48 protein-coding genes and 5 pseudogenes (2 of these 53 running past the window's edge) are annotated in these 57,671 nt (G+C 45.6%); 9 read left to right on the top strand and 44 right to left on the bottom strand.

Annotated features, from left to right (window positions below; genetic code table 11):
- The 3 genes in view from galU to L0M13_RS13730 are tightly spaced (at most 17 nt apart) and all read right to left on the bottom strand, a layout consistent with a single transcriptional unit that may run on beyond the window.
- A protein-coding gene (galU, locus tag L0M13_RS13720; RefSeq protein WP_235197038.1) for a UTP--glucose-1-phosphate uridylyltransferase GalU crosses the window boundary here: on the bottom strand, positions 1-864 show its 5' portion. It extends 6 nt beyond the left edge of the window; 864 of the gene's 870 nt are visible here — the first part of the coding sequence; it begins with the start codon at positions 862-864; its stop codon lies beyond the left edge, outside the window.
- 14 nt (positions 865-878) lie between these two features.
- Positions 879-2,150, bottom strand: coding sequence for a nucleotide sugar dehydrogenase (locus L0M13_RS13725; protein ID WP_235197039.1), 1,272 nt, complete (start codon positions 2,148-2,150; stop codon positions 879-881).
- A 17-nt stretch (positions 2,151-2,167) separates the two neighbouring features.
- Positions 2,168-2,881: a WecB/TagA/CpsF family glycosyltransferase gene (locus L0M13_RS13730; protein WP_235197040.1), complete on the bottom strand. Its 714-nt coding sequence runs from the start codon at positions 2,879-2,881 to the stop codon at positions 2,168-2,170.
- 136 nt (positions 2,882-3,017) lie between these two features.
- Between L0M13_RS13730 and csaB the strand changes: the two genes are divergently transcribed.
- From csaB to murJ, 4 genes are all read left to right on the top strand, one after another.
- Entirely contained in the window at positions 3,018-4,259 is a 1,242-nt protein-coding gene (csaB, locus tag L0M13_RS13735; RefSeq protein ID WP_311195572.1) for a polysaccharide pyruvyl transferase CsaB, read from the top strand.
- Positions 4,260-4,286: 27 nt separating this feature from the next.
- Positions 4,287-4,490, top strand: a complete 204-nt coding sequence (locus L0M13_RS18610) for a hypothetical protein (RefSeq protein ID WP_311195573.1) — start codon at positions 4,287-4,289, stop codon at positions 4,488-4,490.
- Between the two features lie 17 nt (positions 4,491-4,507).
- Positions 4,508-5,323 (top strand): glycosyltransferase family 4 protein, encoded by an 816-nt coding sequence (locus L0M13_RS13740; RefSeq protein ID WP_311195574.1) that lies wholly within the window; start codon positions 4,508-4,510, stop codon positions 5,321-5,323.
- Positions 5,324-5,429: 106 nt separating this feature from the next.
- Complete coding sequence (gene murJ / locus L0M13_RS13745) at positions 5,430-6,950, top strand: murein biosynthesis integral membrane protein MurJ (protein WP_235197041.1); 1,521 nt, start codon at positions 5,430-5,432, stop codon at positions 6,948-6,950.
- Between the two features lie 207 nt (positions 6,951-7,157).
- Here the strand turns inward: murJ and L0M13_RS13750 are convergent, their stop codons facing one another.
- From L0M13_RS13750 to L0M13_RS13835, 18 genes and pseudogenes are all read right to left on the bottom strand, one after another.
- The gene (locus L0M13_RS13750; RefSeq protein ID WP_235197042.1) at positions 7,158-9,188 is read right to left on the bottom strand and encodes an S-layer homology domain-containing protein; all 2,031 of its coding nucleotides are present in this window, start codon (positions 9,186-9,188) and stop codon (positions 7,158-7,160) included.
- A 317-nt stretch (positions 9,189-9,505) separates the two neighbouring features.
- Positions 9,506-11,464: an S-layer homology domain-containing protein gene (locus L0M13_RS13755; protein WP_235197043.1), complete on the bottom strand. Its 1,959-nt coding sequence runs from the start codon at positions 11,462-11,464 to the stop codon at positions 9,506-9,508.
- Positions 11,465-11,675: 211 nt separating this feature from the next.
- A complete protein-coding gene (locus L0M13_RS13760) occupies positions 11,676-12,731 on the bottom strand; it encodes a C40 family peptidase (RefSeq protein WP_235197044.1) in 1,056 nt (351 codons plus the stop codon).
- Positions 12,732-13,050: 319 nt separating this feature from the next.
- Entirely contained in the window at positions 13,051-13,272 is a 222-nt protein-coding gene (locus L0M13_RS13765; protein ID WP_235197045.1) for an S-layer homology domain-containing protein, read from the bottom strand.
- Positions 13,273-13,282: 10 nt separating this feature from the next.
- A complete protein-coding gene (locus tag L0M13_RS13770; protein ID WP_235197046.1) occupies positions 13,283-14,947 on the bottom strand; it encodes a S8 family peptidase in 1,665 nt (554 codons plus the stop codon).
- Positions 14,948-15,217: 270 nt separating this feature from the next.
- Entirely contained in the window at positions 15,218-16,684 is a 1,467-nt protein-coding gene (locus L0M13_RS13775; protein WP_235197047.1) for an N-acetylmuramoyl-L-alanine amidase, read from the bottom strand.
- A gap of 222 nt (positions 16,685-16,906) precedes the next feature.
- Positions 16,907-19,090, bottom strand: a complete 2,184-nt coding sequence (locus tag L0M13_RS13780) for a 5'-nucleotidase C-terminal domain-containing protein (protein WP_235197048.1) — start codon at positions 19,088-19,090, stop codon at positions 16,907-16,909.
- 98 nt (positions 19,091-19,188) lie between these two features.
- Positions 19,189-19,665 (bottom strand): VanZ family protein, encoded by a 477-nt coding sequence (locus L0M13_RS13785; RefSeq protein ID WP_235197049.1) that lies wholly within the window; start codon positions 19,663-19,665, stop codon positions 19,189-19,191.
- Positions 19,666-19,761: 96 nt separating this feature from the next.
- A pseudogene (locus tag L0M13_RS13790) lies at positions 19,762-21,173 on the bottom strand (alanine/glycine:cation symporter family protein).
- Between the two features lie 122 nt (positions 21,174-21,295).
- Complete coding sequence (locus L0M13_RS13795) at positions 21,296-22,330, bottom strand: CAP and S-layer homology domain-containing protein (protein WP_235197050.1); 1,035 nt, start codon at positions 22,328-22,330, stop codon at positions 21,296-21,298.
- Between the two features lie 133 nt (positions 22,331-22,463).
- Positions 22,464-23,558 (bottom strand): amidohydrolase, encoded by a 1,095-nt coding sequence (locus L0M13_RS13800; RefSeq protein WP_235197051.1) that lies wholly within the window; start codon positions 23,556-23,558, stop codon positions 22,464-22,466.
- A pseudogene (locus L0M13_RS13805) lies at positions 23,559-24,681 on the bottom strand (mandelate racemase/muconate lactonizing enzyme family protein). It lies immediately after the preceding gene.
- A gap of 342 nt (positions 24,682-25,023) precedes the next feature.
- Positions 25,024-25,980: a nuclease-related domain-containing protein gene (locus L0M13_RS13810; protein WP_235197052.1), complete on the bottom strand. Its 957-nt coding sequence runs from the start codon at positions 25,978-25,980 to the stop codon at positions 25,024-25,026.
- Positions 25,981-26,469: 489 nt separating this feature from the next.
- Complete coding sequence (locus L0M13_RS13815) at positions 26,470-28,083, bottom strand: M20/M25/M40 family metallo-hydrolase (RefSeq protein ID WP_235197053.1); 1,614 nt, start codon at positions 28,081-28,083, stop codon at positions 26,470-26,472.
- 15 nt (positions 28,084-28,098) lie between these two features.
- Positions 28,099-29,259: an aminotransferase class I/II-fold pyridoxal phosphate-dependent enzyme gene (locus tag L0M13_RS13820; protein ID WP_235197054.1), complete on the bottom strand. Its 1,161-nt coding sequence runs from the start codon at positions 29,257-29,259 to the stop codon at positions 28,099-28,101.
- Positions 29,260-29,458: 199 nt separating this feature from the next.
- Complete coding sequence (locus tag L0M13_RS13825; RefSeq protein WP_235197055.1) at positions 29,459-30,370, bottom strand: DMT family transporter; 912 nt, start codon at positions 30,368-30,370, stop codon at positions 29,459-29,461.
- A 28-nt stretch (positions 30,371-30,398) separates the two neighbouring features.
- On the bottom strand, positions 30,399-31,859 hold the full coding sequence (gene panF, locus L0M13_RS13830; RefSeq protein ID WP_235197056.1) for a sodium/pantothenate symporter: 1,461 nt from the start codon (positions 31,857-31,859) through the stop codon (positions 30,399-30,401).
- On the bottom strand, positions 31,856-32,125 hold the full coding sequence (locus tag L0M13_RS13835; protein WP_235197057.1) for a YhdT family protein: 270 nt from the start codon (positions 32,123-32,125) through the stop codon (positions 31,856-31,858). The genes panF and L0M13_RS13835 overlap by 4 nt, the downstream gene beginning before the upstream one ends.
- Positions 32,126-32,471: 346 nt before the next feature.
- Between L0M13_RS13835 and L0M13_RS13840 the strand changes: the two genes are divergently transcribed.
- Positions 32,472-33,383 (top strand): C40 family peptidase, encoded by a 912-nt coding sequence (locus L0M13_RS13840; RefSeq protein ID WP_235197058.1) that lies wholly within the window; start codon positions 32,472-32,474, stop codon positions 33,381-33,383.
- A 119-nt stretch (positions 33,384-33,502) separates the two neighbouring features.
- On the opposite strand, the gene L0M13_RS13845 is transcribed toward L0M13_RS13840, so the two are convergent.
- The 7 genes from L0M13_RS13845 to L0M13_RS13875 all read right to left on the bottom strand — a co-directional run bounded on the left by L0M13_RS13845 (position 33,503) and on the right by L0M13_RS13875 (position 39,549).
- The gene (locus L0M13_RS13845; protein WP_235197059.1) at positions 33,503-34,810 is read right to left on the bottom strand and encodes an efflux RND transporter periplasmic adaptor subunit; all 1,308 of its coding nucleotides are present in this window, start codon (positions 34,808-34,810) and stop codon (positions 33,503-33,505) included.
- The gene (locus tag L0M13_RS13850; protein ID WP_235197060.1) at positions 34,803-35,420 is read right to left on the bottom strand and encodes a hypothetical protein; all 618 of its coding nucleotides are present in this window, start codon (positions 35,418-35,420) and stop codon (positions 34,803-34,805) included. The genes L0M13_RS13845 and L0M13_RS13850 overlap by 8 nt, the downstream gene beginning before the upstream one ends.
- A gap of 318 nt (positions 35,421-35,738) precedes the next feature.
- Entirely contained in the window at positions 35,739-35,960 is a 222-nt protein-coding gene (locus L0M13_RS13855; RefSeq protein ID WP_052650706.1) for a DUF2187 family protein, read from the bottom strand.
- Positions 35,961-36,315: 355 nt separating this feature from the next.
- Positions 36,316-37,239 carry a S66 peptidase family protein gene (locus L0M13_RS13860; RefSeq protein ID WP_235197061.1) on the bottom strand — a complete coding sequence of 308 codons (924 nt, stop codon included), beginning with the start codon at positions 37,237-37,239 and terminating at the stop codon, positions 36,316-36,318.
- Between the two features lie 41 nt (positions 37,240-37,280).
- On the bottom strand, positions 37,281-38,105 hold the full coding sequence (locus L0M13_RS13865; RefSeq protein WP_235197062.1) for a M55 family metallopeptidase: 825 nt from the start codon (positions 38,103-38,105) through the stop codon (positions 37,281-37,283).
- A 526-nt stretch (positions 38,106-38,631) separates the two neighbouring features.
- The gene (locus tag L0M13_RS13870) at positions 38,632-39,087 is read right to left on the bottom strand and encodes a hypothetical protein (protein ID WP_052650704.1); all 456 of its coding nucleotides are present in this window, start codon (positions 39,085-39,087) and stop codon (positions 38,632-38,634) included.
- A 105-nt stretch (positions 39,088-39,192) separates the two neighbouring features.
- Positions 39,193-39,549, bottom strand: a complete 357-nt coding sequence (locus L0M13_RS13875) for a hypothetical protein (protein WP_235197063.1) — start codon at positions 39,547-39,549, stop codon at positions 39,193-39,195.
- A gap of 339 nt (positions 39,550-39,888) precedes the next feature.
- Between L0M13_RS13875 and L0M13_RS13880 the strand changes: the two genes are divergently transcribed.
- The 3 genes and pseudogenes from L0M13_RS13880 to L0M13_RS13890 all read left to right on the top strand — a co-directional run bounded on the left by L0M13_RS13880 (position 39,889) and on the right by L0M13_RS13890 (position 44,141).
- Positions 39,889-40,992: a hypothetical protein gene (locus tag L0M13_RS13880; RefSeq protein WP_235197064.1), complete on the top strand. Its 1,104-nt coding sequence runs from the start codon at positions 39,889-39,891 to the stop codon at positions 40,990-40,992.
- Between the two features lie 14 nt (positions 40,993-41,006).
- A complete protein-coding gene (locus L0M13_RS13885; protein WP_235197065.1) occupies positions 41,007-41,420 on the top strand; it encodes a hypothetical protein in 414 nt (137 codons plus the stop codon).
- Positions 41,417-44,141, top strand: a pseudogene (locus tag L0M13_RS13890) (DEAD/DEAH box helicase). Before L0M13_RS13885 ends, L0M13_RS13890 begins: the two are co-directional and overlap by 4 nt.
- 52 nt (positions 44,142-44,193) lie before the next feature.
- Here the strand turns inward: L0M13_RS13890 and L0M13_RS13900 are convergent.
- Complete coding sequence (locus L0M13_RS13900) at positions 44,194-44,337, bottom strand: hypothetical protein (protein WP_235197068.1); 144 nt, start codon at positions 44,335-44,337, stop codon at positions 44,194-44,196.
- A gap of 23 nt (positions 44,338-44,360) precedes the next feature.
- The gene (locus L0M13_RS13905) at positions 44,361-44,774 is read right to left on the bottom strand and encodes a single-stranded DNA-binding protein (protein WP_110925567.1); all 414 of its coding nucleotides are present in this window, start codon (positions 44,772-44,774) and stop codon (positions 44,361-44,363) included.
- A gap of 292 nt (positions 44,775-45,066) precedes the next feature.
- Here L0M13_RS13905 and L0M13_RS13910 point away from each other — a divergent pair, with 292 nt between their 5' ends.
- On the top strand, positions 45,067-45,504 hold the full coding sequence (locus tag L0M13_RS13910; protein WP_235197069.1) for a YwpF-like family protein: 438 nt from the start codon (positions 45,067-45,069) through the stop codon (positions 45,502-45,504).
- Between the two features lie 478 nt (positions 45,505-45,982).
- Here L0M13_RS13910 and L0M13_RS13915 read toward each other — a convergent pair whose 3' ends face one another.
- From L0M13_RS13915 to atpB, 14 genes and pseudogenes are all read right to left on the bottom strand, one after another.
- Positions 45,983-46,366 (bottom strand): hypothetical protein, encoded by a 384-nt coding sequence (locus L0M13_RS13915; RefSeq protein WP_235197070.1) that lies wholly within the window; start codon positions 46,364-46,366, stop codon positions 45,983-45,985.
- Positions 46,367-46,479: 113 nt separating this feature from the next.
- On the bottom strand, positions 46,480-46,917 hold the full coding sequence (gene fabZ / locus L0M13_RS13920; protein ID WP_052650698.1) for a 3-hydroxyacyl-ACP dehydratase FabZ: 438 nt from the start codon (positions 46,915-46,917) through the stop codon (positions 46,480-46,482).
- 60 nt (positions 46,918-46,977) lie between these two features.
- Positions 46,978-47,244 carry a DNA-directed RNA polymerase subunit beta gene (locus L0M13_RS13925; RefSeq protein WP_235197071.1) on the bottom strand — a complete coding sequence of 89 codons (267 nt, stop codon included), beginning with the start codon at positions 47,242-47,244 and terminating at the stop codon, positions 46,978-46,980.
- A 345-nt stretch (positions 47,245-47,589) separates the two neighbouring features.
- On the bottom strand, positions 47,590-48,582 hold the full coding sequence (locus tag L0M13_RS13930) for a rod shape-determining protein (protein WP_235197072.1): 993 nt from the start codon (positions 48,580-48,582) through the stop codon (positions 47,590-47,592).
- Positions 48,583-48,845: 263 nt separating this feature from the next.
- Positions 48,846-50,144 (bottom strand): UDP-N-acetylglucosamine 1-carboxyvinyltransferase, encoded by a 1,299-nt coding sequence (murA, locus tag L0M13_RS13935; protein ID WP_235197073.1) that lies wholly within the window; start codon positions 50,142-50,144, stop codon positions 48,846-48,848.
- Positions 50,145-50,487: 343 nt separating this feature from the next.
- Complete coding sequence (locus L0M13_RS13940) at positions 50,488-50,721, bottom strand: DUF1146 family protein (RefSeq protein ID WP_235197074.1); 234 nt, start codon at positions 50,719-50,721, stop codon at positions 50,488-50,490.
- Between the two features lie 207 nt (positions 50,722-50,928).
- Positions 50,929-51,333 carry a F0F1 ATP synthase subunit epsilon gene (locus L0M13_RS13945; protein ID WP_235197075.1) on the bottom strand — a complete coding sequence of 135 codons (405 nt, stop codon included), beginning with the start codon at positions 51,331-51,333 and terminating at the stop codon, positions 50,929-50,931.
- Positions 51,334-51,357: 24 nt separating this feature from the next.
- Positions 51,358-52,772, bottom strand: a pseudogene (gene atpD / locus L0M13_RS13950) (F0F1 ATP synthase subunit beta).
- 225 nt (positions 52,773-52,997) lie between these two features.
- A complete protein-coding gene (gene atpG, locus L0M13_RS13955) occupies positions 52,998-53,855 on the bottom strand; it encodes an ATP synthase F1 subunit gamma (RefSeq protein WP_235197076.1) in 858 nt (285 codons plus the stop codon).
- 106 nt (positions 53,856-53,961) lie between these two features.
- A pseudogene (gene atpA / locus L0M13_RS13960) lies at positions 53,962-55,469 on the bottom strand (F0F1 ATP synthase subunit alpha).
- Between the two features lie 28 nt (positions 55,470-55,497).
- Positions 55,498-56,028: a F0F1 ATP synthase subunit delta gene (locus L0M13_RS13965; protein WP_235197077.1), complete on the bottom strand. Its 531-nt coding sequence runs from the start codon at positions 56,026-56,028 to the stop codon at positions 55,498-55,500.
- Complete coding sequence (gene atpF / locus L0M13_RS13970) at positions 56,025-56,546, bottom strand: F0F1 ATP synthase subunit B (protein ID WP_235197078.1); 522 nt, start codon at positions 56,544-56,546, stop codon at positions 56,025-56,027. The genes L0M13_RS13965 and atpF overlap by 4 nt, the downstream gene beginning before the upstream one ends.
- Positions 56,547-56,833: 287 nt before the next feature.
- Positions 56,834-57,058, bottom strand: coding sequence for a F0F1 ATP synthase subunit C (atpE, locus tag L0M13_RS13975; RefSeq protein WP_006829234.1), 225 nt, complete (start codon positions 57,056-57,058; stop codon positions 56,834-56,836).
- A 58-nt stretch (positions 57,059-57,116) separates the two neighbouring features.
- Positions 57,117-57,671: the 3' portion of a F0F1 ATP synthase subunit A gene (gene atpB, locus L0M13_RS13980; protein WP_235197079.1), read on the bottom strand. The gene runs 156 nt beyond the window's last position; the window shows 555 of its 711 coding nt (coding positions 157-711); its start codon lies beyond the right edge, outside the window; it ends in the stop codon at positions 57,117-57,119.

Consider the following 57,671-nt stretch of genomic DNA (forward strand, 5'->3'; position numbering starts at 1 on the left):
TCCCTCAAGCTTCGTTTTCATGAACTTGATCAAGTCTTCGCGCAGGTCTGGACGCTGCAAGGCGAATTCGATGGTGGTTTCGACAAAGCCGAGTTTTTCTCCGACGTCGTAGCGCTTGCCTTCGAAAGCGTAGCCGTAGACATTTTGGATTGTGTTCAGCTGTTCGATGGCGTCGGTCAATTGGATTTCTCCGCCTGCGCCGACTTTCATCTGGTCGAGGTACTTGAAGATTTCCGGCGTGAAGACGTAGCGTCCGATGATCGCCATATTTGACGGAGCTGTTCCGGCTCTCGGTTTTTCAACAAAACCTTTCGCGCGGTAAAGCTTGCCCATCTGTTCGGCTGGGTTGATGATGCCGTAGCGGTAAGTTTCGTTCTCCGGCACTTCCATCATGCCGATGACGGATGATTGCTGTTCGTCGAACTGGGTGATCAATTGCTTTAATCCTGGCGTTTCCGCTTGGATGATGTCATCGCCGAGAAGAACCGCAAACGGTTCGTCGCCGATGAATTTGCGTGCCGTCCATACGGCGTGGCCAAGGCCAAGCGGTGATTTCTGGCGGATGTAATGAATGTCCACTTTGCTGGAAAGCTGGACTGCGTTCAGTAGTTCGAATTTCTCCGATTCCGCTAGACGCGTTTCAAGCAAGTGTGCAGAATCGAAATGGTCTTCGATGGCACGCTTGTCTTTTCCGGTCACGATGATAATGTCTTCGATTCCGGATTCAATTGCTTCTTCTACGATATACTGGATCGTCGGTTTGTCGACGATCGGCAGCATCTCTTTTGGCATGGCTTTCGTGGCAGGAAGGAAACGCGTACCAAGTCCTGCAGCGGGGATAATCGCTTTTCTGACTTTCTTCATTCGGTTTCCTCCTCTTAGTTTTTCGAATCGCCTAGCAAATAGACGTCAAATCCTGCGTTCTCCCATTTTTCACGGTTGATGCAGTTTTTCGTGTCGATGATGATTTTATTCGCTACATTTGTCAAAGTTGTCGGATCGATGTCTCGGAACGCTTGGTGATCCGTCAAAACGACCAGCGCAGATGCGTCTTGGATCGCTTCATCGAAGCTTTGTGTCTGTTCCGGCAAGTTGTTGACTTTGATATGCGGATCGTGGGCAGTCAGGTTCATGCCGCGTTCGCGGAATTGCGATACGACTTCAACAGACGGACTTTCGCGCATGTCGTCGATATTGCCTTTGAATGCCAGGCCAAGAACCGCGATTTTCGGATCTTTGATGCCTTTGGCTTTTAGGATATCCGCTGTCAGCTGCGCTGTGTAAGACGGCATGCCGTCGTTCGTTTTGCGCGCCAAGTGGATGATTTTCGATTTTTCCGGATCCAATTCCACAAGGAACCATGGATCAACGGCGATGCAATGTCCGCCGACGCCAGGTCCAGGCGTATGGATGTTCACGCGTGGGTGGTAGTTGGCAAGCTTGATTGCTTCCCAAATATTGACATTAATACCTTGAGCGATCATAGCGAGTTCGTTGGCGAATGCGATGTTGACGTCACGGTATGTATTTTCCATTACTTTAACCAATTCCGCTGTTGTTGCATCTGTTTCGTGCATAGTCCCTTCAACAAACGATGCATACAATTCAGAAGTCAGGCGTGCTGATTCTTCGTTGATGCCGCCGATAATGCGGTCATTTGTGACAAGTTCCTGGAACACACGGCCTGGGATGACGCGTTCTGGCGAGTGGGAAACGAAAAGTTCCGTTCCGATTTCGAGTCCGGATTGGACAAGTTCCGGCATCATGACATCTTCAACTGTTCTTGGCGGCACAGTCGATTCCAAAATGACCAAATCGCCTTTTTTCAAGAAAGGGACAACCGAAGCTGTGGCTTTGCGAACGTACTCGAGTTCAGCCGTTTTATCCGCTTTGATCGGTGACGGAACGGCAATGATGAAGACGTCTGCTTCTACCGGCTTCATCGAAGCGGTCAGCATGCCTCCGTCGATTGCCGTATCAAGGCGTTCCTGCAATCCGTTTTCTTCTATATGAAGCTCTTTATTTTGAATCATTGTTACCGCTTTTTCATTGACGTCTACGCCATGGACTTTGTGTCCGTGGTTCGCAAACATAACGGCTGTCGGCAAGCCGATATAGCCAAGTCCGACAACACAGATGGATTTCTTCATTTTGACATTATCTCCTTTTATCGTGATCGCAATACTTTAAATAAGAAAACAGGCAAGTTGAGCTGGCGTTTGAAACGGGAAGGGCTGGCCAGTAGCCTGTAGAGCCATTCGATTCCGAGTTTTCGGAACGGTGCCGGTGCGCGTTTGACAGTCCCTGAGAACACATCAAAACTGCCGCCAACCCCCTGGAATACTTGGACGTTTGGCAAGCTCTTCAAGTTTCTTCTGATCCAAAGCTCTTGTTTCGGGCTGCCAAGCGCAACGAAAAGGATTTTCGCTCCGCTTTGGTGGATGCGTGAAACAAGTGCTCCTTCGTCTTTTTCATAGCCGTTCGTGTAGCCGGCGACGCGGATGTTCGGGTGCTGCGCTTGGATGTTCGCAATCGCTTTCGTCACCACTTCTTCCTTCGCGCCGTAAAAATACACAGAATGGCCATCACTTTCCGCAAACTTCAAAAGACGTGCCATCATATCGACGCCAGTGACGCGCGACGTGATGCCGCCGCCTTTGATTTTTGCTGCCAGCAAGATGCCGACGCCGTCCGCAATTTGGTAAGTGGAAGCATTGATCAGTTCTTTCACTTTCGGATCACGCTGGGCGCTCATTACTTTTTCCGGGTTCACCGCAATGATGGTCGACTGTTTGCCGCCATTTATGCGCACCCTCAAATCATTTATTATACCTTCATATGACAGAGGCGAAACGTCTACCCCTAAATATTTTTCCTTCATTAGTCAAACCCTCGATTCAGTCGCTTTCAATTTTATTAGTATAGCAGATTTTTAGAGGAGTTGCACAGGCTGTTTGACAAGTGGTAGAATTTAGCGAGGACAAGGCTTGCGAGCTTTAGTTTGAGGAGGAAAATATGTGAAAATTGTACTATCTGGCTTCTATGGATTAGGCAATACGGGTGACGAAGCCATCCTGAAAGCGATTATTGATAATTTGCGTGCGGAGTTGAATAACCCGGACATCACCGTCTTTTCATTGTCACCGGAAAAAACGGCTAAAGAATACAATGTGAAATCAGTTTACCGCGCATGGCGCCGTGAAAATAAAGAAAAAGTCAAAGCGCTGCGGAGCGCCGACCTGCTGATTTCCGGCGGCGGTGGTTTGCTGCAGGATACATACCCGACGAAATTCCTGTTCGGTCCCCTTCCGTATTATTTGCTGATCGTGATGCTGGCAAAACTTTGCGGAACGAAAGTGATGTTCTTTTCTCAAGGGATCGGTCCGGTCACTTCGACTTGGGGTAAGATTTTGATGAAAGTCTTCGCGAACCGCGCCGATTTTATCACCGTTCGCGATCAGTATTCGAAGGACTATTTGAAGAAGCTCGGCGTAACACGTCCGGAAACGGTTGTGACGGCGGATATCGTGTTCGCGTTCAAAGCGGACGAAGAAGACCGTGCGTATAACTCACTGCCTTTGACGGGCACTGAAAAAATTGTCGCTGTGACGGTGCGCCCTTGGTTCGACAATCCCGATTACATCGAAAAAACGGCTCGCCTGCTTGACCAGTTGATCGAGCTTCGCGGCGTAACGCCGGTATTCGTTCCAATGGAAGGAAAATACGACGTCCCCGCTTCAAACGATGTGCTATCGAAAATGAAGCATGCTGATAAAGCGATGCTGCTCGGTTCTGACTTTACGCCGAATGAGTTCTTGAATTTCATTCGCCATGCGGAACTGACGGTTGGCCTTCGCCTCCATGCATTGATTTTCTCAGCACTTTCAAATGTGCCGCATCTCGGCTTCAGCTACGACAAAAAAGTGGAAAGTTTCTTGAAGCGTTCGGGCATGTGGGACTATTCGTTCCGCCTCGGCGAAATCGATGAAACTAAACTGCTCGAGAATGCGTTATATCTATTGGACAACAAAAGAAGCTGCGCAAGCGATCATCAAACCGAATGTCGCAACACTTCATGCAGAAGCGATGCGCAATGTGGAATTATTGGAAGAGAACTTTGTGAAATAAAGGATTTATGGAAGGGACAGAATCATGAAAATTTTACTCGCAACATCTTACGATTACCCTCACCTCGGCGGTTTGTCGACGCATATGACGACGCTGAAAACTGGGCTGGAGAACTTAGGGCATACGGTTGAGACGTTATCGTTCTCAGACGTCGCCAAATGGCGCCGCGATTTGATTGCCCGCGGCCTTCGTTCGTCTTGAACAAAATGTCTTTAGGTGCTGGATATGTCTGGACATTAAACCGCCGCCAAGGTTTCTTGGAAGCGATGCTGAAACAGGAGAAATACAAATCCTTCGACATCGTCAACGGCCAGGACGTTTTCGCGACGCGCGCGTCGTTGAATGCGGGCTCCCGACTGTAACGACAGCCCACGGCTATTTGACGTATGAAGGGATTTCTAAAGGTTCGGTTGCTGAAGACAGCAAACACAAACAGACTTTGCTTGATGTCGAATTCAGCATGTACAAGAAAACGCGTGCCGTCATTACGGTGGATACGCGCATTAAAGAATACATCAAGCGCGAATCCGGCGTGGATGCGACGATGATCAAAAACTTCATTGATGTGGAAGACTTTAAACCGGAAGTCGAACGCCGCGCTGAATTCCGCACGAAATACAATTTGCCGCAGGATGATTTGATTTTCTTCATCCCGCGCCGATTGACGAAGAAAAACGGCGTCATCTACCCGATTCTTTCGTTCCCTCCTGTACTGGAGAAATACCCGAATGCTCGTTTGGTATTTGCCGGAACGGGTGAAATGATGGACGACATGAAAGCGAAAGCGCGCGAACTCGGCATCGAAGAACGCGTGACGATGCTTGGCGCTGTCGACCATAAAGACATGATCCAATATTATGCTTTGAGCGATATCGCCCTAGTGCCGTCGATTTATTCGGCCGGCGTTGAAGAAGCGACTTCGATTTCCGCTTTGGAAGCGATGGGTTCAGGCATTCCGTTGATCGCTTGTGCTGTCGGTGGTTTGAAAGAAATCGTCGACCACGAGAAAGACGGCTTGCTCGTTGAAGAACGCAATGTGGAAGACCTGTCGAATGCCATGATCCGCTTATTGGATGAGCCTGCGTATGGACAGGAGCTTGCGAAAGCAGCCCGCGAGAAGATCATCGCGGAGTACTCGCATTTCGCGGCGGCTGAGAAATACGAAGCCATCTATAAAAAAGCGCTCAAGAAATGATGCGTTGGGCATAACTCTAAACGGCGGCTGACTCGAGGCTTTAAGGGTCAGCCGCTTTGCTTGTCTGTGCCAAGTGCGCACATACTTTCAGAAAGAAGGGAAATTGATGTCCAGTCTTAAAAAAGCGGCCATATGGACAACCGGTCTTGCACTCCTATTAAAATTATCCGGCTTCCTGCGCGAATCGATCGTCGCCAAGGAATTCGGGGCTTCCGATGCAACAGATGCTTACTTCCTGGCCTTTTCATTCATCACGCTCGTCGTGGCGATGATCGCCACCGGCTTTAACAACGTCTTTTTGCCGATGTACATCAAGCGCCGAAAATCGGGTGAAGATAAAGACGACACGAACGCGAACGCCTTATTGAACTGGACGATGATTCTGTTCGCCGGCATTTCAGTGGCTGGTTGGTTCTCTGCCCAGTGGCTCGTGCCGCTCATCTATCCGAAAATGTCGGAAGGCGCTGAGCCGATTGCCGTTGAAATGACCGAAGTGTTCTTCATCTTCATGGTCTTTATCGCACTTGCCGGCTTATTGGAATCCTATCTGCAATCGCGCCGCATCTTCGTGCCGACTTTGATGTCGAAATTGCTGGCGACCTTGATGTCTGCTGTTTTCGCTTTATTATTCTCGGATATTTGGGGAATTTATTCGCTGGCGTACGGTTTTGTCTTCGGTACGATCGTGGGTGCGCTGATCCAAATCTATTATTTGATCCGCTCCGATTATTCCTGGAAACCGACCTTGCATATGGAATCCGATTTTAAAAAAGCGTTCCTTATCCTGATCGTCCCTTCCCTGTTGAACTCAGTGGTCGGACAGATCAACCTTTTTGTCAATAAAGCCTTTGCATCCGGTACCGGACTTACAGGTGCCGTCACGTACTTGAACAACTCGCAATTGATTGTCAGCATTCCGAATGCAATCTATGCAGCAACGCTCGCTGCCATCATCTTTACGATGATGTCGGAACAGATAAACGATTTGCCGAAATTCAAAGATACGGTGTTCCGCGGCATGGAGATTTCGTTCATCACGCTCGTACCGATCGCGGTCGGCCTTGCGGTTGTCGGAGACGCCGTCGTTTCCTTCATCTACGAACGCGGGCGTTTTACCGCCGAAGCCACAGCAAACACGCATCTCGCTTTAATGTTCTACTTGCCGATCATCATTTTCCAAGGGATGCAATTGATTCTTTCTAAATCGATGTACGCACGCGGCAAAACAGCTGTCGTCTTCCGCATTTCCGTGACGACGATTGCCGTCAACTTGCTGTTGAACTGGCTATTGGTTGACCGCTACGGCTACACGGCGCTTGCTTTCGCCGCTTCAGTCGTTTCAATCTACTACTTCACCGTTTCGATGATTGTCGTGTATAAAGATTTGGGCTGGGACCAGTTGCGCCGCTTCGGCACGACGGCTTGGCGCATCTTGATTCCGGCCGTTGTCATGGGCGCAGTCGTATGGGGAGCAAAACAGCTTCTCGGCGCTGAAGACTGGTATTCACTAATCCAATTGGCAGTTCTTGTGCCGCTCGGGATTGTAGTCTACGCAGTGATGCTGCGCATCGTCCATCCGCATGGCTTCAAGCGTTTCCTTGGGCTTGCACGACGCGGAAAGAAATAAAATAAGTTTGATTGATGAAAGATCCGCTGCGGCGGTCTTTTTTTAGTGGTTTTGGGACAAGGGTTGATTTCGAAGAGGAAATGGTTGATTTCAGGTACGAACGGGTTGATTTCAGATACATAATGGTTGATTTCGCATACCATAAGGTTGATTTCAAAAAAAAATGCATAAAAAAAGGGCCAGCCGCAGCTGACCCTTTTCTCAATTTCAGTTGATGACATCGACCAGATCTGAACGGATCCAGCCAAAGCCGTTATTTGTATCTTGTTCCGGGTTCAAGTCGGAAATGACTTTGTACCAGTTGTAGCCGTCTGTGTGTTTTTTCGTTTCGACGATAACAACCGGGTAGCCGAAGGCATTTTCAACGCCTAAGTAAGTGCGTTTGTATTGATACAACAAAGCGCCTTCTGGAGCGTTGCGTACGTTTACAGAAGCGGTATTTGTGATGCCAAGCTTGTATTTATTGATATCTTTTTGGCCAAGTTCCAAATCAGCGCGGTACATATGCCCCGCCACTTTCGATCCCCATGTCGGATCAGAAGCATAGCTGACGTTGAAGCCTGTGGTTTTATTCCCCGGAGCTGCTCCGTTTGCGTAAGAGCCGTTCGGGTTGACGTAGTTGCGGTTCATGTATTCGCGCGCAAATGCGTCGATGCTGCCTTCCGGCTGCTTATACGTAGTGCCTTCATGCGGCGAACCGTCGTAAACGCGGATACCGAATAAGTTATTCTTTGTCTGTGCGTTCGCGCTCATGCCATAAGCACTTTCATGCATCGCTGCAGAAAGCATGAACAATGCATTGATGTTGTATTTCTCTTGCATTTCAAGGAAGTATTTCCCTTTGCCGATCAGTTTTGATTTTGTGACTGCGTCTTTGTAAGTTCCTGATGAACTATTCAAAGCCGTCAAGCGGTTCATGATGTATTTGTCGAGTTCCGCTGCTGAGTAGTTCGTTTTCGTGCGGACGGACTGGTATTGGAAATACGGGTAATGCGTCACTTTCGACGAACCCGCTGCGAAATGGACACCATCGTGGCTGTAGTATTCCACACCTTGCTTCATCGCGGATGGAGCCGGCCCGATAGAGTAGCTCGATCCTTGTTTGTTCACATAATTGTATTGGTAATGGCTAAGCGTCCCCCACTGGCTCACGATGTAATAATCGCGGTCTTTAATCAATTCAGAAGGAACAAAATCCACTTCGCTGTGCTTCGCGTAGCCGATTGTGCCGCCGACTTGAACTTTGACAAAGTCAGAGTTGGAATCAATGTAGCGGATTTCACGGCCGTGCTCCACATAAGTGGCCTGTGTCTTGAAAGCCGTATCCAGGTAAATCGTCGTCACTTGCTTAACGCCGTTCAGTACTCGGTCGCCAAATGCAAGGCCGCTCTTCACGCGGATGATTTCATTGCCGCGGTAAATCGCTTTTGCTGAATCCACTGTTTTGAAAGACTCAGCTGCACTCAAATAATCTTTGTGGCCGAATGCCTGTTTCACCAATTTGCCGTTTTCCACATACCCTAAATAATAAAGGCTGTTGTCAGTTGGCGGTGTTGGTGTCGGAGTTGGATCAGATGGAGCCGGCTGCTCAGGCGCAGGCGCTGGAGCCGCTTCGTAAGCCGTTAAGAAACGGTAAATAAAGGCAGCTGCCTGTTCGCGAGTCGCGTTGTTTTTCGGTTTGAACGAGTAAGTAACTGGAGAAGTTTTGTAATCCGGATAACCGAAAACGATGTCATAATTGGCGATATTGTAGATGGCGCTCAACGTTACCGATGACATTTCAGTTTCATCTGTGAAACTCATGCGTTTCGGCTGCAGGCTCATTTTGCTGTATTCCAGCATATTCTTCACTGTAATCGCCACTTGGTCGCGCGTAATCAATGCTTGCGGCTGGAATGTATCTTTTGTAATCCCCTGCATGATGCCTGCAGCGTAGACTTTGCCGACTTCAGCACCAAGGCTCGAATCACGGCGGACGTCTTTAAATGTATGCGTCCCTGCTGGCAACTTCATGGCCCGGCTAATAAAAGCGGCAAACTGTTCACGCGTCACGTTTTCAGTTGGACGGTACGTACCGTCTTTATAGCCTGAAAGGATGCCGCGGTTGATCATTTCATTCATTTCTTTTTCCAGGGCGCTGCCCGGGACTATGTCACTGGCCTGGCTTGGTGATGATGCGAACCCTAAAACTCCCACAATCAACAAGATAGACGCAACGAATTTACTAATATTCTTCATGAAGTCCTCCTTATTTCTGCCTGATTTCAGTGTAATGCATTTTTGTCCTTTAAAAAAGGTTTTTTATGGTATGTCCTTAAAGAACGAGTCCTTTGCCTTAACAAAAATACGATAAAAAAAGTTTCTTCTATAGAACTAGTTCTTTTGTTTTGAAAAATTGAGAAGAACGTTTTTTTCTCTGAGTTGCTCGTAAGTAGTGTTGAGTTGCTCTCAAAGTGGCGTGAGTTGCTCGCAAACATGGGTGAGTTTCCCTCAAAACGGATTGAGTTGCTCGTAAGCAAAAAGGAAGGGCCGGCATTTGCCGGCCCTTCCTGTTCTTAATTAATTTTTGTTACATTTTCTTTAAGTATCCAGCCGATGCCGTTGTACTTATCATCTTCCGCTTTTAATTCGGAGATGATTTGGTAGTATCCGGCTTTGCTGTCTGTGATGATGACTGGATAGCCGAACGCGTCATTCACGCCAAGATTCGTTCTCGAGAAATGATATAGATAACTGATGCTGGCCGCCGGTGTCGGGTAGACCTTCACTCTAGGAGTATTCGTGATTCCCAGTTGATATTTATTAAGATCTTTTTTGCCTAGTGCTTTATCCGCCCGGTACATATGTCCAGCCACTTTCGAACCCCATGCAGGGTCAGAAGCATAGCTTACCGTAATGCCCGTGGTTTTATTGCCTGGAGCGGCTCCGTTGTAATGGCTGCCGCGCAATGTGTCAGCGTAGTCGCTGTCCATCCGGTATTTAGCGAAGTCCTCGATGCTTTCTTCAGGTGTGTTATAGACTTTGCCATCCTTCAAGCCGTTGTCGTAAACTTCAATCCCGAAAAGATTGTTCTTCTCATGCGCAATTTCGCTCATGCCGTATTGGCTTTCGTGCATTGCTGCCGCCAGGATATAGAGGCCGTTGACATTATACTTTTCCTGCATCTCCAGGATGAATTTTCCTTGGCCGATCAATTTTGAACGAGTGGCCGCGTTTTGATAGCGTTCAGAGGAATTATTTACGCCATTCAAGACTGTCATAATATAGCGATCCAACTCTTCTGCTGTATAGCTTGTTTTAGAACGGACGGATTGGTATTGGAAATACGGATAATGTTTAATCTCCGCGCCGCCAGTGAAAGGTGTGAAATGGACACCGTCCACTGATTTGTATTTCACGCCTGTTTTTATATCAATCGGCGCAGGGCCTACGGGATAAGGAGTTTCTTGTTTTCCAGATATGAAATTATACTGATAATGATAAAGTTCCCCATTCATCACTTGATAGAATTCCTGCTCTTTGACCAACTCAGTTGGGACGAAATCCACTTCTCCCTGCTTCGCGTAGCCGATTGTTCCGCCCGCTTGGACTTTTACGTATTGTCCAGTCGCTTCAATAAAGCGCATTTCGCGGCCTGGTTCCATGTAAGTCAGCTGAGTTTTAAAATCCGTACTGCTGTAAATCGTTGTCACATCTAAAACCTTTTTGCCGTTCACAATCGAAGTACGGTCGCCGTATACGACGCCATCTTTGATCGCAACAATATCCGTTCCTTTCAACAAGGCGTCGGCTTTAGCATCGGCATTGAACGCCGTTGAAGCTGCTGAATGGGTAGCGTAATTCTTATCAGTCGGAACCACTAATTTCCCATTCTCTACGGTACCGATATAGTATGTATTTGGATCGAATTTCTCGCCTGGCACTTGCTCTTTCGCCATCAGGAAACGGTAAATAAAAGCTGCCGCTTGTTCGCGCGTCGCGTTTGCATCTGGTTTGAAGCTGCCGTCTGAATGGCCGGCTACAATGTTATAGCTTGAGATATTATAGATGGCTGATAAAACGACCGACGTCATGTTTTTACTATCCGTGAACTCCACGGCATTGCGTTCCATCTTCATGTCGCTGTATGCAAGAACTTTTTGCAGCGTCAAGACGACTTGCGCACGGGTAATATTGGCTTTTGGCGCAAAGCGGTCTGCCGAAACCCCCTCCATGATGCCAGACGAATAAACTTTTGCCACTTCGCTCGATAAATTACTGTTAGCCGGAACATCTTTAAACGAATGTTCTCCTTCCGGCAAGTCAAGCGCACGGCTGATAAACGCTGCGAACTGTTCACGTGTCACGTTGTCTTTCTCACCGAGACTTCCGTCCTTATAGCCAGAGATAATCCCTCGCTTGACCATTTCGTTCATTTCTTTTTCAAGCGAACTTGCTGCATTGCTTGCGGCCGCAAAACCGAAAATGCCTGTAATTGCTAATAAAATAATGAGTAACCTGCTTATAAACTTCATTGTCGCCTCCTAGGGTTTATTTTCCATCCTTAGATATTTTTTGGATGAATTTGTCTACTCCTACAATTATAAGCGAAGCCTATCTTGAATCAAAGATAAAATCAGGTAATTAACTGGAAATCCTAAAGATTGTTTCGTTGAACTTATACCTGAAATTAAAAAAACTGCCCTGTAGTCATTTAACGACTTTCAGGACAGCTTTACGCTTCTATTATTTTGTGTTCATCGCGCTGTAAAGTGCTGCAGCGAATTCTGCACGGTCTGTATTCGATTCACCATAATAGTTTGATGTTTGGAAAACCGTTGTTTGATCGATCGCTTTCAATGTGACGATTGGCTCGTGCGCCCAGAATGAAGGTGCCACGTCCAAATATTTCACTGAAGCTGTTTGTGCTTGAACTTCTTCTGATTTAGACATCTGGAACGCTCTTTCCAGGATGACTGCCAATTGCGTTTTCGATAACGGTGCGTACATTCCGAAAGATCCGTTTGTGAATCCTTGCAGAATTCCCGCTTCGTTCATCGCTGCAATGTCTTTCGCGAACGAGTGGTTTGCTGCTACGTCGCTGAATTGGACTTTGCCTTTCGCTGAAAGGCCAAGCACGCGGTTGATCATTGTGGCTGCTTGCCCACGCGTTACTTCCTCTGATGGACGGAAGTCTTGCTGGTGATAGCCGCTGATAACGCCTGAAGTGTTCAATGTTTTGATGGCTTCATAAGCCGGGTGTGATGTTTTTACATCCACGAAGTTGCCGTTTGTTACTGGCGGCAATGGCTTCGGCTCTGCTTTTACCGGAGCTGCGCTTTGTACGCTGCTCAAGCGTTTAGCGCCTGCATATTTTGGTCCCCAATAAGGGTTCGTATTGATATTTGAAACTTTGACTCCGCCGCTTTCAGCAGAGACTACATTGCCGTCACCTAAGTATATTCCTGTATGTGAGATGCCTTTTTTGTATGTATTTGCGAAAAATACAAGATCTCCTTTTTGCAGGTTGCTTTTTGATACGGACGTTCCAACGTTATATTGTTCTGCTGAAGTTCTTGGCAAAGAAATTCCGAAATTGTTGAAGACATATCGGATGTAGCCTGAACAATCAAATCCTGAAGGGGTTGTTCCTCCAAATTTATAAGGGGTGCCTTTAAATTTCAAAGCGTATGCTGCAATATCATCTGGTGTTGCTCCACTGGCATCGGCTTTAGTTGTCATAAACGGACTAGCTGTTATCAATAGGACAGCAATCATCATTAGTATAATACGTTTTTTCAATTCGTCACCTCTAAGTAAGTTTGGCGATTCAAGGTGTTGATCAGACACTGAATCTTTCTGTTTTTCTTAACCTGTTTTAGATTCTAACAGAGAATATGACAAAATTAGGTTACGGTTGTATTACAGTTGTGTAACATTGCCTATAAACAGGTTTAGAATCCGGGTAAAGTGGGCAATATAAGGGGTTGACGTATGATTAGTGAGTCCTGAAATCAACTGATCAACCTTTATTTAAACTGAATCTTACATATGTGAAATCTAAAAAACCGCAAAACGGCTCTTCCGTTTTGCGGTTTTTATAGTTAATTATTTACTTTTATTATTTAAATAGTAATGGGTTTTCTGCTCTTGCTAAGAACACGCTGAACGAATAGCGGTTCATGTTCATGCTTGGTCCAAAAGTTGTTTCACTTACGCCTAAAGTAATGCCTTGCTGCGTCATTGCTTGGATCGCTTCATAGCTCGCCATGCTTTCGTTTACGTCAGTGAATGGCATTTTAGCTGCTGGATCAAATTTGAACTGGTACGTATTCTGGATCAATAACGCCATTTCAGCGGGTAACGGATTGATAAGGGCGGAATGTGCCGTCCGGGAATCCGGATAAAATGCCTTTATCGTATGCTGCCTGGATATATCCTGAAGCCGCATTATTCGCACTAACGTCTTTGAAGACCGTGTTGCGCGCTTTGCCGTCAAGCCCTTTCGCTCTGCCGATCAGGATCAAAGCTTCTGCGCGTGTAATTTCTTTTCGCGGTTTAAAGGTTCCGTCTGTATAGCCGCTGATCATGTTGTTGCTGTAAAGATAGCTGATATGCGGTGCAAACCAAGACGTCATCGTCACGTCTTTAAAAGCAGGCTCCGTCAAACTGATGGATAAATTCTCCGTCTTTTTCACGCCTTTTGTATCGGTATAGCTGAACGTAAAGGAATAATTCCCTTTCGTTTTATACGTTTCCCATTTATTCGTACCGGTACTTTTCAGCTCAGTCGTCCCTTCTTTTAGAGACGGCGAAGTTGCCAATTCAGAATTTTTTAAAGTAAAGGAGATGCCGCCTTTCTTAATGGCTGCTTGAATAAATGGAACGGCTTTAATTTCTTTTTCGTACTGGATGGCTCCGAATCCATAAACATTATCGCGGCCTGGCGTTCCTAAATCTTTAGCTGTGGCTTGCGCCATTTCGCGCAGTTTCACATTTGTAAGGCCAGGATACTGCTCTTTGTAAATGGCGAATACACCTGCTACGTGCGGAGCGGCCATCGAAGTTCCCGTCAAATTCCGGTAGCCGTCTATTTTATTGTCCCACTCATCCAACTCTTTCGGATAAGTGCTGAAAATCTCCGTTCCGGGAGCTGCAAATTCCATCGAGGGCCCGATCGATGAATTTTCTTCTCTTGAAAAGTCGTTATTTACGGCCCCTACAGCAATGACTGAGGAATATTTGGCTGGGTATGTCATTGTGTCCATCTGCCCGGAACCGCCTTCATTTCCGGCTGCCGAAATGATAATCATGCCTTGCTTATAAGCTTCTTGCAGCATCAACTCCAGCGGACGGTCATTGACCGAAATCGAAATGCTCAAGTTCAAAATATCAATCTTATTTTGAATCGCCCATTCCACGCCTTTCGTAATTTGCGCAGTTGACCCTGATCCACGGTTGTTCATCGCTTTAATCGCATACAATTGCACATTTGGTGCAATTCCGATGATGCCTGAATCATTTTTTTGCGCAGCAATGATGCCTGCTACGTGGGTACCGTGGCCGAAATTGTCATCATAAGGGACTTTGCTCGCACACACAGCAGCCGTACAGACGCCGCCTGCCACTTTCAAATCCGGATGCTCTGTATCAATACCCGTGTCCAGGACCGCCACTTTCACGCCTTTTCCGCTATAAGGGGAAGTTTGCTTCGGTGCACTCTTAATCATTGAAAATGAGGGAGATACCAGGTCTGCTGCAGTTTCATACTGTCGGTTCGGATAAATCTCAGCGCTTGAGAATTGCTCTTGCAAAGCGGCTTTATCCGACTCGCTCAGCTTCAATTCAACAAGGGGGATTTCTTCAAACTCTTTTGTGACTGCACCAAACTGGACTTTGATCTCTTCCAATTGATCTTCGTTTGCGTGGATTAAATATGTATCGGTTTCTTCGGCAAAAATGTGGGAAGGCAGAAATAGGAAAGCGAGTAATAAAGTAAGTAAGCCGACGCGTTTCATGGTGACGATCCCTCTTTTCTCAGTATATTTCTCATAATACCCTAACCGGGATTTTAAAAAACCGGACAAAAGATAGAAAAACGTATTTTTTTAACATTATTATTATTAATTTAAAATAAAAAACTTGCTTTTGTTATTTTCATAGGTATTTGATACAGCTATCTTGTCCGAATAGGACTACATAACAAATGAATAAAATAGAACGATATCTTAATCATAGGAGTATTGCTAAAAAAATCCCGCCAACAAATTCGTTGGCGGGATTTCGGATTAATGAAGTCTTTTGCTTGGTGAAGCACCAGCTGTGCTGTAATACTGGCCAATGTCTGTCCGGCCTTCATAGTTGTAGAAGTAATCAAGTGTTCCAAGGAATAAGGCTCTGCCCATTTTCTTGCGTTCTGCTTCTGACTTGATGTATTGGATGTCTTTTGAGCTATCGATGAAGCCCATTTCCACTAAAGCAGCTGGAACGGTATTTTCACGAAGCACCGCGAAGTTGCCTGAATGGTTATTCGGATTGACTCCACGGTCTCTTAGAGTCGGCCAAGCTTCCATCATGCGGTTCTGCAGATAGATAGCTAAAGCACGGGATTGTTTTACATTCGGATTGTTTGCTGCAGTTTTTGCGTAGTAATACGTTTCCTGCCCGTTCGCTGTTCCGTTAAATGCATTGGTATGAAGGCTGACAAAAATATCGCCGCCATTTTTCGATGCAAATTTCGCGCGGTCGCTCAATTCCATGAATGTATCGCTTGTACGCGTCATTTTCACATTGATTGGTGTTTTATCAAAATAAGCTTTGGTGTGAAGTCCGATATTCAATACTACGTTCTTCTCCATAAAGCCGTTGCCTATACCGCCTGAATCCTGTTTGCCGTGGCCCGGATCAATGATGACCGTCAAATCACTGCCGCCTATCGGTGCTGGGCTTGGCAATACAGCCCCTGGTTTTGAAGTTGACAGATAGCTTGTCGCTACATAGCCGACCACACCGTTTACACGAATATGGGACCATCCATTAGAAGTTGTTGCTACGCCCACTGTCGTTCCGCTTTTCAGTTTACTGATTACTGCACCCGAATTGCTTGGCGCTGAACGCATGTTTAATGTATCCGATCCTGTGTTTACATACATCGTTGTGCTGAATGAAACTTCGCCCGGCTTCACGCGGAAGCTTTCATTCAAGCTGCGTGCCAAAAATACGGCAAAGTCAGCACGGATGATTGTTGCTTCAGTTCCGAAAGTGCCATCCGGAAAACCTTGGGCAATTCCTTTATTCATCAAGTTGGTTGCTGCTGCCGAAACGCTATTGCCGCCGTAGCCGAAAGCCCGGTTGATCAAGATCGCCATTTCGCCGCGTTTCAACACTTTGTATGGTTGGAATGTGCCATCAGGATAGCCGGAGATGACGCCGCGTTTGACCATTTCGTTTATGTAGCCGGATGCAAAGTTTCCTGAGCCGACATCACTGAATTCCGTATTTTGTTTGGTTCCATTTAAACCGAGTGACCGGCCAAGCATTGCTGCCGCTTCTCCCCGGGTAACTTGTCTGCTCGGGACAAAATGAGTGTTCGAAACACCGTTGACAAAACCTTTATCCACCAAATAGGTGATTTCCGCTTTTGCACGATGAGTATCTCCGATGTCTTTAAAATTCGCACTTGCATTCGCTTGGCTTTGTGGGACGATTATTGAGGCAATTAATGCAAAACATAGCATCATAATCCATTTTTTCAAATCTCATTTCCTCCTAGGTTTAGTTCTCTTCACATACCTTAACCCAATTTATTGAAAATTTCTATGTATCATTTGGTCTAATTCGACATTTCTGACGGACTTTTAGATATTACGTATAGGTAAAAAGAAATAAAGCCCAACCTCGGCATGAGGTTGGGCTTTTGATTTTAATAATTTCTTCATATCGCTGCAATTTAACTTTTACAATTAATTGAAAATAAATTAATTAGCTGCAGCTGGATTTACGTCCGTGATGCGGCCTTCTGTTTTCGGTGTAACTGAACCGATTCTTTCCAATTCTTCTCTTAAGTTTTCCCAATCTGAAAGGCCTAGATCTGTTACGCGCCCTTCTTCATAAGCTTTCGCAAAACCATCGAAGCCGTCGCCGCCTTTAGCAGTGAAAGCATTTGTTGCAACTGTGTAAGTCGTAGCATCTGCAATAGCTGTCAACGTACCGTCTGCATTTTTCAATGAGATCGAAACGATGCGCTCGCCTGCCGGTTTAGAAGAATCGAATTTCACTTCTGCTCCAGATACGTGCAGGAATCCGCCATTTTCTTTCGGATACTGGCCAACACTTGTTTCAAATGCATCTTTAAGTTCTGCACCTGTCACTTTCATCGTTGCCAATGTGTTTCCGAATGGAAGAACTGTAATGATTTCACCAACAGTGATCGGTCCAGCATCAATTCCTGCACGGATTCCGCCGCCGTTCTGGAATGCCATTACGACATCTTTGTTGTATGTTTTCGCTTTAGTCAACATACCGTCTGTAATGATGTTCCCAAGAGCTGTTTCGTTTTTACGGACACTTGGCGCTGCTGGGTTTTCACCCGTACGCGGAGTTTCAAGGGCTGCTGTTGCAGTCGCTTTCGTTTCAGTTTCAGAAACTTTCTTCACGCCTTCTTTATATGGTGTCAACACTTTTAATGCTGCTTCGTCTTCAGCCAATTTACCGACTTCGATCAATTCTCCGTCATGGCTCATCACAACGCCTTCGTCATCGAACTTAACGTCCAATGTCCCTAAGTTTTCGCCGTACTGTCCAGTTTGAACAATTACAGTCGGTTCTTCTTTAGTTCCCGCAACGACCGGTGCAGCCAATTTTGTATGGCTGTGCCCGCCGACGATTACGTCAATTCCTTGGACGCCTTTCGCCAATTCCAGATCGTTGTCGATTGTCGGGTTATCGTCATAGCCGATATGCGTCAAAGCGATTACTTTATTGACGCCCATTTTTTCGAACTCATCGACCATGTCTTGTGCTTCCTTGATGTAGTCTTCATCAAAAGAAACAAGTTCCGGGCTTGCAATGTCTTCCGTCTCTTTCGTCGTCAAACCGAAAATCCCCACTTTTTCGCCATTCACTTCTTTGACGATTCCTGTGTAGATATTCGCTTTTTCAGGTGCAGAAGAAATTTTCGTTTGGAATAGGCCATCGAATAATGGATCTTTCGAGAAATCTACGTTCGCTGAAACGAACGGGAAGTTCGCTGCTTTTACGAATTCCTGCAGCGCTTTATGGCCTTCAGGCGATGAACCCAAGTCGAATTCATGGTTCCCGAAAGTCATTGCATCGAAATTCATCAAGTTCATTAATTTAACGTCCGCTTCTCCTTTGTATTCGTTGAAGTAAAGTGTTCCTGAGAATACGTCACCTGCATGAAGAAGCAAGGAGTTCGGGTTTTCTTTGCGGAATTCTTTTGTTGCCGTCACCAATTTCGCTGCGTCATCTAAATGCGCATGAGTATCGTTCACGTGCATCACCGATAAAGAGAATGTGTCATCTTCCAAAAGGAATTGGGCTGTACGGTGAAGGAAAAGAGCTGCTTCTCCGCGCGTTACAGCAGCATTCGAACCGAATTGCGTAGCGGTCTTGCCGACTGCCAGTTTATTCTTCACTAATGCGTCTACGTATTTCGCAAAACGCTCGTTTACGTCTGTAAATTGTGTTTTCTTCAAATCATCGTTGATTTCCAATCCAGCTGCTGTAGCTAGGATTTTCGCTGTTTCGTTGCGTGTCAACGGATCGCTTGCGCCAAAACGTTTCGCCGATTTTCCATCGATGAACCCTTTTTCAGCTAATGCATCCACTGCCCATTTCGCGCTAAGCGGAACGTCTGTAAATCCGGAATCTGCGTATTTGCCAGCTGAAGTATAGCCGAGTGCACTCGCAATCATTACTGCTGCATCTTGGCGCTTCACGCTGTGATGGGTACCATACGTTGTTGCTGTTTCACCTTTTACGATTCCGAGATCAAACAAAAATTGAACTGCTTCTGTATAACGGTCCGGCACATCAGTAAATTTCATCTCTGCCGCTGATGCTGGTGAAACCGCTGTTGCCACTGCCGCGATCGCTACTGCTGAAGCGACAAACTTTTTGTTTTTCAAGACATTTGTCATGTGTTCTTTTCCTCCTTAGGGAATGGGTTTTCTCATGCATCTCTACTTTACCAAATTTGTGACTTACGTTCTATAGAATTTGCGTAATTTTTACAATCTTACAACAGAGAATGTTGTTCTTTTCTCCTAGCTTTTATTTTTCGCAGTAAATATAAACAGCTGAGCGCAATGACGGCACCCGAAGTATCGAGCAATACATCCGTTGCCATTGGGCTTCTGCCGCCAGTTAGCGCCTGATGCCATTCATCCAAAACAGCAATCATTGCTGTTGCCGGCAAAGCAAGCCACCATATTTTCTTTGGCACCATATTGGCGATGGCCAGTGCGATGAGACCGAAAATGGCTACATGTGCGCCTTTTCTTAAAAAGAATTCGATGAATAAATAATAGCCCCTTTCTTCAATGGAAATGACACTTCCCCAATACGTAATTTCCAGTGTGCTGAGCAAGGAATAAAACGGCATGGAAGGAAAATATTGCTCGAGCACAGGAATCAATGATTGCTGTTCATAGGTTTGGCTTGATGAGATAAACAACACAATAAATAAGGCGAGGAAGATTAATAATTTTTTCATACATAAATTGTATCATCAGTTAAAGCGGTTTTTACATTTTTTTCCGCAAAAAAAAAGCACATCTGCAATTGCAAATGTGCTTTCGTCAAACTTTTATTAATCTCGATTATGTTCTCCCCAACATTCGGTATTCTTTAAGCCAGGGATATTTTTCGCAAAGAATTCCGGATTCTTGCCAGCTTTCCGTTGACTCATGTAATCGCCCAGCACTTTGAATGCCGTCTTTCCAAGAATCGCAATGACAACCAAGTTGATGACAGCCATCAGCCCCATGAACAGATCGGCCATATTCCAAACCACTTCGACTTTCGCCAAGGCACCGAACATGACCATCGCCAATACGCCGACGCGGTAAGCGGTCAACCAGTTTTTATGGGCATTGATGAATTCAATATTTGTTTCTCCGTAATAATAATTTCCGATGATTGAACTGAATGCGAAGAATAGAATCGCTCCAGCCAAGAAGTAAGGCGCCCAATCCCCAACATGCACGTTAAGGGAGGCTTGGGTCAACAGGATGCCTTCCTGTTCTCCTGTTTTGTAAACGCCAGCTAAAATGATGATAAACGCTGTCGCTGAACAGATCACGATTGTATCGAAAAAGACCCCAAGGCTTTGCACAAGCCCTTGCTTCGCCGGATGCGAAACATTGGCAGATGCGGCAGCATTCGGAACTGAACCCATACCGGCTTCGTTTGAGAACAATCCGCGGCGCACTCCCTGCATGATCGCAATACCGATTGCTCCGCCTGCAGCTTCTTCAAGCCCAAACGCACTTTTCACAATTAATGAAAAGACGGCTGGAATTTCAGTGACATTCATAATGATGACGTATAATGCCACTAATATATAAAGAATGGCCATAACCGGAACCAATACTTGCGTAACGCTTGCAATCCGTTTAACTCCGCCGAAAATGACCAAAGCGGCTAGAATGACCAAAGCGACGCCGACTGTCCAATCTGGAATGTTGAAGACATCCCCGAATGATGCGGCAATCGTGTTGGATTGTACAGAATTAAAGATGAATCCAAATGCCAAAGTTAAAAGGATGGCAAAAATGATGCCGAGTTTACGGTTGCCTAGCGCCATTTGCATATAATAGGCAGGGCCTCCACGGAATTGGTCTCCATCTTTAATCTTGTAGACTTGCGCTAATGTACTTTCCACAAAAGCGGTCGCCATCCCGATTAATGCCACAATCCACATCCAGAAAACGGCACCTGGTCCCCCTATAGCAATGGCGAGTGCCACTCCCGTGATATTCCCTGTCCCTACGCGGAAGCTGTAGAAATCGTAAATGCCTGGAACGCGGAAACTCCGCTTTCTCCGTCCTTTTTCTCTGTGATGACACGGAACATTTCACCAAACAAACGAATCTGCACAAATTTTGTCCGGATGGTAAAGTAAACGCCAAGCCCTAATAAGAGCGCAATCAGTATGTACGTCCATAATAAATCATTGCCTTCATTGACAATCCAATTTAAGCCATCGATAAATGCATCCATATTAAATCTCCTCTTATTCGTTTTGTAAATATGTATCTATACCCTAATATACCAGTGAGAAACGGATTGCTTATGTATTTGTAAAAGTGAAAAAATCCTCTGGCAAAAGAGGATTTTCCACTTTAGTTGATCGCGAAGAGGTGAACCCAATACGGAATGCCATCTTCGTCTTCAACATAGCCCACTCCAATCGATGTGTAATCCGGAAGCAGAATATTGTCTTTATGTCCTTTTGATTCCATCCAGGCATCCATCGTTTCGCGGGAAGATGCATAGCCAAGCGCGATATTCTCGCCTACCTGATTGGTCGGATAGCCGAAATGCACCGCCATTTCCGAAGGTTTGCCGTAAAGCGGGGAAACGTGGGCGAAATAGCCATTGTCCACCATATCTTCCGCTTTCAATTGTGCGATTTTCGATAACGCAGGATCTTCCTTGACCATCTTCAATCCTTTTTTCGCCCGTTCTTTATTGACCATGGCGATTGTGTCGAAAGCGACTGAATTGATGCCGGAATACAATTTCAGGGTAGCATCATACGTAATGGATTTTTCTTTGACGCGCTGATCGAATTTCAGTGCCCTTTCCGTAAATGCCGCTAGCTGCGCCCGTGTTACCGAAGCTCCCGGCTGGAATGTCGTACGTGTTACGCCGTAGGAAATGCCGATTTCAGCAATTGTGATGATGTAATCATGTGCCCAAAAATCTTTGGATACGTCCTGATAAGATACCAAGTGATTGGAGTCTACTGTGATGCCAAAACCTTTGATGAGGATCTTCGCCATCTGCGCACGCGTCAATGCAGCTTCCGGATTAAATGAGCCCGCATCCGAAAAGATCCCTTTTTCCGTTAATGCATTGATCTCTTTATAGGCATAATGTGAAGTGGGAACATCTCTGAATTTCGCTTTAAAGCTGGTCTTCCCATCAATTTTCAAGGCTTTCGCCAAAATCATTGCTGCCTGTGCCCGGGTGATTTCTTGATTAGGCTTGAAACTGCCGTTGGAATAACCTGTTAAGATTCCTGAATCCGATAAAGTATGAACAGAATGATATGCCCAATGCTTTTTTGATAAATCGGTGAAATGATGTGCACTAACCGTCATTGGCATGAGAAATAGGAAAAGGATAATGGCAGCTGACAGATATTTTTTCATTCATACACCGCCCTTTCTTTGATGTTATTGCCCAGGAAATAGCTGGTTTTCGATGTGTATTATTTCTATACCCATTTTCACATGCTTTTTACACCAAAATATTAAAAAAGCCCTTTATTTTAACAAAAATAAATTATGTTCTTTTAATTGTTTCTGCGAGTACGCGTGCACCGATATCGAGCGCGCCATGGTTGAATTCCATATCCGGATGATGCAGCCCCGGACTCAAGTCCGCACCGATCCCTAGCATGGCCGCTTTCAATTCCGGCTTTTTGATCGTATAGAAATGAAAATCGTCCGCCCCCGTCGTATCGATAGGTGCAGCCGTCTGCTCATCCCCGATAACGGCACGGATTGCGTCTTCTGCGATAGCCCTTGCCTCTTCTGACACTTCAGCTGCCGGTGTATAATCCGTCCACTCCCATTCCAGGTCTATGTCGTGGAGCATTTTAATCGATTCAAAGCCGTTATCGATCCGGCTACGCAGTTCGTCCATCAACCCATTTGACTGAGAACGGACATCGAGTGCAAAGGTCGCATTTCCTGGGATGATATTCAAGCTGTTTCCGCCGGCTTGGATATTCGTCAGTTTCACCGAATACGATTCAAATGGCGAGAAATAAATGGTTTTGATAAATTGATGGATTGCCGCGATGACGTCAATGGCATTGCTGCCCTGATGCGGCCGTGCACCGTGGGCATCGCTTCCGCTAATCTTCCCTTTCAGGAAAATACCTGAACCGTGATGGATGGCCGGTGCGACTTTTCCAAATGGCAATTCTTCGATCGGACGCAAATGGACGCCGTATAGATGGGAGACCTCATCAAGTGCGCCTCGCTCAATCATGGCAAGCGAACCGTTCCCTTGCTCTTCTGCCGGCTGGAAGATAAAACGCACACGTTTCGTTAGCGTTTCTTCTTTCAAATACAGAAGCGCACCGAGCACCATTGCCATATTCGCATCATGTCCACACGAATGGTTGGCTTGGACCGTACCTTTCACTTCTTGCCAAAGTGCATCGATGTCCGCCCGTACAGCGATCACGTCTTGCCCTTCCCCAATCTCGGCAATCAATCCGGTAACGTCATCGAATGTCTTATACGGAACATTTAACGCTTCCATGATCTCCGCCAATTTTTTCGTGGTCTCGATTTCTTTCCAGCTCACTTCCGGATATGTGTGGAAATGGTGGAAGTATTCTAAGATTTCCGCTTGATGGTTCGTCATTCAGACACCTCCTTCAACGATGCAAGAAGCAGTTGTCAGCTTTTCCAATTGTGCTTCGTTTACCTCAATGCCTAGCCCTGGATTTTCCGATAGATGGACGTTCGGCAATTGGTAATTCAGATTGCCGATCTCTTCGTTGAAAAGCAGCGGACCGGTCAGTTCGGAACTTTGGATGTTGCGGCGCGCCATCACGGCATGATAGCCGGCTGCAGATCCCACGGAAGATTCAACCATCGATCCGATCTGCGCGATGATGCCTGCGCTTTCGGCCGCTTTCGCCATTTGGATCGCCGGGAAGATGCCCCCGGACTTCATCAGCTTGATGTTGATGTAGTCAGCCGCTTGGAGCCGGATGATTTCGAGTACATCTTCCATCGTCTGGACGCTTTCATCTGCCATGATCGGCGTCGACGTTTTCCGGCGGACTTCAGCCAATCCACGGATATCGCCCATCCGGATCGGCTGCTCGATCCATGTGAGCTGTGCTGCATCGAGCTGGTTGATCACTTGGACCGCATGCCCGACCGTTTTCCATCCTTGATTGACATCGATCCGAATCGGCATCGATTTCCCGACCGCTTCGCGTACCGCGTAGATGCGCTCGATGTCTTTGGATGAATCGGGTCCTCCCACTTTTAGTTTCAAGCTGCTAAAGCCTTGATCTACTGCAAGCTTCGCTTTTTCCGCCATGACGGCCGGCTCTTCAATGCTTAAAACTTTCGGGTATTGGAGCTGCTCATGCGCGCGTCCGCCGATCAAGTTGTAGACCGGCTGGTTCGCCGCTTTCCCCATCAAGTCGTAGCAAGCGATATCAATCGCCGCTTTCGCCGCTTGGTTGCGGACAATCGCACTGTTCATGAGGTGATGGATGTTTTCAATATCGAACGGGTTTTGCCCGATAATCTGCGGAATCAAAACCGTCCGCAAAATTTCATACGCTCCCCGCTACTTGTTCACCGGTCACATGTTCGTCCGGCACCGCTTCGCCGTAGCCGACCAGCCCCGTGTCCGTTTCAAGTTTGACGATGATCGCCGGCATGTTCGGGTACGTAGCGTAGGAAATGATGAATGGTTCTTTTAATGGAAATTCAACTGCGTGGATATGTGCTTTCGTAATTTTCAACGCTTCTGCCCCCTTGGTTTATGTATAAGGTAAATTGTACACAGGATAATTGTTCGGAACAATGAGGATTCAGTAGGGTTTAGGGTGATGGAGACCGCGTTTGTACGGCTGGAAATATTTTCTTCATGAAGTATGAGGGTTTGTTCTTACATTATCTCAGTTTGTTCTTACACTATTTTAATTTGTTCTTACACTATACCGCGTTCTTCTGACACTATTTTATTTTCTTCTTACATACCCACGTTTTAACCCTTAGATGCCTAAGCCAGTTGCTTCGCAATCGGCCCTTGGTTCGCTTGCAGCGAACGAAAAATAAAAACCTCCACAAAATATGCAGAGGTTTTATTGCCACTTAAAATTTTCTTTTGGTTGATAGGTGCGAAAACATCGACTGCCGGATTCCTCTAGTTCCATACTTTTCAGTATACGCCTAGCAGTATCCGGGTCCCTTAACCCAAGGAAATTCATGCATTCTTTTGCAGTGATGGTCGATTTGAAAATCATAAACCATTCATCTAGCGCTTTTAAATACGCATCTCCGCTAAAATAATTACAAGTTTTGCAATGCCATCTGCGGTTAATCTTATTCATCTTTTTCACCCGACACTGTTCGCAAAATATGCCGTTTTCTATCTCGTGGAGAGCTATATTGAATTTGGGGGCTAGCGGGAAAGGTTGATAGGATTGGTGCATGGAGAGGAGAAGTTGTCCGATGGCATTCATTTGCTCGAGGGTAATGAGGGGCTCCATACTTTGATTTCGATGAAGCTGGACCATCACTTCGTCGGCTTTCCATACATTTACGCCGGGCGGAACACCTTCCATTGTCTGGGACGGATATGCGAGGACGATGGCCGTTTCAATTTTCAATGGATAGCTGAAGCGCTTCAGCACCTTCTCCATTTTGATCTTGGCCGTTTCCGCTTGCACCACCGGACTTTTAAACGTTTTTTCTTGGCCATTTGCCAAAGTTTGGTGCAAGCCGCTCGGATTCGTGGTGAGACGCAGCTTCCCGGACATATTCTTCACTTCTAAAATCATTAGGAAGCTTTGCGTAATCAATAAGGTATCGATTTGATTTTTCTCTGGCAAACTTAAATCATGGATGAATAAATGCGGATATGGCGGATCGAAGAACGCCAACATTTTGTCTAATCGTTCTTCTCCGCCTATTCCCGCTTGAGCTCCTTTAAGAACGTCAGAGATTGTATTTCTCATCGGATGTTGAAGTGACATCCGCCTCAATAAAGCTTCGTATCCTGCAATCTTGATCGGCTTTTCCCTGTGTTTAATGATCATATTTCACACCTCCTTCTGTAAGTTTAGCAGGTAGGGTTGATGCATTCCATAAATATCCAAATTCCATTTTTGATTACGATATACGGGACAAAAATGAGATTTGAATGGTTTCTATTTGGCGATTTTTTATTTCTACTTTAATTGTGTCGCTTTGTACTTTAATTGTGTCGGGTTCTACACGAACTATGTCCATTTCTACTTGAACTAATCCGCCGCCTACCTGAATTGTGTCAGTTTCTCTCACAAAACCTAATCGCCTAAGCCGCCCGCTCCGCAGCCGGCCCTTGGTTCGCTTGCAGCGAACGAAAAACCAATTTGTGAGAAGATGCTGTTTTTCTATGGACACGAATGGCTTATCTATCGACACTGGTTCACCTTCTATCGACACTATCTACCTTTCTTATCGACACTAGCTCCACTTTCAATGACATTAGCTCCTCCCCACACAAAAAAAGAACCTCCACACTAAGTGGAAGTTCCCTCTTTCATTCAATGTCTGCTTTTCACGGGAATCGACAGGATCATCTCTTCTAGCAGCACTGGCATTTCTTCGAAGGTGTTTTTGATGTGCAGGCGTTCGGTGCGCTTGTGGGCGTCTTTGCCGAAGGGGCCGACGTTTAGCACGGGTGCTTTGAGTTCTTTCATGGTTTGGAACGGGATGCTGTAGGTGTCGCCGTAAACGGGTGTGTTCCGTTCGTAGGTGACCCAGCCGTCGCCTTGGTCGCCGTAGTTGACGTAGCTCAAATCCGAGATGCCGTTGAAGTAATGGATTTGCTGCATTTCCAACCCGAATTTATTCATCGCGTTGGTTGTGACTTGTTCGACGCATTGCTTGACGAGTTCATCTTCTGAAGAGTTGACGGCTGGGTAATACGGCGGCGCATAAAGCAGGACGATCGCCGGTGTGAGTTCCTGGCAGTTGATGAGCAGGATGTCGACGATGTGCATGGATTTCTCGCGGACGTCCCATTCCGGATGCATCAAAGTATCGTACAGGGCTTCGTTGACGTAGTCGAAGCCGAATTTGCCGATGGCATAATCCATCAATTCCTGGTAGCGCATGACGCGGATTTCACCGACCGGCTCCACGCCTTCACGTTCACACATCGCCAAATAATCGCGCGTGCAATGGGCAGCGGCGTCTTTCGCCACTTGTTCGAAAATCTCGAACACTTCTTCCGCGTTGCGCTCCATCATGAAGACGTTATACATCGCGCTCGTGCGATACGGCGTCTGCGCGGAGTATTCGTGTTTGATGTCACGCTGCGTCAAGGTTACCGGCAGCGGCGTTGCTTCGCCGTAGACGGTTTCTTTGAAGCTCGGATTCCATTCCATCCTATGTGTCAAATAGGTCGAGATATAGCTCGATGTGATACCGGAGAGCGGTTCGCCGACATGCGTTTCCTTGCCGTAGAACAAAGCGGACGGCATGATTTTGCCGATTGACCCCGTATAGAGGTAATGCGCGGTATCGCCAGGCTTCATGGCGAAAACCGGTTCACCATTTAGGAATAGAATATATTCGAGTCCGTGCTCACGCTCGAGATCCAATAGTTTCGAAACGCCGTAGCGCATGCCGGCTGAATTCACTTCTTCGTCCGGCACGGTCATTAAAACAAGATTGATCGGCCAGTTTTCATCGGCCGCTTTTTCAATCATTGCCATGTGGAGCGCGAGCCCCGCTTTCATGTCCATTGTGCCGCGGCCAAATAAATATTCACCGGAATCGAGGTCGGCCTGGGCTTCCGGATCAAGTTCATCGCGAACCAATTTCAAGGCTTCGCCGAGTTCAAGCGGCTGGCAAGCAAGCGGCTCCAAATCCCCATACTCACCCGTATGGACCGTATCGAAATGGCTGATGAGCACAATTGTGTCGATCGCCTCCGGATGCTTGTAAAGCGCCGTCACGTATTGGCGCCCCCAATTGACTTCGCCGAGAAACAGATGGTCCGGATGTTCCTGGAAATAGGGAATCATCTCCAATTCCTCTTTTAGCCGATCGGCAAATTCCACTTCCCCTTCGGTTAGCGTCATGCTTTTCCAACTTACCAGTTCACATAACAACTCTTGCAATTTATCGGGTGTCCCCCACATTAACGCCATTTCACTTTCCCCTTTCTATTGGTCCAAAGTCTTTAGCCAAGCCGCCATCCGCTCCATTGCCTGTTCCAACGTCGGCATGGAGTAGGCGTATGAAATCCGCAGGAAGCCTTCGCCGTATTCGGTAAACGCCGTTCCCGGCACTGCTGCAACTCCCGCTTCTTTCAATAAACGCGTGGCAAACTCGAACGAGCTCATGCTATATTTTGCGATGGAAGGAAAAATATAAAATGCACCGTTCGGCTTCACCACTTCAAGCCCCATCTCGATCAATTTTCCGTAGACGAATTCCAAGCGCTCCATATACGCTCGATTCATCTCCGCTGGTAAATGGCGGTTGTTTTTCAGCGCTTCGATCGCTGCATACTGCGTCGGAACCGACGCGCATACGGTATTGTACATATGCACTTTCAATATATGCTTCACGTATTCCTCCGGTCCAAGCAGAAAGCCCATCCGCCAGCCTGTCATGGAATGCGATTTCGACAAGCCGTGAATCAGGAACGTCCGGTCTTTGATCGCGTCAAAGCAGGCGAAAGATGTATGCGAACCGATAAATGTATTTTCGCTGTAAATTTCATCTGTCAGCACGAAAATCTCATGATTCTTCAATTCTTCCACAATCACTTCCATTTGCTCTTTCGTCAAGGTCACGCCTGTCGGATTGGATGGAAAATTAAACAAGATCGCTTTGGTTTTATTGGTGATCAACGCTTTAATCGATTCTGCAGTCGGCACGAGCCCTGTCTTGGAAGTATCCAGCAAGACCGCTTTGCCGCCGTTCAATGAAACAAGCGGTTCGTATCCGGCAAAGCAAGGCGCCGGAATGATGACTTCGTCGCCTTCGCAGAGAATCGTCCGGAACGTGGCATCGAGTGCTTCGCTGGCACCGTTGGTTGCAATGATTTCCGTTTGTGGATTGTATGTAAGATTATAAGTATCGCTGAAAAAAGACGCAATTTCCTGCCGCAGTTCAAGCAGGCCGGCGTTATGGGAATAGCTCGTCATATCGGCCGTGATCGCCGCTTTTCCGGCTTCTTTGACTTTTTCTGGCGTCGGGAAATCCGGTTGGCCGATCGTCAAATTGATGGCATCGGGATAATCGACCAATTGGTTGAAGAATTGGCGGATCCCCGAAATCTTCAGCGCTTCCGCGCGCGGATTTAATTGTAAGGACATATTTATGCGCTCCGTTTCACGTTTTGGCTTTCCTCTATTATATTGCAATAAATGAGAAAATAAAGGGCAGCGGGCCGGGAATCCTTGTGTCATTTTTCACAATTTCGCAAACCGCTTGGGACGCTAGACAAATTCAGCACTTCCTGAGATTAAAAAAATCCCATCCGCCGTCAACTGACAGCAAATGGGATTTCCTCTTTTATTCAACCCGTTTTCTTCTTTTCCGCAGCAAGTCTTCCGCAGCGCCTGAACCGAATAGCACGCCGATGATAATCAGCACGAGGCCGTAAATATGGCCGCTGGTGATTTTTTCACCGAGGATGACGGCTGCTCCGACGAGAGAAAACAAGGTGTTCAAATTCATGAAAATCGCGGCTTTTGTTGGTCCAGCTTGTCCAATCGAGTAGTTGTATAGCATATGCCCCATCGCTGTCCCTATGATTGCGGAAAAGACAAAGCCCAGCCAGAAAATCGCAGGCATGTCTTTGAATGCCTGGATTTCGCCTGGTTCTTGAATCAGGGAAATGACGAGCAGCACGACGGAACCGAGAACAAACATATAGCCTGTCAACACACGCGGATCCATCGAAGCAGCTGCTTTCGCGATGACGATATAACTGAAGACCTGCACCAAAATTGACAAGAAAACAAAAACGTCGCCGATGTTCATGCCGGAAGCGGCTTCGTTGCCGACGAGTACCGTTGCTGATACGCCGGCAAGACCGACAAAAACACCGATCCACTGAAGTTTCGACGGATAGCTTCGCATGATCAGCGACACCAGTACCGCCGTCAACATCGGCCCAGTCCCAAGAATCAACCCGGCATTCGAACCGCTCGTAAGCGATAATCCGCTTGATAGGAAATAATGATGGCCGACAACATTCAGCAAAGCGCCGAGCCCGATGTATTTCCATTCATTTTTCTTTGGCCATCTTAACAGCCGCATGGCAGCCAGTATGGCCATCACGGCAATTCCGGCGAGCATGATCCGGAATGCTGTCAGCGTGATGGGATCGACAAATTCAATCATGTATTTAACGACTGGCAGGTTGATTCCCCACATGAACATGACAAGCGTCAATAAGAGATAGATTTTCCATGGTTTCAAATCAGAAGACCTTCTTTCGCCTGCCGGATTATTTCGCAGCCCTCACATTGTAATCATATGCTGTGCGCCCTATCAGCAAACTGAATGCGATAAAAGCAACGAGTGAAAGCAGAACGGGCAGCGTCACCGTATGGACGCCAAACAAATTGCCATTCGCAGTATTGTAGAGATGGAGGAAAACGTAGCTGCCGATCCCTGTTATCATCGACGCAATCGCTCCGTATTTATTGCCCCATTTCCAGTACAGGCCGAGAACCACCGGCCAGATAAACGCCGCTTCCAAACCGCCGAATGCAAATAAATTCAGGAAGATCAACAGGTCTGGCGGATTTAAAGCGAGCAGGAAGACGATGATGCCGAGCGCTCCTGTGACGCCGAAAGATAATCGTTTGATTGATTTCAGATCGGCATCCGGTTTGATGTAATTCAAATAAACGTCTTTTACAATTGAAGAACTGACCAGAATCAGCAACGAATCGACCGTCGACATGATGGCTGCCATTGGAGCCGCAAGGACAATACCGGCAGCCCAAGCTGGCAAGGTTTCAAGTGCAATTAAAGGGATGACTTTATCGCCGATATCGATGCCTGGCAAGATTGGACGGGCAAAAACGCCGATCAAGTGCATATTGAGCATGATGAATCCGGTAACTACGGTTCCGATGATCAATGCCCGGTGCATCGATTGCGAGTTTTTATAAGACATCGCACGCACGGTGATTTGCGGCAAGCCCACAACTCCGACTCCGACCAGAATCCAGAAAGAAGAGACATACGCAGCGCTTAAATTGCCATCCGCTCCGTAAGGCGTTACGAGATTCGGGTTTTCATTCAGCAAATCCGCCATGATGTTCGGAATGCCGCCGCCTGCGATAATGACCGCAATGAGAAGAACCAAGGTCCCTACAAACATGACGGCGCCTTGGACCGCATCTGTTACAGCCACTGCACGGAATCCGCCGATGGTCACATAGACCAGCACGCTGACCGCAAAAATGAATAAAGCCGTGTTATACGGAAGACCCGTCAGCGATTCGACGAGACGCGCACCGCCGATCCACTGGGCAGCCATCGCAGAAAACAGGAAAATGATGATGCTGAGCGCCGATAAAATGACCACCCATGTGCTGTTATAGCGGGCTTTTAGAAAATCGATCATCGTCACCGCTTGATAGCGGCGCGCCATGATTGCAAACTTTTTGCCGAGGATCATCAAGACAAAATACCCGGTGACCACTTGCGTCATGGCAAGCAATACCCAGCCGAAACCCATCGTATAGGCGGTTCCGGGACCACCAAGGAAACTGGAAGCACTGCCGTAAGTCGCAACCATCGTCATCGCAAGTACGAAACCGCCTAGCTCCCGGCTCCCGAGGAAATAATCATTGATGAAATTTGAACTGGAAGAAAGTTTGGTGCTCGACCAATAGCCGATCGCAAAAATGATCAATAAGAAAACAAACATTGGAATGATAACTGCATAATTCATCGATCATCGTCCTCCTCATCAAAAGGTACTTCCACAAAGAAAAATTTGACGATGACGATCACTAAAACGACAATCACCAAGAAACCCACTACGCAGCTCCAGAAAAACCAATCGGGCAAACCGAAAACGTAGCTGTATTCTTCAACTGGCCGGCTTCCCATTCCATATGCGAATCCGAACCACCAGACAAAATTGAATAAAGCCAGTCCCAAGCCGATTAACGCTTCCCGGTTCGCAATTTTAAATCGCCAATCCGTTTCTTTCATTTTTTTCACTCCATTCTATAGTCTTACTTCCTATTTAGTCTTTTGGCACAATTTCTTGATTTTAAAAGTATGAATCCATTTCCTTTTTCTTTCATCAAAACCTTATTAAAATGACCTTTTTCTTATCTTATCATTTATTACTTATGTAAAATATCCTAAAAATCTATTGACTGAATATTCTTTATCACATATATTAAGAAAAGCACAAGCACCCATCTAGCCTCGACAGGCTTAAGGCAGAACACGCAGGAAATCCTGATTTCCGTAGTGGGCTGACTTAAGACCCCGAGAGGCTGGGTGCTGAAGTCTGGACACCAAAAAACATCTTACCTTTGGAGGTTGAAGCATGAAGCAACAATTACTGTCCGGTGTATTGGCTATCGCTCTATTCTCCACCGTCTCTCTTCCCTTGGCGGAAGCCGCAACGTATAAGGTACAACCTGGAGATACCCTTTACCGAATTGCACAAAAACACAAAGTAAGCGTCGCAGATTTAAAATCGTGGAACAAGCTCAGCAGCGACTCCCTCTATGCCAACCAATCCCTCAACATCGGGAATGCGGTGATCGCAGCACCGAAAAAAGTAAAAAATCCGGTGAAGGCGAAAGTGCCTGTTAAAGTAAGCGCTCCAGCGCCAAGTACCGGCACAACCACTTACATAGTCAAAAAAGGCGATTCGCTTTACAGCATCGCTAAGAAATACGGGGTTACGGCTGACCAGATCATTGTTTGGAACAAACTCGCATCCACGAACCTGCTGGTCAATCAAAGCTTGAAAATCGGCAATGCCAAGCAGCCTTCTAAAGTGGTCCCGGTATCCGCTGAAAAACCCACTCCGGTTCCCGCTCCTGCACCGATTGCAGCGCCTGTCGGCAATCAGGCAAGTTCCGTTTATGCAGCTGCTTTGAAAATCGCCTATTCATTAGAGCGTACACCTTATGTATTCGGCGGTGCAAGCCCTGCTGGCTTTGATTGCAGCGGATTTATCTATTATGTTTATTCCCAGGCTGGATTAAAAGTTTCCCGCACAGACAGCGTCGGCTTTTACAACCTTTCTTCTGAAATCGCGAATCCCGCAATCGGGGATTTGGTCTTTTTCCAAGATACATATAAGCCAGGCATCTCACATATGGGCATCTTTGTCGGCAATAACTCCTTCATCCATGCCGGCAGCAAGGGAATCGAAGTCTCGAATTTGGATACGCCTTACTGGAACCAGCATTTCGTTGGATTTAAACGCCTTAAAGCTTTGAAATAGGCAAATATTTTATTCAGTTCTTTATTATGTAGTTTTTCTGCCGTGCAGGCAATCCTTTCTTTTATCGTTAAACATAAAAACCCCCTTGGCCGCAACTGCAGCCAAGGGGGTTTTCGTGCTTATCGCGCAAGCAGATATTCTACATAATTACGCCAGTTCGTATTTTTCGCGAACTCAAAATCCGGCTGTTCGCTTGGGAACGGCATGAAGACTGCCGGTGGCGAAGTGAAATTCTCAAGTGTGCCGTCTGTTACAACGACTGCACCTGGAACAATGCCTTCCGACAATACGGCTTTGCCGTTTAAATCAAAATTGATGATGACCGGTACAGCAGCAGCGTAGCCTTTTTCTGTTAAGGCGTTCACCGAGCCATTCATATCCGTCCGATCGAAAATCCATGTTTCCGGCAAGGCTACAGCATCCGCCGCCTCGTTTGTAATAATCGAAGCGTTGGCTTTACTGCCAAACGGCATGCTTGCTTCAATCGGTTCATCGGTCATGATATGCACTGCATAGAATGCGAGCGGATTTTTCTGCTCTTTCGGATCAAGTGTCCGGTAAGCTTCCAGCCATCTTGTTTCTTCAGCAGGGACCTGTGATTTTTTCAATACCGTGGCCGGCATTGCTTTCCCCATGCCTTCCGCATGAACAAAAACCCGATCCTGTTCAGAAACGTCTTGCCATTCGTCTTCTAATACATATGTCACAAATGATCTTTCATTGGAATAAATTTCAATGCTTAGCGGTTCAGCATTCCGCTGGATGGAAGATACGACACCTTCCACCGGGCTGATCAACGCCGGATTTGAAACACTTTGAGCCAATTGTGCTTCCACAACGGCCAATTTGGAATCAATTGCTGCAAGCTGCTGTTCTGCTTGGGCGATGCCCGCTGCATACGAGCCGTCTTGCGGCACTTCTACATCCACTCCGACTGAAAGGTCGACATTCAGTTCAACGGTATCGCCTTCTCCGTTTGTGACGGTCGAATTATCTGAAGCATCACTTGATTCCGAGCGGCTTTGCTGGCTGGAGCGAGCCGATTCAAGCGAAGATTTCGTGCTTTGGACTTCTCCACGCTCTTGCAGCAATGCATCTCGTTCAGATTCCCAAATTGCGCGCTGGTCTTCGGATTCGGCTTCGTTCAACATCGCCAGTTCAGAACCCGCTTCAATCACGTCACCTTCAGAAACAAGCCATTGTTCAATCGCTTCTGAGTCTTGAACGTAAATTTGCGTCGTGCCAAGCGGCTCGATCAATGCTTCTTTCGCCAATTTCTCCGTATACGTATTCGTATAAGCCCGTTCGTATTCACTGACATATACGTCTTTTGCCAATATGCTCTTGTCGCCGAACATCAATAAGGCGTTTGTCGCCAAAAATGCGGTGACGGCGATGGAAAGGCCGATGAAAAAGAATCTATTCAACGGAAGCGCCTCCTCTCGTGAAATCGGCAATGATTTCATCAAGCGGGATCAAGCTGAATGAGGCAACTGCCAAAGCCACGACCACGTGAATGAGAATCAATGCAAATAAAACCTTTTTCGGTGAGTATTCCGAGAAACTGCGAACGTAACGGTATTGCACAGCAATGATCAGCGCTGTGAAAAGCGTCAATTGATTAAAGAAGAATGTTAAAAATGGTACATCAAGGAACGAAGCCGCCATCGGGCCAAACGATAGCATCGAAACCGGCAGCGTATAGCCGACGACTGCGAAAATCACGAATGTGATGGCTTTTTCGATGAGTAAAAGGGCCAGCACATAAGTCTGCATGACCAATGCCGCACGCCAAGGCATCTTCGTGATGCGAGCGAATAGATAAGCCACTCCGTAAGAATGGAATGCCAAGTAAAGTCCTGCCCAAATCAAGGTGCCGGCAAGCGAAGTCCAACGTGCCAGCGTATATGTATCCCATTCGCCTGCAGCTAGGAGAGGCGTCAGCGACGACGTATTCATCCCCCAGATTTCACGCAGCGCAAAAACCAGCAAGCCTAAAACGAAAATCCAGGCAAGCCGTTGATTAAATCGTCTCATCTCCGATTCGTGCAAATTATGTATAAGTTCTCCCTGTCTGGTAAAATAATGCCAGAATTTAAAATCAAATATCATGCGGTGTGATTCCTTTCGGTGCAAATGATGGTTCTGCATACTTTACTTTACCAAAAAACACGAATGTTTGAAACGCAAAACCTGCCACATTTTTCAATATCCAACGCTTTGAGCCAAAAGGCATAGAATAAGCACCAGAAAACTGAAAAAATGCCAAATGGTTCGCAGGCTCTTTCCCTTTAATTCGCTTAAACAATCTTTTCTTAAAATAAAAACCTTCCGTCGAAACGGAAGGTTTAAATCTTAGACGATTTTGTATTTCTTATGTGAAATTACGGTCATATTGGATGCCGCACCAATTTCTTTTGCATCTTCCGGCGAAATCTCGACGATTACCGAATTGTCCATGATTTTAAAAATGGTTCCATTGACTTCCACACCATTGCGAGTGAAGGAAATCCATTCGCCAATTTTGCGAGCTGCTACAAATTCAGAAACTTCTTTTTCATGTGGTTGAAATGCCATCGTTATCCTCGCCTCTCTTTATAGAAACAATATCTATTCATTATAGCACATTTTATAGAAGATTTCACGTCTGAAGATGCGCTTGTTTAGAGCCGCACTTCCGCTTTTCTTTGTGTCCAGCTACAGTGCCCAGCCCCTCGGGATCTCAAGCCAGTACACTTCGGAAATCAGGATTTCCTTCGCGTTCTGTCTTAAGCCTGTCGGGGCTAAACGGGCACCTCCGCTTTTCTTTGTGTCCAGACTCCAGCAACCAGATTCTTGGGTCATAAGCCAATCCGGCTGTGCGGCTTGAAATACGCCGCTTCGCCAGCTCGTCTTATGCCCGGCGAATCTACACGGCTGCTTCCGCTTTTCTTTATTCTACTCCAGGAAGAATGGTCAACGTTTTTTCATTCGCATCAAGTCTTGCCTTTACGCCGAGCGGTACGGAAAAATGCGGTTCACAGTGGCCGATTTTGAATCCTTTTACGACCGGGACTTTCATTTCCTTAAAGTAATCGTCTAACACTTGATCCAGAGTCAACGATCGTTCCGGCTTTTTCGGTTCTGCATTCTTGAAGTCTCCAATAACCACTCCTGCCACGTTATCGAATTTCCGTGCCATGCGCAGGTGATTCAACATTTCATCGATTTGATAAGGCTCTTCATCAATGTCCTCGATTAATAAAATCTTGCCAGCCGTCTCCAAATCAAATTTAGTGCCAATCGCTGAACGGATCAAAGATAAATTCCCGCCCACAAGTTCCCCTTCTGCTACGCCATTTGTCAACGCAGTCAAAGGTGAAATTTCATCGGAATAAAATAATTCAAATGGCGCAAACAGCTGCCCGAACATCCGCGCACTGCGTTCATGGAACGTGTCTTTCCCTACATCTGAAGCAAGCATCGGGCCGTGGAACGTGACAAGGTCTGCATATTGGCCAATGGCCGTATGTAAAAACGTGATATCGGAATAGCCCCAAAACACTTTCGGGTTCTCCTTGATCATTTGAAAATCGATATTTTCCGTGTAGCGCGCTGCCCCGTAGCCGCCGCCGGCACAAATAATCCCGGAAATTTCAGGGTCTTCAAACATCGCATGAAGATCCGCTAACCTTTCTTCATCACTGCCTGCTAAATGGCCATGTTTCGCTTCAACTGACTTCCCCATCTTCACTTTTAAGCCAAGCTCTTCTAAAAAAGGCAGAGCTTTTTGTAAGTTTTCCAGATTTGGCGGGCTTGACGGTGAAATGATGCCGACCGTATCCCCTTTTTTTAATCGTTTTGGCATTGTGCGCAATTCCATTCACTCCTTGTTCTCTTTTATTTTTCTAATCGTTCTTAGCAGAATTTTGCTTGATCCGCGAGCTCTGTCATGACGAGCATTGCACGGTAAGCTTCCACTATATCTGTAGCCTGGAACCGTACAATCGTTGTGCCTTCTTCAAATTCACAGCCCGGCATCATCGCGGCCAGCTCCGCTTCACCGTAATTGGTGAATTCAATCCGCAAGAGCGGCGACTCTGGCGGTACGAGCGGCGCCACATTTCCCCGGTTCTGAATCGCTTCTTTGGTCTTTTCCTTCAATAAATGCTGGGCTTTTTTCGGATGAAGGGTTTTCACCGCAGAACGCGTTATAGTTTCTTTCACTGCTGCTGTGACGACATTCGGGATAAGCGCTTCCGCTTCCCGGCAAGCACAATCATCGCCAGCGACTAAAAGCACAGGCACCCCGAAATGTCCCGCTACATAAGCGTTAAAGCCGAGCTCCCCAATTTCCGTTTCATTGATCCACATGGAACGGACCGCAAAAACCATGGCATGCGACATGACGCCTTTTTGCCCGGCACGTGCATGGTAGCCAGCTAACAACAAGCCGTCGAAACTGGAATCCAGCCCTTCTACCATCGAAAGCATCTTGACTCCACCCGTGATCAATTCCGCTTCTTCATGCAAATCTTCCGCAATGAGATTATTCATTTTTGAATGGCTGTCGTTAATGACAAACCGGGTAGCCCCTCGATCGTATGCTCCGTGGATAATGGCATTGGCGTCCTGCGTCATCAGGCGGCGGCCGCGTTCATAATTCAGCTCACTAGACATAACGTATGTATAATCCGGAAGCGCCGTAACGCCTTCCATATCCATCGACAAATAGAATTTCATATCGGCTGATTTCCTTTCCTTTTAACTTCTTATTTACAAATGTAGCAATAGCAAGCTCTGAATACAATCGCTATCTCTCCTCCGAAGCATGGAAATCCTATTATTTTAGCCAAATTATATGAAAATAAATAATTATTTTGAATTTTTAGTCATTTAGATGCATGACGGATTTTACAAGTTGCCTTATGATAAAAACAAGCTATAAATAACAAGGAAATCGCAAAAGAATTTCCGCTATAGCACACTAGATCTTCTAAAAGCAAAGGAGCGATTGCAGATGAATTTTGAAAAAGTATTGGAACTGGAATTAGGAGATCTAGCGTTAGGATTAGTTGGCTCGACGGGATTTTTGGTCATGCTGACAATCTTCACAGCTTTGTGAGAGGTGACTTATGAATAACCCCAAAGAATAAAAGCCCTTTTCCGCATATCCGGGAAATGGGCTTTTGTTCGTTTTCGCACATTTAAAAACGCCTGCTCCTTTTTATTGACCGGGGCAGGCGTTTATCCATAATCCTTATCCACTTTACAAACCTCCATTTTGTTGTTCTTCGAGCAAATGATGGAACATTTCTTCATTGCGCTCTGATAATGCATAGTCGATCATGCGGTTGAAGTTTTCTTTTTCAAGAAAATGAATCGCTTCTTCAGCTTCTTGCTTCGCTTGGTCGTTCACTTCCAGCAAGCCCGCTCTTTCTTCCTGCAAAATCGCTTGAAGGTGCGTATGGATATCTGAAACTAGCAGCAGTTGATAAAGCGGCAAACGGATGAAACGGTTTCCTTTCTGGAACACAAACACTTCAGAAAGGTTTTCCACTTGGAAAGTGTTTAAATTGACGACAATCTCTTTTCCTTCTACCGGAATAAAGTGAAACAGCTCATCATCTTTCATAATTGAAAAGTATTGATAAGCAAAGACGAATTTAATCAAATGATCTTCTTTCTTTGTATAAAAAGGCTTCATCAATTTAACGTGCAGCATGACACTCCCCCTTTATAAGAAATTAGAATATTCTTACTACGTTAATCATACCATGAATTTGAGGTTTCGGATAGAAAAAAGCACATCAGAATCAGTCTAACCAAATTATTTTTCTATTTTCAAAAGGGCAGGCAGCACCAAAAAATGCAATTGATCAGGATTGATATGAAGAAATAAGGAATCAATGAAATAGTAAATAAAATCTTCAAATTCCTGTTCATTTAACTGTCCCCTGTAAAAGACGATGCAGTTGTTTTTAAAATCGAGCCGCACGGCTTTTAAAGGACGATAAGATTTTTGTTTTCCGGTAAATACATAGCTGTCATTTAGCGGCAATACCTTCCAAGCAATTTTTCGATACTCGTTGTTGGCAATCAATAGAAATAATTCAAATCTTTCCACATCTTCTTGTTTTAATACATACCCAAAATTCGGTAACTCCAAAACATAAGAATTGATCATTTCTATTCCCCTCTCAATTGGCTGTGCTTATTTTAAACTGTTCATTCATACTGCAAACTTCGTCTGAAACTGTCCTATCTATCGTTGTCTTAACAGAAAAAAGTGCATCGTTTCCCCCTAAGATTCGAATTGTGGTCGGTGCCGTCTAGAGCCTTGTTTCTTCGCCTACCTGCCTACCTGACAGCATTCGTAATGATTTCATCAAGAAAATAACAAATAGAATTAAAGGATTAAAAGCTAAATACCTAAACAAAGACGGCAATTAACTTTCCTTCATCGTTTACGGAGGAGCTGTAAAGCCGTATAATAGAAGGAAAGTTTTATTTTGGGGCGATGTAAATGGCAACAGTTCAACATTTGGCAAAACGTTTTGATGATACGATCCACAATTATATGGCTGCTATCGACGACTCACTCAATCCATCTCGTGAAATGGATGAGGAAATGGTTCGAAAAGCAGTCTTTTTAGTGCGCCATGATGGTGTTCAAATTCTGTCGTTCAACGAAGAACGGCTCCTGCTCGAAGCCATCGTAAAAGACGCTCATACAGTTAAAGTCGTTTTGAATTTCGAAAAATTAACAGCAGTTTGTGCGTGTCCGCAGGAAGAGAATTGCCGCCATAAGCTTGCGGTTGTTTTCTCGCTCTACCAAAAAATCGGCTCGTTATCGGAATGGGTAGCCCAGTGGCGTGCCCGTCCAGCAGAACAGCTTAATTTATTGACCGATAAACGGTCTCCTGTGCAATGGGTTCACATCATCCGCAATGCGTGGCGGGAACCGGTTCCGGATTACACGAAACGCAATTATTTCTATTTCGAGCAGCTATATGACGGCAGATTGAAAAATGCCTTGTCCTTCGTTCCGCTTGAAAGAGAATGGAAAGTATTCTACCGCACATACGCCCATTTGATTTCTTTGATGGAAGTATGGGAAACCTATATTGCGGGAACTCAGGAAGTGCACCATTCATTCTTTAAAACTTGGTTCGATGATGAATTGCATGCGCTCCGCGATTTGCTGGAGCAATTGCGCATTCAGCACCGGACATTTGAAGCGGACGCTTTTTTGGAACATTTGAGAAACCTGGTACATGATTTTGTTACCGTAAAAGACGGATCCTTTTCACAGCGCTTTACGGTTTACCAATTATTCTGGACCTCATTATTTACAACGGCGAAACTCCGTAAGGAAGAGCTTGCTTCATTTGTCCGTCCAGAACCGCGGATTGAAGCATTTTTTGCCATTCTCCTTGGCGAAGATGTAAAAGCGAAAAAACTGTCTCCGGATGAAACCCCGGATTGGGTGCAGCTTGCCACCCTCGCAGAGAGCGAAACCCATGAACAAGCATTGACTGCCATTTTGATGTCAATCAAACCGAATGTTAAAACCTTCCTTTTTGAAGGTCTATACACTCAATACCGCCACCAATATGTGCGGTTTTGAGCAGGTTGTTTTCGTTGATCCATCTAAGCGAAACCGATTGGGAAGATTTGTTCAAACAGTTCGGCCATTACGGCCTCCCAGCTTATTCAACTTATTTAATCGAGAAAAAGCTATTCAAGCAATGGGCGGAACTTCACCATCTTCACAACTCGCCGCTTTATTTTGCTGAGGAATGCGGCTTAAAAGAAGTACAAGAAGCTGCTCCGGATTTTGTTCTTCCTTTGTTCCACCGCTATGCGATGGATTATCTGGAAGAACGCAATCGCCCCAGCTATAAACAAGCGGTGCGGATGTGGAAGAAAATGAAAGCCGCTTGCAAAAAAAGCGGTCAAATGGAATTCTGGACTGCGTATATCAATGAGATCCGTACGCAAAACAAACGCCTTCGGGCACTCCAGGAAGAGATCGAGAAAGGACATCTTGTATGAATCAGTTCCAAACGGAAGGAAACCGTACCTATTATTTAAAAATCCGGCGCTTTGAAGAATTCCGGGTACAAGCGATAAATGAAACCGGAAACCGGATTCCACCAGAAGTCTGGAAACCATACTTGTATTTCCTCGACAAAGAAAGCTTTTTCGGCTTGACTGCGCGGATTGACGGACTGGATCTATTGTTGACGCCTGCTGATTTTGTGCGTTTATTCCAACGGGAGGCGCATCATTATGTGTCATTTTCCGGCCAGACCGAAGAAGACGAAACCTGGCTGAATCTTGCTGGAAAAGTAGCCGATTCCTTGAACGATCCAAATCTTTGGGATCATATCTCAGTAGATGGAGAAGACATTTTGATCGATCCAGCATATGGAGATCCGGAAATCCAAGCATTCCTAAGTGATACCATCAAGCACCAATTGCATCAAAAAGGATTGGCAACTGCACAGCTGCCTTTTATCCAGCATTTTGTTCAACATGCCGGATGGGACGGTTTGCCTGCGAGCGACGATTACGTCATGGCGGTCCAACTTGGCGAACCGCAAGACGACGCTTTCTGGTCATTCAAAGTGGTTCTTCGCTCCAAACGCGGAAGTGTCTACTGGACACCTTCCAAACGGCGGATGGATGAACCTTTCGATAAAGTGCTGCCTGAGAAATGGCGTGCTCATCAACAGGAGATCAAAGAAAAACAGATGTTGATTCTGAGCCTCTGCCCTTCTGTCGAAAATTACGACGAAGACCGCCTTTACCATGCGGAATGGACAGATGCAGAAGTGTTGGAGTTCTTGCGCAATGATGCAGAGATCCTTCAGTCTTTTGGCGTCGAAGTTTCAATCCCTTCTTGGCTGAAAGCGGTCCAAGAATCCAAAATCCGAGTGAAAGCCAATATCCATTCTCCGGTCAAAAAAGCATCTGTGGTCGGCCTAGATCAAATTGTGCGCTTTGACTGGCAATTCTCATTGAACGGCCACGAACTCAGCATGCAGGATTTCCAGCAGCTTGTCGCTGAGAACAAAGAATTTATCCGCATCGGCAACGAATGGGTACGTGTAGACTCCAATTTGCTCATGCAGCTTCGGAAAATGATCGAAGAAGCAGATGACGCCGATTGGACCATCAAGGATATGCTGTTCCAGAATGTGCCTGAAATTATGCTGGATGAAGGTGTAGACGAAGAAGATCCGTTGATTGAGTTCCATTTGAATAAATCATTGCGGACATTGCTCGATAAATTGCTGGATAAACGCGATTTACCGGAAACACCGATTCCTGAAAATCTTCATACAGAACTTCGGCCTTATCAGAAGACCGGATTCGATTATCTTGTATTCATGCGCGAAGAAGGCTTCGGCCTTTGCCTTGCAGATGACATGGGACTTGGAAAAACAGTTCAATTGATCACTTACCTTCTGCATGTCCATGAGAAGAAACCCGAGCAGCCTTCACTGATCATTTGCCCGACTTCCGTACTCGGCAACTGGCAAAAAGAGCTTGAACGCTTTGGCCCGGACTTGAAAGTGGTTACCCATTACGGCAGCACCCGTCCAAAAGCCGAGGAATTCCAGGCCTTCCTGCAGAAAGAAAAACCGGATGTCGTGCTATCTACGTACGGCATCGCTTCTTCGGATGCGGAAGAGATCCAAGGCATCCACTGGACCAGCATTACGCTGGATGAAGCACAGAACATCAAGAATATGTATACGAAGCAATCCCGTACCATCCGTAAATTTAAAGGCGACCATCACATCGCTTTGACCGGGACACCGATTGAAAACCGGCTTTCTGAACTTTGGTCGATTTTTGATTTTATCAATAAGGGCTATTTGTATCGCATCAAGCAGTTCCAAGAGAATTTCATGATTCCGATTGAACGCGACGATTCAGAAGAAACGAAAGAAAAGCTTCGACAGCGCATTCAGCCATTCTTGCTGCGCCGGACGAAAAAAGATCCTGATTTGCAATTGAATTTGCCGGAGAAGCAAGAGCAGTTGGAATACTGTCCATTAACGCCGGAACAAGCAGCTTTATATGAAGGTTTAGTGCAAGATACGGTGCAGAAAATGGAGACGCTCACCGGATTTGAGAAAAAAGGCCTTGTCTTAAAGATGCTCAGCAAATTAAAGCAATTGTGCAATCATCCTTCTTTGTATTTGAAAGAACCTTATACATCCGCTGCAGAGATATTGCCGCGGTCCCAAAAACTTGAACGCATTGTGACTCTGGCAGGAGAAATTGCCGAGCGCGGAGAGCAATGCCTGATTTTCACTCAATATATCGGCATGGGGCATTTATTGCAGCAAGCCATCAATGAATTATATGGCCATGAAGTTCCATTCTTGACTGGAAGCATGCCAAAAAATCAGCGCGATTCTCTCGTAGCTGCTTTCCAAAACGGCAAATTTCCAATTTTCATCCTTTCGTTAAAAGCAGGGGGAACCGGTTTGAACTTAACAGCCGCTACCCATGTTTTGCATGCGGACAGATGGTGGAACCCCCGCAGTTGAAAACCAAGCGACAGACCGGGCTTACCGAATCGGCCAAACCCAATTCGTACATGTCCATAAATTTGTGACCATTGGCACGATCGAAGAAAAAATTGACGCGCTGCTTACTCAAAAGCAGACCATGTCCGAACAATTTATCCAATCCAGCCAGTGGATGACGGAGCTGTCAGACAGCGAATTGAAAGAACTGTTTACCTATAATCTATAATAATCCGGCTGAGCCCCCACCCAACCGGATTTCCTTCTGGCGAGTGAAAACTTCATCCTTGTTGGACGGAACGGAAGCTCTCTTTCAGTTCACCTAGTTCCCGCTCCGCCTCTGCCAATCGGCGATGAAGCAAGGCGGTCAGTTTGATTAATTGCTCCATATGCACTTCCAATTGCAATTGAACGTCTTTTGGCATAACTAAGTGCCTCCTTATCCTAATTAAGTACTTATTACAGTAGCCGTTCCTGGCGGCTGGAAATCAAAGTCTGCTTCAGACCCAGGTTCCAGCGGTTTAGGAGCGGCTTCTTCTTTTGGCCGCTTTTTATCAAGAAAACGGATTTGATCACCCAGTACTTCTGTTACATAAACACGGGATCCGTCTTCTTTATCGTAATGGCGGGATTGCAGTCTGCCTGTTACTGCCACCAAAGATCCTTTCGTGCAGTATTTCGAAACGTTGTGGGCGGGCTTGCCCCAGGTTGAGCAGAGAACAAAATCCGTTTCCACTTCCCCTCGTTGATTTTTGTAATTCCGGGACACGGCGACGATGAAAGAAGTATGTACGCGCCCTTCGCTCATCACACGCATTGTCGGGTCTTTCGTTAAGCGGCCAACGATTCCGACTTGATTCATTTTTTCACCTCCTTTTGGCTTATTAACAATATACTAAGGAAAGTGAATATTGCGCAAAAGGGCAAATTCGATTTTTGGCTCAATAACGCTGATGAAATCTGATTTTTAATCATTGATGAAAATTGTTTTTCTTCTACATCCTTGCAACCATATGGTTTCTGAAGTTCTTATTTGGTTTTGGAAAAATGGAATTTGGCATAATAACAGGAAAAATAAAACGGTTTTCCAGCCGATAAGCGGCATGTTTTCGGCTATGCTATACTGAAAAAAAGCGATGTTTGGAGGAATTGACGTGAAAACATTTAAAATGCTGTCACTCGGAGTCGTTAAAGAAGATGAAGTGACGGATTATCCTTTAATTGACGGAATCATTATCAATCAAGAAAACAGCCACCGTTCATGGGTGCTTGAAATGCTGATGGAATTAGATTACAAAGAGAGCTTCGATCGAATGATGGAAACTGGGGGTATTTACGATGTGAAAGTCGTCATCTCCTATCCTGGAAACGAACCGGCCACCTTTGAAGTAGCCATCTATGGCGTCAAAGTCATGGGCAATCAGGTTTCGGTATTAATGAAAGGAACCTTGAAACGCGCAAGACGGAAATACGCTGAAACCCTACTATCGGAATTGCTTGAAGACGGGCTAGAGGGCGAAGAATTGCTTGAGCGCTTCGAATCAGACATGCGCACACGACCCGGACTGAGAAAAGACGAAACAAAGGCATAAAGAAAAGCGAAAAGAGCCGTTTAGCTTCGACAGGCTTAAGGCAGAACGCGAGGAGGCTGTTGCCGCCGCAGCGGGCTGACTTAAGACCCGAGAAGCTGCCTCTTGCAGCCTGGACAATCAGAAAAGCGGAGGCGGCCGTTTAGCCTCGACAAGCTTAAGGCGGATTGCCGAAGCGGCATTTTTTGCCGCATAGGCAAGACGACTTAAGACCTCGAGAGGCTGGCCGCTGAAGTCTGGACAATCAGAAAAGCGGAGGCAGCTTGTCAGCCGTGACAAGCGCTGGAAGGCTTAGCAGTAATGGCGGGTTTTGCCATTGCTGATAAGGCTGAAGCGACCTCGAGCGGCTAGCTGCCGGAGTCTGGACAATAAGAAAAGTGGAGGCAGCTCGTCAGCCGCGACAAGCGCTGGAAAGTTTCTTCTTTGAACAATAAAAAGGCTGGCCGAGATGGAACCCCATCTCGGCCAGCCTTTTTTATATTTATTTCTTCATCGCATTTAATTTCGTTTCCACGAAAGCAGCTTCTGCTCTGCATGAATAATCGAAATGCGTATTCATCGATTCCTGCATGATTTCAATGCGGGCGATTTGATCTTCTGAAGGCGGCTCGTTTAAAATCTTATCAATGATCTGATTCATTTTGTTCGCCACTTCTTCATGGAATTCAGGGCTTAACTTGACTTCGAGAGGAACTTTCTCATACCAAGCAGCTCCGTTTTCGATGTAGTCTTTCCAAATCTTTACGAAGTCTTCTAAATTAAAACGTTCTTCATCCCATTCAATATTCGCCATGTAAGCTTCAAATATTTTTGAGATGGAGCGTGTGATGCTGCTTTTAACGCCTGTCGGCAATGTTTTATACATGGTAAACCTCCTACACTCCGCAAGAAAGAATAGCAATCGCTTTCCGCTATTCCCCTCCTATGTATTTCCCTGAATCATTTTACAGGAATGAACTTTCAAATTCAAATTCGAGCTTATTTTTCAACTACTGGCCCTAAAGCGAATAAAATATCACATTCACAAGCGATTTCTCCATCGACGGTAGCAATCGCATGGCCTTTGCCCATCGATCCGCGAAGCTTCGTCAATTCTACTTCTAACCGCAATTGATCGCCCGGTACAACTTGCCGTTTGAAGCGGCAATTGTCAATACCCGTGAAGAATGCCAAACGGCCTTTATTTGCTTCCAGCTGCAATACAGCGGCTGCTCCCACTTGCGCTAAAGCCTCGACGATCAGCACACCCGGCATAACCGGATATCCCGGAAAATGGCCATTGAAAAATTGTTCATTTGCTGAGACGTTCTTTAATCCGACAGCTTTTTTACCCGCTTCGATTTCTAAAATCCGATCCACCATTAAAAATGGATAGCGATGCGGTAAAATTGCTTGAATTTGTTCGGTCGTTAACATAATCCCACTCCTTCAACCATAATTTATCTATATTGCTCGAAACTCATACAAGCGGAAAAATTATTTTTTTCCGCTCATAATATCTATTATATGCTGCCACGTTTCCCATTTCAGCGCATCCCTTGCTTCGCCGTCCCCGATCACGCCATAACCGACCATAGCCCCTAAAATTGCAGCCAGGGCAATCAATACGAGAACAATGATGATTCGAAGCCAAATTGGAAATAAACGAATTTGGACCCACCAAGTCTGTTTCTCATCTTTTTCTGGGGCCTTTTCGAGTTTTGCTTGTTTTCGAAGGGAAACTTTCTTTTTTGTTTCAGCCATTCGCTCAGTCAACCTTTCTATTGATGCATGCCTCATTTCGAGGCAGTCAATCTTCAAGAATTCTATACGGCAGAGAATCTATCCTCTATCCCCTTTTAAGAGATCCGGATTTCCACTTCGGTAATATGCATTAATTATCATTATACTAAAGATTTTTACCATCGCCATAAGGCATTCTGCTTAAAAGTCGCCTGATGCCTTTATATGCCTATTAAACCCCTTTAGAAACAGAAGAAATTCACGGTTCAAATCTGGCCATATGCCGGATTGGCTAAAATCCCAAGAGGATCAATGCTAAAGCTTAACCAAAAACTTAACTGCCACATTCGAATAAGTTCAACTGATTTAACGGCGAGAAAGTTTTTGCATATTATCTAAAAGGATGCCGGTTCCGAGTGCCACACAATCCATCGGCAATTCAGACAAGGAAACCGGAACTTTCAATTCTTCTGCAAGCAATTGGTCAATGCCGTGAAGCATAGCTCCTCCACCCGTTAAAATCACACCGCGGTCAATAATGTCCGCAGAAAGTTCGGGCGGCGTTTTTTCAAGCACGCTTTTCGCAGAAGCAACAATCATTGCAACAGATTCCTTCAAGGCTTCTTCTATTTCAGCAGACTGGATCTTCACTACCCGAGGCAGTCCCGTCATCATATCACGGCCGCGAATTTCCATTTCTTCGTTGCGGCTGCCGCCATACACTGAACCGATCTCGATTTTGATATTTTCTGCTGTACGGTCGCCAATCAATAATTTGTATTGGCGTTTTACGTATTGAAGAATGTCTTGGTCGAAAACATCGCCAGCCACTTTAATTGATTCACTCGTTACGATATCGCCCATGGATAAAACAGCAATATCCGTCGTTCCGCCGCCGATGTCGACGACCATATTGCCGCTTGGCTGGTAAATGTCCATCCCTGTGCCAATTGCCGCGACTTTCGGCTCTTCTTCTAAAAAGACTTTCTTGCCGCCGGATTTTTCGGCTGCTTCACGGATCGCTTTTTGCTCGACACTCGTAATATTAGTCGGACAGCAAATTAAGATGCGTGGTTTAGTCATAAAGCCTTTAACCTTCAAACGGTTTAAGAAGTACTTTAGCATCATTTCAGTCACATCAAAATCTGCAATGACGCCATCTTTAAGCGGTCGGACGGCCACAATATGTTCAGGTGTGCGTCCGATCATTTTGCGGGCTTCTTCCCCAACCGCCAAAACGCGGTTTGTTTTTCGGTCAAGCGCAACAACCGATGGCTCATTTAATACGATTCCTTTGCCTTTTACATGGATCAAGACATTTGCCGTTCCTAAATCAATACCGATATCTTTTGAAAACATTATTACGCTTCCCCTTCCAGCTTTCTAAACCTAATGTGTTATCTAAAAAGACTCTCCTAAATGAACATTTTAGCATAGTGTGATTAGAAAAGAAAAAGAATTTTCAAGGAATAAAGACCCGATTCGCATCATAAAATATTTCAACGACCATAAAATTTTGTGATATTGATTTGGAGCGATGCGCTTCTAAAATCAAAAACAATAAAACCCATGAGGCAAAGTTGCCTCACGGGTTATTAGAAGAAAAATAAATGATAAGAGAATTAGACCGTTTGTTTTTCTTTGACTTCAGCTTCCACTGTCGATACACGTTCAATATCTGCTCCCAAAGCCGCAAGTTTCGAATGGAAATTCACATAGCCACGATCTAAATGCTGCAACTGGTTAACGCGTGTGATGCCGTTAGCTGCTAGTCCTGCTAGTATCAATGCCGCTGCAGCTCTAAGGTCCGTTGCTGCAACTTCTGCTCCTTGAAGTTCTGAAGGGCCTTCCATGATGACTGAGCGTCCTTCAATTTTAACTGCTGCATTCATGCGACGGAATTCTTCCACGTGCATGAAGCGATTTTCGAAAACAGTTTCTGTCAAGATGCCATTTCCAGTTGCCGTCAACATCAACGCCATCATCTGTGATTGCATATCTGTCGGGAATCCTGGATGCGGCATTGTCTTAATATCAATCGAGCGAAGCGGACGAGAAGCACGGATGCGCAATCCTTCCTCTTCCTCTTTGATTTCGACACCCATTTCACCCATTTTAGAAATCAATGCAGCCATGTGTTCAGGCACTGCATTTTCGATAATAACATCGCCTTCAGTGATGGCAGCAGCCACCATGAACGTTCCAGCTTCAACGCGGTCAGGAATAATATAATGAACTGCACCGTGCAATTCTTCTACTCCTTCGATGCGCATCGTATCTGTACCCGCACCTACTACGCGGCCGCCCATTTCATTGATGTAGTTCGCTAAATCTACGATTTCCGGTTCTTTTGCTGCATTTTCAATGATGGTTACACCATCAGCCAAAGCAGCTGCTGACATGATGTTCTCTGTTGCGCCGACACTCGGGAAATCAAGATAGATTTTTGCTCCGCGAAGTCTTCCATTTACATTCGCTTCAACAAAACCGTTTCCAAAAGTGATTTGAGCGCCCATCGCTTCAAATCCTTTTAAATGCTGATCAATCGGACGAGAACCGATTGCACACCCACCTGGCAAAGCAACTCTAGCGAATCCATTACGCGCAAGCAACGGCCCCATCACCAAAATTGAAGCACGCATCTTTCTCACATATTCAAATTGCGCTTCACTAGATAATGTTTCTGATGAATCAATCACCATTTCATTCTTTTCAGGGAAGTATACAATCGAAGCATTTAAACTTTTAAGCACTTCTTGAATGGTATAAACGTCTGCTAGATTAGGTACTTCCTTAATAATGCTTTTTCCTGTTGATGCGAGAAGTGCTCCTGCAAGAACCGGCAAAACTGCATTCTTAGCCCCTTCTACCCGAACTTTCCCTTTTAATTTTTGGCCGCCTTTAACGATAATCTGATCCACTGATATGCCCTCCATATGTTAAATATTCATCTATATGTACCTTTAAAGTCCAATGTCATAGTTTAGAAACAAAACCTTTTCCATAATACCCGTTTTTTATTAAATATACAAGTAACTTAACGCTCATTTTAGTAGTTATATTACCCAGTTAGTATATCATTCGTACAATACCGAGTCCTTATGTCCGTCCTAGAAAATTATATATTACATTTTGATTACAAACTTAAATTTCCCTTATTCTTAAGAGATAAACATGCTTTTAGTTATTTCCTGGGAAATAACAATAAAAGGTTTGCTGTTTTGCCATATGGGCGAAAATCGCTCTCATGGCAAACTAGCAAACCTAGAATAGATAAGGCAATTGTCTTGACCATGAAGAGATATTCAAAAAGAAAGTCGATACCGCAGTTCCAATGGCAATGCTGAGAAAGATATAAAGGATTTGAGCTTGCAGCACATGCTGCTTGCGGATCCATTTCTCAAACATCACGGCACGCAATGCGTAAAAAGCGACGCCAGTAAAAAAGATATGGCTGAATATTGAAATGAGGGCTTGCTGCCCAATGGCGGTCTCCATTTAACTGATCCCCTCCTATTTAAAAAAGCGGACAAAAGTCAATTGCCCTTCTGCCCGCTCGTGAAATTCTACTCTTTTTATTTAATGTCCAAACTTTAGCAGCTAGCTCCTCAGGTCATCGACCAGTTCAGCTTTGCGGCAAAAGATGCCACTTCACTATTCTGTCTTGTATCCATCAGCACTGAACAGCCGCTTCCGTTTCCGTCATTAAATATTACCCTCATAAACGTTGATACGATTCTTCGCACGTCTTAATGCTAGTTCAGCACGTTGAAAGTCGACTTCTTCTTTATTCGCCTGAAGCATCGCTTCTGCACGTCTTGCAGATTCTTGTGCTCGCGCCAGATCAATATCTGTCGCAAGTTCTGCAGACTGAGCAAGAATCGTCACTTTATCCGGACGAACTTCTAAGAATCCGCCGCTTACAGCTGCTAATTCAGTCGAGTTCTCTTTCTTTAATCGGACTGCACCGATGCCAAGAGGAGCTACTGTAGGAATATGGCCAGGCAAGATACCCATCTCGCCTGTCGCTGTAACTGCTATTACCATAGAAACTTCTGAATCGTATACCGGGCCGTCGGGAGTGACAATATTGACTGTAATGGTCTTCATTTTTTCCCCTCCTGGTCCCTTGTTTTAGACTTCTACGCCCATGCTTTTAGCTTTTTCAATAACGTCTTCGATACGTCCAACTAGACGGAATGCATCTTCCGGCAAGTGATCGTATTTACCAGCAAGAATTTCTTTGAATCCTTTGATCGTTTCTTGAACTGGAACATAAGAACCTTTTTGGCCCGTGAACTGTTCAGCAACGTGGAAGTTCTGAGAAAGGAAGTTTTGGATGCGGCGTGCACGGTTAACCGTCAGCTTATCCTCATCACTTAACTCATCCATACCAAGGATGGCAATGATATCTTGTAGTTCGCGGTAACGCTGAAGCGTTTCTTGAACTTGGCGGAAATTGCATAGTGTTCTTCACCAACGATTTCAGGCGACAAAGCGCGTGAAGTTGAAGCCAAAGGATCCACCGCTGGGTAAATACCCATTTCCGATAGTTTACGCTCAAGGTTAGTTGTCGCATCCAAGTGAGCGAAAGTTGTTGCCGGAGCCGGATCCGTATAGTCATCGGCTGGTACGTAGATCGCTTGGATAGATGTTACAGAACCTGTGCTTGTAGTTGTAATACGTTCTTGCAATTGACCCATTTCAGTAGCAAGTGTCGGCTGGTAACCAACCGCTGAAGGCATACGTCCTAATAGGGCAGATACTTCAGATCCTGCTTGTGTGAAACGGAAAATGTTATCGATGAACAAAAGAACGTCTGCGCCTTGCTCATCACGGAAATATTCTGCCATTGTCAAACCAGTCAAGGCAACACGCATACGTGCACCAGGCGGCTCGTTCATTTGGCCGAAGACCATTGATGTTTTCTTGATAACGCCAGAATCGCTCATCTCGTGGAATAAGTCATTTCCTTCACGTGTACGTTCACCAACACCAGCGAATACGGATAAACCACCGTGTTCTTGTGCGATGTTGTTGATCAATTCTTGGATAAGAACTGTTTTACCTACACCGGCACCACCGAAGAGACCGATTTTACCACCTTTGATATAAGGAGCAAGCAAGTCAACTACTTTGATACCTGTTTCAAGAATTTCAACTTCTGTGGATAAGTGTTCGAAAGTCGGTGCTGAACGGTGAATCGGGTTACGGCGCTCAGTTGCTGGAATTTCTTCCCCTAAGTCGATTACTTCTCCTAGTACGTTAAATACGCGGCCTAAAGTTACTTCTCCAACTGGAACAGTGATAGCACTGCCTAAATCGGTTACTACTGAACCACGTTGCAATCCATCGGTGGAATCCATCGCAATTGTGCGTACTGAATCATCACCAAGGTGAAGCGCCACTTCAAGTGTCAATTTCACTTGTTGTTGGCCTGGACGATCAATATATACAGTTAGGGCGTTGTAGATCGCTGGAAGTTGGCCATTCGCAAACTTAACGTCTACAACCGGACCCATAACTTGAAGAACGTGTCCTGTGTTCATGCTGTTCCCTCCTGTCTTACTTTTTTCTTATTATTCAAGGCTTCAGCGCCAAACTCTTCGGGATCTTAAGTCCGTCGGGGCTAGATGGACGCTTGCACTTTTCTTATTGTCCAGTTTCAGCGTCCAGCCCCTCGAGTCGCTTCAGCCTTTCCAGCACTGGCAGAGAACGCCAGTACCGGCAAGGCTTCCAGCGCTTGTCGGGGCTAGATGGACGCTTGCACTTTTCTATTCTAACGCGGCTGCTCCTCCGACGATTTCAGTGATTTCCTGAGTGATCGCTGCTTGGCGGGCACGGTTATATGAAAGAGTCAATCCATCGATCAACTCACTTGCATTATCGGTTGCGCTCTTCATAGCGGTCATGGACGCAGCGTGTTCACTTGCCTTACCGTCAAGAACTGCACCAAAAATCAAGCTTTCTGCATATTGGGGAAGAAGAACTTCCAAAATCGCTTCGGCTGATGGGTCAAACTCGTAAGAAGCAGTTGAACCAGTCGTTTCGATATCCGTTAATGGCAAAACTTTCTTTTCGGTAACTTCTTGCTGAATAGCAGAGACAAAGTGATTGTAGTACATATAAACTTCATCATACGTACCATCTGAGAACATACCAACAGCTTTGCGCGTTATTTCTTTAATATCAGCGAAACTCGGGTGATCTGGAAGTGCGATTGCACTATCAAGAATCGTCATTCCCTGCTTAGCAAAGAAATCCCGTCCTTTACGGCCAATACTTAAGATAACGAACTCGTCATTTGAGGTATGGCGCTGACGGATTTTGCTCATCACTGTACGAAGAATATTACTATTGTATCCGCCTACTAACCCACGATCCGAAGTGATGACAAGATAAGCTGTTTTTTGTACTGGGCGTGTCGTCATCATTGCATGGCTCGTATCGTTCGATCCGGCCGCGATTGAAGCGACAACATCCTGAATTTTTTCCATGTAAGGAACGAATGCTTTCGCATTCAATTCAGCACGGTTCAACTTCGACGCAGAAACCATCTGCATCGCTCTTGTGATCTGGCTTGTTTTCTTGGTTGAAGTAATACGGTTTTTTATATCGCGTAAAGATGCCACTGGTATTTCACCACCTTATTATTTTTTCTTCTAGTCCGAACGAAAGTCTGTTAGAGCCTCTTCCATTCAGCAGTTCCCTAAGTTACTGCTGAATGTGGAGTTTCTCTTATTCTGATTTTGCGAATGTGCGTTTGAATTCGTTGATTGCTGCGCCAAATGCTTCGTCAGAAGGCAAACCTTGCGTAGTGCGGATAGTTTCTAAAACTTCTGTGTGGTTAGAATCCAGCCAGCTTGTCAATTCAGCTTCAAAACGTTGAATATCTTGAACTGGAATATCATCAAGGAATCCACGAGTCAATGCATAGAAGATGACAACTTGTTTTTCAACTTTGATTGGATTGTTCAAATCTTGTTTCAATACTTCAACTGTACGTTTCCCACGCTCAAGTTTTGCTGCAGTTGCTGCATCAAGGTCTGAACCGAATTGAGAGAACGACTCTAGCTCACGGTATGCAGCCAAGTCAAGGCGCAATGTACCTGCAACCTTCTTCATCGCTTTGATCTGAGCTGAACCACCAACACGTGATACAGAAAGACCGCGTTGATCGCCGGACGTACACCCGAGAAGAATAGATCTGATTGAAGGAAGATTTGTCCATCAGTGATCGAAATTACGTTTGTTGGAATATAAGCAGAAATATCGCCCGCTTGCGTTTCAACGAATGGAAGAGCTGTAATCGAACCAGCACCTAATGTTTCGTTCAATTTTGCAGCGCGTTCTAGTAAACGGGAGTGCAAGTAGAAAACATCCCCTGGATATGCTTCGCGGCCTGGAGGACGACGTAGCAATAGCGACAATTCGCGGTAAGCTGAAGCTTGTTTAGTCAAATCATCATATACGATCAAAACGTGTTTGCCATCGAACATGAACTCTTCCGCCATAGAGATACCTGCATAAGGAGCCAAGTACAATAATGGAGCTGGTTGAGATGCAGATGCAGTCACGACGATTGTGTAATCCAAAGCGCCGTTTTTACGCAAAGTTTCTACTACGTTACGTACAGTAGATTCTTTTTGTCCGATTGCTACATAGATACAAATCATGTCTTGGTCAGCTTGGTTCAAAATTGTATCGATCGCTACAGAAGTTTTACCTGTCTGGCGGTCACCGATGATCAATTCACGCTGTCCACGGCCGATTGGCACTAGAGCATCGATCGCTTTGATACCTGTTTGAAGTGGTTCATGAACCGATTTACGGGCCATAACCCCTTGTGCAGGGCTTTCGATCGGGCGAGTTTTAGTTGTGTTAATCGGTCCAAGACCATCAACTGGTTGACCAAGCGGATTTACTACACGTCCGATTAGTTCTTGTCCTACTGGTACTTCCATAATACGGCCAGTTCGACGTACTTCATCGCCTTCTTTGATGTCTGTGTAAGGCCCAAGGATAATGATACCAACGTTGTTGGCTTCCAAGTTTTGTGCCATACCTAGAACACCAGTAGAGAACTCAACAAGTTCTCCAGCCATGATGTTGTCGAGGCCATGAGCGCGTGCGATACCATCACCAATCGTGATTACTGTACCGACGTCGTCAACTTTCATCTCAGATTGATAATTTTCAATCTGCTGTTTGATCAAGACACTGATTTCTTCAGCTTTGATGCTCATGTATTTCACCCTCTCATAATTTCCTGAATTAACCGATCAACTGACGCTGCAAACGGCCCAGTTTTGAACTGATGCTGCTGTCATAAATGCGGTTTCCGATTTGAAGACGCAATCCACCGATTAGGGTTGGATCAATAATGTTTTCGATGCGCAAAGATTGCTTACCGATTTTTTTAGCGAAAGTGGAAGAAATCGATGCACGTTCTTCTTCCGTCAACGGACGGATTGAATAGACTTTTGCATCTTCGATTCCTTGTGCTTCGTTTGATAAGTTAATGAACTCTGTAGCCAAGCCGCTGACGTCGTTTAAACGTTTGCGTTCAGCCATCAATTGAAGTGTGTTCATCACGTAAACGTTTACGCCATTGAACACTTCATTGATCAGGTTCGTTCTTTTTTCAGCTGACAATTTTGGAGAAACAATCAGATTGTAAAGCTCAGGAGTCAGTTCAAAGACTTTCTTCACTTCACGCAAATCCATTTCTACCTTATCAACCACTTCATGTTTTTGAGCGATTTGGAATAAAGCTAATGCGTAGCGTTCTGAGACTTGGCTCATTGCACTTCGCCTGCCTTCGCAATCGTTTCGTTAATCAACTGGCGGTTGTCTTCTTCAGAGATTTCTTTTTCCAACACTCTAGATGCTGCAAGCAATGACAATGCCACAACTTCTTCGCGTACTGCAGAAATCGCTTTTTCTCTTTCGTTCGCAATTTCTTGTACAGCTGCATCTTTCATGCGGCCAGCTTCAGCACGCGCAGTCGAGATAATGTCCTGACGCGAAACTTCGCCTTGTTTTTTAGCATTCTCAACGATTTCTTGTGCTTGCGTACGCGCTTCTTTCAATAAGCTGCGCTGTTCTTCAAGCATTTTTTGTGATTCCTGGCGGCTGTTTTCAGCCGTTACGATTTCACTAGCGATCAATTCTTCACGCTGCTGCATGATTCCCATCAAAGGACCCCATGCGAACTTTTTCAATAACAGCATCAAAATAATGAAAACTGCTAGTGTAGCGATGATATCTCCGACGTTCAAAAACTCCCCGGATGCACCGAGTACGAGGTGATCAAAAAACACGATTGTTTCACTCCCTTCAAGAGCCTAAAATTCAGTTTCTTCTATTATAAGATCTTTAATGTAAGATGGTTATTCAAAATTGAAATGGGCCATACAAACATAAATGGCGAAAAACCTGCCGAAGCATTCCCGCCATTTACCTTTGTTATTGTCCAGATTTCGATGTCCAGACTCCAACGGCCAACTCCTCGGCCTTAAGCTGCCCTTCCTGTGCGGCAAAAAGCGCCGCTTCGGAAGTTCATCTTAAGTCTTACAGAGCTGAACGGCCGTTTCCGCTTTTCTCGATACTATTGGTTCATAACGATGAACGCGATAACTACAGCGATGATCGGCAATGCCTCAACCAATGCAACCCCGATGAACATAGTTGTTTGAAGAACGCCACGTGCTTCTGGCTGGCGAGCGATACCTTCAACTGTTTTTGAAACGATAAGACCGTTACCAATACCTGCGCCTAGTGCTGCTAAACCTACTGCGATTGCTGCTGCTAATAAACCTAATGAACCTGTCATTGTAATTTGTCCTCCTCAGGATAGTTGTTTTTTTCTGCTCATTTTGAACAGTTTATACTCAATGGTCGTCGGCAACTTTATGCGATAAATAAACCATCGTCAACATAACGAAAATAAATGCTTGGATTGCTCCGATAAAGATCGAGAATCCTTGCCAAGCCATCATCGGAACGATAGCTGTTGCAAAGCCGACAACGCCAGCTCCGCCGAGTCCCGCTAATAATCCAAGCAAGATTTCACCTGCATAGATATTACCGTAAAGACGCAGACCAAGTGTCAACGTATTTGCGAACTCCTCAATGATTTTCAACGGGAACAAGAATGGCATCGGTTTTAAATAACCTGCACCGTATTCTCCCAACCCCTTGAGTTTGATGCCGTAGTAATGGCTCAAAATGATGACCATGGCGGCCAATGTCATTGTCACTGTTGGATCAGCTGTCGGGGATTTCCACCACAGTTCGCCATAGACAATGATCGAGAACGGAAGACCTAACATATTCGAAACGAAAATGAACATGATCAGCGTAATTCCAAGAACATGGAATCGTCCGCCGTCTTTCCAGTCCATGTTGCTCTTGATAAGCCCTTTTACGAAATCCATAACCCATTC

Source organism: Planococcus sp. 107-1 (assembly GCF_021513255.1).
In the GTDB taxonomy this organism is placed as follows: domain Bacteria; phylum Bacillota; class Bacilli; order Bacillales_A; family Planococcaceae; genus Planococcus.

What these genes read in the sequence shown, in the direction of transcription:
- L0M13_RS18610 (WP_311195573.1), top strand. Translation starts at nt 4,287, where the DNA reads ATGGCGCCGCGATTTGATTGCCCGCGGCCTTCGTTCGTCTTGAACAAA.
- L0M13_RS13870 (WP_052650704.1), bottom strand. Translation starts at nt 39,087, where the DNA reads ATGCTGCACGTTAAATTGATGAAGCCTTTTTATACAAAGAAAGAAGAT.
- L0M13_RS13880 (WP_235197064.1), top strand. Translation starts at nt 39,889, where the DNA reads ATGGCAACAGTTCAACATTTGGCAAAACGTTTTGATGATACGATCCAC.
- L0M13_RS13840 (WP_235197058.1), top strand. Translation starts at nt 32,472, where the DNA reads ATGAAGCAACAATTACTGTCCGGTGTATTGGCTATCGCTCTATTCTCC.
- L0M13_RS13795 (WP_235197050.1), bottom strand. Translation starts at nt 22,330, where the DNA reads ATGAAAAAATATCTGTCAGCTGCCATTATCCTTTTCCTATTTCTCATG.
- L0M13_RS13900 (WP_235197068.1), bottom strand. Translation starts at nt 44,337, where the DNA reads ATGCCAAAAGACGTTCAATTGCAATTGGAAGTGCATATGGAGCAATTA.
- L0M13_RS13835 (WP_235197057.1), bottom strand. Translation starts at nt 32,125, where the DNA reads ATGAAAGAAACGGATTGGCGATTTAAAATTGCGAACCGGGAAGCGTTA.
- L0M13_RS13850 (WP_235197060.1), bottom strand. Translation starts at nt 35,420, where the DNA reads ATGAGACGATTTAATCAACGGCTTGCCTGGATTTTCGTTTTAGGCTTG.
- L0M13_RS13965 (WP_235197077.1), bottom strand. Translation starts at nt 56,028, where the DNA reads ATGAGCCAAGTCTCAGAACGCTACGCATTAGCTTTATTCCAAATCGCT.
- L0M13_RS13820 (WP_235197054.1), bottom strand. Translation starts at nt 29,259, where the DNA reads ATGTCCTTACAATTAAATCCGCGCGCGGAAGCGCTGAAGATTTCGGGG.
- L0M13_RS13780 (WP_235197048.1), bottom strand. Translation starts at nt 19,090, where the DNA reads ATGACAAATGTCTTGAAAAACAAAAAGTTTGTCGCTTCAGCAGTAGCG.
- fabZ (WP_052650698.1), bottom strand. Translation starts at nt 46,917, where the DNA reads ATGTTAACGACCGAACAAATTCAAGCAATTTTACCGCATCGCTATCCA.
- L0M13_RS13915 (WP_235197070.1), bottom strand. Translation starts at nt 46,366, where the DNA reads ATGTATAAAACATTGCCGACAGGCGTTAAAAGCAGCATCACACGCTCC.
- L0M13_RS13865 (WP_235197062.1), bottom strand. Translation starts at nt 38,105, where the DNA reads ATGAAATTCTATTTGTCGATGGATATGGAAGGCGTTACGGCGCTTCCG.
- L0M13_RS13930 (WP_235197072.1), bottom strand. Translation starts at nt 48,582, where the DNA reads ATGTTTTCAAAAGATATCGGTATTGATTTAGGAACGGCAAATGTCTTG.
- L0M13_RS13770 (WP_235197046.1), bottom strand. Translation starts at nt 14,947, where the DNA reads ATGAAACGCGTCGGCTTACTTACTTTATTACTCGCTTTCCTATTTCTG.
- L0M13_RS13940 (WP_235197074.1), bottom strand. Translation starts at nt 50,721, where the DNA reads ATGGAGACCGCCATTGGGCAGCAAGCCCTCATTTCAATATTCAGCCAT.
- atpE (WP_006829234.1), bottom strand. Translation starts at nt 57,058, where the DNA reads ATGACAGGTTCATTAGGTTTATTAGCAGCAGCAATCGCAGTAGGTTTA.
- L0M13_RS13905 (WP_110925567.1), bottom strand. Translation starts at nt 44,774, where the DNA reads ATGAATCAAGTCGGAATCGTTGGCCGCTTAACGAAAGACCCGACAATG.
- murJ (WP_235197041.1), top strand. Translation starts at nt 5,430, where the DNA reads ATGTCCAGTCTTAAAAAAGCGGCCATATGGACAACCGGTCTTGCACTC.
- L0M13_RS13945 (WP_235197075.1), bottom strand. Translation starts at nt 51,333, where the DNA reads ATGAAGACCATTACAGTCAATATTGTCACTCCCGACGGCCCGGTATAC.
- L0M13_RS13730 (WP_235197040.1), bottom strand. Translation starts at nt 2,881, where the DNA reads ATGAAGGAAAAATATTTAGGGGTAGACGTTTCGCCTCTGTCATATGAA.
- L0M13_RS13785 (WP_235197049.1), bottom strand. Translation starts at nt 19,665, where the DNA reads ATGAAAAAATTATTAATCTTCCTCGCCTTATTTATTGTGTTGTTTATC.
- panF (WP_235197056.1), bottom strand. Translation starts at nt 31,859, where the DNA reads ATGAATTATGCAGTTATCATTCCAATGTTTGTTTTCTTATTGATCATT.
- L0M13_RS13750 (WP_235197042.1), bottom strand. Translation starts at nt 9,188, where the DNA reads ATGAAGAATATTAGTAAATTCGTTGCGTCTATCTTGTTGATTGTGGGA.
- L0M13_RS13815 (WP_235197053.1), bottom strand. Translation starts at nt 28,083, where the DNA reads ATGGCGTTAATGTGGGGGACACCCGATAAATTGCAAGAGTTGTTATGT.
- L0M13_RS13725 (WP_235197039.1), bottom strand. Translation starts at nt 2,150, where the DNA reads ATGAAGAAATCCATCTGTGTTGTCGGACTTGGCTATATCGGCTTGCCG.
- L0M13_RS13810 (WP_235197052.1), bottom strand. Translation starts at nt 25,980, where the DNA reads ATGATCATTAAACACAGGGAAAAGCCGATCAAGATTGCAGGATACGAA.
- L0M13_RS13800 (WP_235197051.1), bottom strand. Translation starts at nt 23,558, where the DNA reads ATGACGAACCATCAAGCGGAAATCTTAGAATACTTCCACCATTTCCAC.
- L0M13_RS13875 (WP_235197063.1), bottom strand. Translation starts at nt 39,549, where the DNA reads ATGATCAATTCTTATGTTTTGGAGTTACCGAATTTTGGGTATGTATTA.
- L0M13_RS13925 (WP_235197071.1), bottom strand. Translation starts at nt 47,244, where the DNA reads ATGGCTGAAACAAAAAAGAAAGTTTCCCTTCGAAAACAAGCAAAACTC.
- L0M13_RS13855 (WP_052650706.1), bottom strand. Translation starts at nt 35,960, where the DNA reads ATGGCATTTCAACCACATGAAAAAGAAGTTTCTGAATTTGTAGCAGCT.
- L0M13_RS13755 (WP_235197043.1), bottom strand. Translation starts at nt 11,464, where the DNA reads ATGAAGTTTATAAGCAGGTTACTCATTATTTTATTAGCAATTACAGGC.